47 protein-coding genes and 2 pseudogenes (2 of these 49 running past the window's edge) are annotated in these 57,402 nt (G+C 65.1%); 28 read left to right on the top strand and 21 right to left on the bottom strand.

What is annotated here, in order from left to right; all coding sequences use genetic code 11:
• The 16 genes from IVB12_RS34885 to recN all read left to right on the top strand — a co-directional run.
• Positions 1-1,094: the 3' portion of a penicillin-binding protein 2 gene (locus IVB12_RS34885; protein WP_247306749.1), read on the top strand. 661 nt of this gene lie to the left of the window's left edge; only the last 1,094 of its 1,755 coding nucleotides appear in the window; its start codon lies beyond the left edge, outside the window; its stop codon occupies positions 1,092-1,094.
• Positions 1,095-1,176: 82 nt separating this feature from the next.
• Entirely contained in the window at positions 1,177-2,634 is a 1,458-nt protein-coding gene (locus IVB12_RS34880; RefSeq protein ID WP_247306747.1) for a UDP-N-acetylmuramoyl-L-alanyl-D-glutamate--2,6-diaminopimelate ligase, read from the top strand.
• On the top strand, positions 2,631-4,010 hold the full coding sequence (gene murF / locus IVB12_RS34875) for a UDP-N-acetylmuramoyl-tripeptide--D-alanyl-D-alanine ligase (protein WP_247306746.1): 1,380 nt from the start codon (positions 2,631-2,633) through the stop codon (positions 4,008-4,010). Before IVB12_RS34880 ends, murF begins: the two co-directional genes overlap by 4 nt.
• A gap of 170 nt (positions 4,011-4,180) precedes the next feature.
• Positions 4,181-5,284, top strand: a complete 1,104-nt coding sequence (gene mraY / locus IVB12_RS34870) for a phospho-N-acetylmuramoyl-pentapeptide-transferase (RefSeq protein ID WP_247306744.1) — start codon at positions 4,181-4,183, stop codon at positions 5,282-5,284.
• Between the two features lie 7 nt (positions 5,285-5,291).
• Positions 5,292-6,692, top strand: a complete 1,401-nt coding sequence (murD, locus tag IVB12_RS34865; RefSeq protein ID WP_247306742.1) for a UDP-N-acetylmuramoyl-L-alanine--D-glutamate ligase — start codon at positions 5,292-5,294, stop codon at positions 6,690-6,692.
• 196 nt (positions 6,693-6,888) lie between these two features.
• Positions 6,889-8,040 carry a putative lipid II flippase FtsW gene (ftsW, locus tag IVB12_RS34860; RefSeq protein WP_247278465.1) on the top strand — a complete coding sequence of 384 codons (1,152 nt, stop codon included), beginning with the start codon at positions 6,889-6,891 and terminating at the stop codon, positions 8,038-8,040.
• Between the two features lie 163 nt (positions 8,041-8,203).
• The gene (murG, locus tag IVB12_RS34855; RefSeq protein WP_247306740.1) at positions 8,204-9,304 is read left to right on the top strand and encodes an undecaprenyldiphospho-muramoylpentapeptide beta-N-acetylglucosaminyltransferase; all 1,101 of its coding nucleotides are present in this window, start codon (positions 8,204-8,206) and stop codon (positions 9,302-9,304) included.
• Between the two features lie 123 nt (positions 9,305-9,427).
• On the top strand, positions 9,428-10,831 hold the full coding sequence (murC, locus tag IVB12_RS34850; RefSeq protein WP_247306738.1) for a UDP-N-acetylmuramate--L-alanine ligase: 1,404 nt from the start codon (positions 9,428-9,430) through the stop codon (positions 10,829-10,831).
• 4 nt (positions 10,832-10,835) lie between these two features.
• Positions 10,836-11,756, top strand: a complete 921-nt coding sequence (gene murB / locus IVB12_RS34845) for a UDP-N-acetylmuramate dehydrogenase (RefSeq protein WP_247306736.1) — start codon at positions 10,836-10,838, stop codon at positions 11,754-11,756.
• A 104-nt stretch (positions 11,757-11,860) separates the two neighbouring features.
• Entirely contained in the window at positions 11,861-12,847 is a 987-nt protein-coding gene (locus tag IVB12_RS34840; RefSeq protein ID WP_247306734.1) for a D-alanine--D-alanine ligase, read from the top strand.
• 345 nt (positions 12,848-13,192) lie between these two features.
• Complete coding sequence (locus IVB12_RS34835; protein ID WP_247306732.1) at positions 13,193-14,221, top strand: cell division protein FtsQ/DivIB; 1,029 nt, start codon at positions 13,193-13,195, stop codon at positions 14,219-14,221.
• Complete coding sequence (gene ftsA / locus IVB12_RS34830; protein ID WP_247306730.1) at positions 14,218-15,537, top strand: cell division protein FtsA; 1,320 nt, start codon at positions 14,218-14,220, stop codon at positions 15,535-15,537. The genes IVB12_RS34835 and ftsA overlap by 4 nt, the downstream gene beginning before the upstream one ends.
• Positions 15,538-15,627: 90 nt before the next feature.
• The gene (gene ftsZ, locus IVB12_RS34825; protein ID WP_247306727.1) at positions 15,628-17,418 is read left to right on the top strand and encodes a cell division protein FtsZ; all 1,791 of its coding nucleotides are present in this window, start codon (positions 15,628-15,630) and stop codon (positions 17,416-17,418) included.
• Positions 17,419-17,782: 364 nt separating this feature from the next.
• Complete coding sequence (gene lpxC, locus IVB12_RS34820) at positions 17,783-18,745, top strand: UDP-3-O-acyl-N-acetylglucosamine deacetylase (RefSeq protein WP_247306725.1); 963 nt, start codon at positions 17,783-17,785, stop codon at positions 18,743-18,745.
• Positions 18,746-18,986: 241 nt separating this feature from the next.
• On the top strand, positions 18,987-19,877 hold the full coding sequence (locus tag IVB12_RS34815; RefSeq protein ID WP_247306721.1) for an outer membrane protein assembly factor BamD: 891 nt from the start codon (positions 18,987-18,989) through the stop codon (positions 19,875-19,877).
• 13 nt (positions 19,878-19,890) lie between these two features.
• Positions 19,891-21,564, top strand: a complete 1,674-nt coding sequence (gene recN / locus IVB12_RS34810; protein ID WP_247306719.1) for a DNA repair protein RecN — start codon at positions 19,891-19,893, stop codon at positions 21,562-21,564.
• An 89-nt stretch (positions 21,565-21,653) separates the two neighbouring features.
• Here recN and IVB12_RS34805 read toward each other — a convergent pair.
• Positions 21,654-21,939, bottom strand: a pseudogene (locus IVB12_RS34805) (GIY-YIG nuclease family protein).
• 111 nt (positions 21,940-22,050) lie between these two features.
• Between IVB12_RS34805 and ligA the strand changes: the two are divergent.
• A complete protein-coding gene (ligA, locus tag IVB12_RS34800; RefSeq protein WP_247306716.1) occupies positions 22,051-24,201 on the top strand; it encodes an NAD-dependent DNA ligase LigA in 2,151 nt (716 codons plus the stop codon).
• A gap of 36 nt (positions 24,202-24,237) precedes the next feature.
• On the opposite strand, the gene IVB12_RS34795 is transcribed toward ligA, so the two are convergent.
• Together IVB12_RS34795 and IVB12_RS34790 are read right to left on the bottom strand one after the other, a co-directional pair.
• The gene (locus tag IVB12_RS34795; RefSeq protein WP_247306714.1) at positions 24,238-25,512 is read right to left on the bottom strand and encodes a multidrug effflux MFS transporter; all 1,275 of its coding nucleotides are present in this window, start codon (positions 25,510-25,512) and stop codon (positions 24,238-24,240) included.
• Between the two features lie 302 nt (positions 25,513-25,814).
• Entirely contained in the window at positions 25,815-27,644 is a 1,830-nt protein-coding gene (locus IVB12_RS34790; RefSeq protein ID WP_247306713.1) for an aminopeptidase P family protein, read from the bottom strand.
• A gap of 187 nt (positions 27,645-27,831) precedes the next feature.
• Here IVB12_RS34790 and IVB12_RS34785 point away from each other — a divergent pair, with 187 nt between their 5' ends.
• Entirely contained in the window at positions 27,832-28,011 is a 180-nt protein-coding gene (locus tag IVB12_RS34785; protein WP_247306711.1) for a hypothetical protein, read from the top strand.
• Between the two features lie 66 nt (positions 28,012-28,077).
• Here IVB12_RS34785 and IVB12_RS34780 read toward each other — a convergent pair whose 3' ends face one another.
• Positions 28,078-28,965 (bottom strand): 50S ribosomal protein L11 methyltransferase, encoded by an 888-nt coding sequence (locus IVB12_RS34780; protein WP_247306710.1) that lies wholly within the window; start codon positions 28,963-28,965, stop codon positions 28,078-28,080.
• 155 nt (positions 28,966-29,120) lie between these two features.
• Here IVB12_RS34780 and IVB12_RS34775 point away from each other — a divergent pair, with 155 nt between their 5' ends.
• Positions 29,121-29,285 (top strand): Flp family type IVb pilin, encoded by a 165-nt coding sequence (locus tag IVB12_RS34775; RefSeq protein ID WP_247278481.1) that lies wholly within the window; start codon positions 29,121-29,123, stop codon positions 29,283-29,285.
• A 291-nt stretch (positions 29,286-29,576) separates the two neighbouring features.
• Here the strand turns inward: IVB12_RS34775 and IVB12_RS34770 are convergent, their stop codons facing one another.
• Complete coding sequence (locus IVB12_RS34770; RefSeq protein WP_247306708.1) at positions 29,577-31,187, bottom strand: NAD(P)/FAD-dependent oxidoreductase; 1,611 nt, start codon at positions 31,185-31,187, stop codon at positions 29,577-29,579.
• 267 nt (positions 31,188-31,454) lie between these two features.
• Between IVB12_RS34770 and IVB12_RS34765 the strand changes: the two genes are divergently transcribed.
• A complete protein-coding gene (locus IVB12_RS34765) occupies positions 31,455-33,734 on the top strand; it encodes a fused MFS/spermidine synthase (RefSeq protein ID WP_247306706.1) in 2,280 nt (759 codons plus the stop codon).
• 134 nt (positions 33,735-33,868) lie between these two features.
• On the opposite strand, the pseudogene IVB12_RS34760 reads toward IVB12_RS34765, so the two are convergent.
• The 4 genes and pseudogenes from IVB12_RS34760 to IVB12_RS34745 all read right to left on the bottom strand — a co-directional run bounded on the left by IVB12_RS34760 (position 33,869) and on the right by IVB12_RS34745 (position 37,687).
• Positions 33,869-34,852: pseudogene (locus IVB12_RS34760) on the bottom strand (glycerophosphodiester phosphodiesterase).
• A gap of 32 nt (positions 34,853-34,884) precedes the next feature.
• Complete coding sequence (locus IVB12_RS34755) at positions 34,885-35,667, bottom strand: L,D-transpeptidase (protein ID WP_247306704.1); 783 nt, start codon at positions 35,665-35,667, stop codon at positions 34,885-34,887.
• 338 nt (positions 35,668-36,005) lie between these two features.
• On the bottom strand, positions 36,006-36,767 hold the full coding sequence (locus IVB12_RS34750) for an ABC transporter permease (protein ID WP_247278486.1): 762 nt from the start codon (positions 36,765-36,767) through the stop codon (positions 36,006-36,008).
• Complete coding sequence (locus tag IVB12_RS34745) at positions 36,764-37,687, bottom strand: ABC transporter ATP-binding protein (RefSeq protein WP_247306702.1); 924 nt, start codon at positions 37,685-37,687, stop codon at positions 36,764-36,766. The genes IVB12_RS34750 and IVB12_RS34745 overlap by 4 nt, the downstream gene beginning before the upstream one ends.
• A 288-nt stretch (positions 37,688-37,975) precedes the next feature.
• Between IVB12_RS34745 and IVB12_RS34740 the strand changes: the two genes are divergently transcribed.
• Positions 37,976-38,695, top strand: a complete 720-nt coding sequence (locus IVB12_RS34740; protein WP_247306699.1) for a hypothetical protein — start codon at positions 37,976-37,978, stop codon at positions 38,693-38,695.
• Here IVB12_RS34740 and IVB12_RS38240 read toward each other — a convergent pair.
• On the bottom strand, positions 38,692-38,988 hold the full coding sequence (locus IVB12_RS38240) for a cytochrome P450 (protein WP_247306696.1): 297 nt from the start codon (positions 38,986-38,988) through the stop codon (positions 38,692-38,694). The genes IVB12_RS34740 and IVB12_RS38240 overlap by 4 nt on opposite strands.
• Positions 38,989-39,234: 246 nt before the next feature.
• Here IVB12_RS38240 and IVB12_RS34730 point away from each other — a divergent pair, with 246 nt between their 5' ends.
• Positions 39,235-40,176 (top strand): LysM peptidoglycan-binding domain-containing protein, encoded by a 942-nt coding sequence (locus tag IVB12_RS34730; protein WP_247306693.1) that lies wholly within the window; start codon positions 39,235-39,237, stop codon positions 40,174-40,176.
• A gap of 154 nt (positions 40,177-40,330) precedes the next feature.
• Here IVB12_RS34730 and IVB12_RS34725 read toward each other — a convergent pair whose 3' ends face one another.
• Positions 40,331-41,404 (bottom strand): tartrate dehydrogenase, encoded by a 1,074-nt coding sequence (locus IVB12_RS34725; RefSeq protein ID WP_247306689.1) that lies wholly within the window; start codon positions 41,402-41,404, stop codon positions 40,331-40,333.
• 136 nt (positions 41,405-41,540) lie between these two features.
• Between IVB12_RS34725 and IVB12_RS34720 the strand changes: the two genes are divergently transcribed.
• On the top strand, positions 41,541-42,365 hold the full coding sequence (locus IVB12_RS34720; protein WP_247306687.1) for an aspartate dehydrogenase: 825 nt from the start codon (positions 41,541-41,543) through the stop codon (positions 42,363-42,365).
• A 4-nt stretch (positions 42,366-42,369) separates the two neighbouring features.
• Here IVB12_RS34720 and IVB12_RS34715 read toward each other — a convergent pair whose 3' ends face one another.
• From IVB12_RS34715 to IVB12_RS34680, 8 genes are all read right to left on the bottom strand, one after another.
• A complete protein-coding gene (locus tag IVB12_RS34715; RefSeq protein ID WP_247306669.1) occupies positions 42,370-43,671 on the bottom strand; it encodes a sorbosone dehydrogenase family protein in 1,302 nt (433 codons plus the stop codon).
• Between the two features lie 142 nt (positions 43,672-43,813).
• Complete coding sequence (locus IVB12_RS34710) at positions 43,814-44,023, bottom strand: hypothetical protein (protein ID WP_247306666.1); 210 nt, start codon at positions 44,021-44,023, stop codon at positions 43,814-43,816.
• Between the two features lie 170 nt (positions 44,024-44,193).
• Positions 44,194-44,820 (bottom strand): isoprenylcysteine carboxylmethyltransferase family protein, encoded by a 627-nt coding sequence (locus IVB12_RS34705; RefSeq protein WP_247306663.1) that lies wholly within the window; start codon positions 44,818-44,820, stop codon positions 44,194-44,196.
• 27 nt (positions 44,821-44,847) lie between these two features.
• Positions 44,848-45,879, bottom strand: coding sequence for an NAD-dependent epimerase/dehydratase family protein (locus IVB12_RS34700; protein ID WP_247306662.1), 1,032 nt, complete (start codon positions 45,877-45,879; stop codon positions 44,848-44,850).
• Positions 45,880-45,909: 30 nt separating this feature from the next.
• Complete coding sequence (locus IVB12_RS34695) at positions 45,910-46,428, bottom strand: Mpo1-like protein (RefSeq protein ID WP_247306659.1); 519 nt, start codon at positions 46,426-46,428, stop codon at positions 45,910-45,912.
• A gap of 173 nt (positions 46,429-46,601) precedes the next feature.
• Positions 46,602-47,270, bottom strand: a complete 669-nt coding sequence (locus IVB12_RS34690) for an OmpA family protein (RefSeq protein ID WP_247306658.1) — start codon at positions 47,268-47,270, stop codon at positions 46,602-46,604.
• Entirely contained in the window at positions 47,270-47,686 is a 417-nt protein-coding gene (locus IVB12_RS34685; RefSeq protein WP_247306656.1) for a hypothetical protein, read from the bottom strand. Before IVB12_RS34685 ends, IVB12_RS34690 begins: the two co-directional genes overlap by 1 nt.
• A gap of 92 nt (positions 47,687-47,778) precedes the next feature.
• A complete protein-coding gene (locus tag IVB12_RS34680; protein WP_247306636.1) occupies positions 47,779-50,346 on the bottom strand; it encodes a UvrD-helicase domain-containing protein in 2,568 nt (855 codons plus the stop codon).
• A gap of 238 nt (positions 50,347-50,584) precedes the next feature.
• Between IVB12_RS34680 and IVB12_RS34675 the strand changes: the two genes are divergently transcribed.
• A complete protein-coding gene (locus IVB12_RS34675; protein ID WP_008556598.1) occupies positions 50,585-50,758 on the top strand; it encodes a DUF1328 domain-containing protein in 174 nt (57 codons plus the stop codon).
• A gap of 3 nt (positions 50,759-50,761) precedes the next feature.
• Here IVB12_RS34675 and IVB12_RS34670 read toward each other — a convergent pair whose 3' ends face one another.
• Positions 50,762-51,268 (bottom strand): thioesterase family protein, encoded by a 507-nt coding sequence (locus IVB12_RS34670; protein ID WP_247306633.1) that lies wholly within the window; start codon positions 51,266-51,268, stop codon positions 50,762-50,764.
• Between the two features lie 85 nt (positions 51,269-51,353).
• Here IVB12_RS34670 and IVB12_RS34665 point away from each other — a divergent pair, with 85 nt between their 5' ends.
• Entirely contained in the window at positions 51,354-52,778 is a 1,425-nt protein-coding gene (locus IVB12_RS34665; RefSeq protein ID WP_247306631.1) for an FAD-linked oxidase C-terminal domain-containing protein, read from the top strand.
• Positions 52,779-52,876: 98 nt separating this feature from the next.
• Entirely contained in the window at positions 52,877-54,184 is a 1,308-nt protein-coding gene (locus IVB12_RS34660) for a Spy/CpxP family protein refolding chaperone (protein WP_247306629.1), read from the top strand.
• Positions 54,185-54,283: 99 nt separating this feature from the next.
• On the opposite strand, the gene IVB12_RS34655 is transcribed toward IVB12_RS34660, so the two are convergent.
• A complete protein-coding gene (locus IVB12_RS34655) occupies positions 54,284-55,753 on the bottom strand; it encodes a caspase family protein (protein WP_247306627.1) in 1,470 nt (489 codons plus the stop codon).
• 418 nt (positions 55,754-56,171) lie between these two features.
• On the opposite strand from IVB12_RS34655, the gene IVB12_RS34650 reads away from it, so the two are divergent.
• A complete protein-coding gene (locus tag IVB12_RS34650; protein WP_247306625.1) occupies positions 56,172-57,203 on the top strand; it encodes a TRAP transporter substrate-binding protein in 1,032 nt (343 codons plus the stop codon).
• Positions 57,204-57,225: 22 nt separating this feature from the next.
• Positions 57,226-57,402: the start of a TRAP transporter large permease subunit gene (locus tag IVB12_RS34645; RefSeq protein ID WP_247306830.1), read on the top strand. 1,677 nt of this gene lie beyond the right edge of the window; 177 of the gene's 1,854 nt are visible here — the first part of the coding sequence; the start codon lies at positions 57,226-57,228; its stop codon lies off the right edge, out of view.

Here is a 57,402-nt window from a genome sequence, read left to right as displayed (position 1 = left end):
TGCAAAAGCCAATCGAGCTCTCGGTCGATCTGCGCGTCGAGCATGCGCTCCGCGACGAACTGTTGAAGGCCAAGGACAAGTTCCACGCCAAGGCCGCCTCCGGCATCGTCTCCAACGTCAAGACCGGCGAGATCGTGGCGATGGTCTCCCTGCCGGACTTCGATCCCAACAACCCGAAGGAAGCGCACGACCCCGACCGCATCAATCGCCTGACCACCGGCGTCTACGAGATGGGCTCGACCTTCAAGGCGTTCACGCTGGCGATGGCGCTCGATTCCGGCAAGATCAATCTGAACTCGTCGTGGGATGCGCGCGGAAACCTGCACTACGGCAAGTTCACCATCCACGACAGCCACCCGCTCGGGCGCTTCATCAACACCAAGGAAGTGTTCACCTACTCGTCGAACATCGGCGCGGCACGGATAGCACTCAACCAGGGCGTCGAAGCGCATAAGGCGTTTCTCGCCAAGATGGGCCAGTTGACGCGGCTGCGTACCGAGCTGCCGGAGAGCGCGGCGCCGCTGATCCCGCGTCGCTGGAGTGAGCTGAACACGGTCACGGCCGCGTTCGGCCAGGGCCTCTCGGTGGCACCGCTCCAGGCGGTGATGGGCATCAATGCATTGGTGAACGGCGGTTACCTCATTCCGCCGACCTTCATGAAGCGCAGCGAAGCGGAAGCGGCGGCGCTGGCCAAGCGCGTGATCAAGCAGGACACCAGCGACAAGATGCGGTATCTGATGCGGCTCAACGCCGAGATCGGTACCGCCAAGACCGCCGACATCAAGGGCTATTACGTCGGCGGCAAGACCGGCACGTCCGAGAAGGTCATCAACGGCCGCTACGCCAAGAAGCGTGTGCTCAACTCGTTCACCGCCATCCTGCCCTGCGACGATCCGAAATATCACGTCCTGATCATGCTGGACGAGCCGCAGGCCATTCCTGAATCGAAGGGTTTCATCACCTCGGGCTGGAACGCGGTGCCGACCGGCGGCAAGGTGATCGAGCGGATCGCGCCGCTTCTGGGCGTCGAGCCGCGGTTCGATCTGCCGCCTGCGGACCGCCTTATTCTTGCAGCATCCAGGACAACCCAGTAATCAACCGGGTAGGCCATTGCCGCTGCTGAGTCGGGCTTTTCCGACGATTCGGCCTTCCGGCTCGGCGTGTCGACTGAAGACCATGAAGCTGCGCGAATTGCTAGGCAATGATGTCGTAATCGAGCCCGCTGCCGCGGCGCTCGATGTGACCGGCCTTGCCCTCGACAGCCGGCAGGTCAGGCCGGGCGATCTCTTCTTCGCACTTGCGGGCAGCAAGACGGACGGTGCGCGCTTCGTCGATGCTGCCGTCGCGGCAGGCGCGGTGGCCGTCGTCGGCGACCATGCGCCTGATGGCCGCAAGGTGCCGTTCGTGACGGTCGCCAACCCCCGTCGTGCGCTGGCGCTGGCGGCTGCAAAATTCTTCCCTGCGCAGCCTTCGACGATTGCCGCGGTCACCGGTACCAGCGGCAAGACCTCGGTTGCGGCGTTCACGCGCCAGATCTGGGAGCGGCTGGGGCATGCCTCCGCCAGCATCGGCACCATCGGTCTCGTCTCGCCCAAGCACACCGTCTACGGCTCGCTGACGACGCCGGATCCGATCGCGCTGCACCGGCAGATCGACGATATCGCGCGCGACGGCGTCACGCATCTCGCCTTCGAGGCGTCCTCGCACGGGCTCGACCAGTACCGCCTCGACGGCGTGCGCGTCTCGGCCGCCGGCTTCACCAATCTCTCGCGCGACCATATGGATTACCATCCGACCGTCGCGCATTACCTTGCGGCCAAGCTCAGGCTGTTCCGCGAGTTGGTCGCCCCTGACGGCGCGGCTGTGATCTCGGCCGATCATGATTGCTCGGCGGACGTCCTCGACGCAGCGAAGGCGCGCGGCCTGCGCGTGATGGCGGTCGGCCGCAACGGGGACGGGGCAAGCGAGGGCATTCGTCTCGCGGGTGCCGAGGTCGAGGGCTTTTCGCAAGTGCTCGCGATCGAGCATCGCGGCAAGCGTTACGTGGTCCGTCTCCCGCTGGTCGGCGAGTTCCAGATCGAGAACGCGCTGGTGTCGGCCGGCCTCGCCATCGGCACAGGCAGCGATGCGGCCGATGTGTTCGCGAGCCTCGAACATCTCGAAGGCGCCAAGGGCCGTCTCGAACGGGTCGGCGAGCGCAACGGCGCACCGATTTTCGTCGACTATGCGCACAAGCCCGATGCGCTGGCGAAAGCTTTGCAGGCGCTGCGTCCCTACGCCAGGCGCAAGCTGGTTGTCGTGTTCGGCGCCGGTGGCGACCGCGATGCCGGCAAGCGGCCGATCATGGGCGAAATCGCGGCCGAGAACGCCGACGGCATCATCATCACCGATGACAATCCGCGCAGCGAGAAGCCGGAAGCGATCCGCGCGGCGATCCTCGCCACCGCGAAGGGCGCCCGCGAAATCGGCGACCGCACTGCTGCGATCCGCGCGGCGATCGAGGACTTGCAGGAGGGCGACGCGCTGCTCATCGCCGGCAAGGGCCACGAGACCGGACAGATCGTCGGCGGCGAGGTGCTGCCCTTCAGTGATCACGAGGCGGTCGCCGCCGCACTAGCATCGAGGGTTGCATGAGCGCGCCGATATGGACGGTTGCCGAGGTGGCGCGTGCGCTGGGTGTCGGCGGATCATTCCCGGATACGCCGATCGAGTTCGTCGCCCAGGACAGCCGCCTGGTGAAGCCGGGCAGCCTGTTCGTCGCGCTGAGCGGAACACCGAGCGGCGGCTTCGTCTCCGCCTTCGCCAGCGCGCGTGACGGCTGGGAGTTCGCGGACAAGGCGGAAGCTTCCGGAGCGGTCGCGATGATCGTGCCGCACGAGATCGCGGGCATCCGCATTCCCCAGATTGTCGTGAAGGACACATTGATCGACGGCCTCTGGGGCCTCGCGCGCGCCGCACGCACGCGCTTTCGTGGTGCGGTGATCGGGCTGACCGGCAGCGCCGGCAAGACCAGCACCAAGGAGTTTCTGGCCGCTTACCCCAACGCCTATGCCAGCCCCTCGAGCTTCAACAATTTCTGGGGCGTGCCGCTGACGCTGTGCAATGCGAGGCGAGATGCCAGCGTCTGGGTCGTCGAGATGGGCATGAACCAGCCCGGCGAGATCGCGCGGCTCAGCGAGTTGACCCGGCCGACGGTCGCGCTCGTCGTCAACGTCCAGCCGGTGCATCTGGAAAAGCTCGGCTCGCTCGAAGCCATCAGGCGCGAGAAGGTGTCGATCGTACGTGGCCTGCCCGAGGACGGCGTGCTGGTGTTGCCCGCCGGGATCAAGGCGCCGGAATGGAAGGGCAAGGTGGTGCGCTTTGGTGAGCATGCCGAGGTGCATGAGGTCGCGCACGCCCCGCACGGCGAGAGCTGGCAGGTCGTCGCCAGGCTCGGCAAGAAGGAGATCGCCTTCAGCCTGACGCCGGGCGCGCCGCACCGCGTGCAGAATGCGTTGGCCGCGCTCGCCGCGATCCGCGCAGCGAACCTCGATGCGGCGACGCTCGCGATCAAGCTCGATCGGGTCGGCATCATGACCGGCCGCGGCGTCGAGCAGGCGGTCGGCGGTATCACCGTGATCGACGACAGTTTCAACGGCAATCCGGCCAGCGTCGCAGCTGCGCTGCAAAGCTTGCAGGCGCGCAACGTGACCGGCGGCCGTCGCATTGCGGTGCTCGGCGACATGCTGGAGCTGGGCGCTGACGCGCCAACCTACCACACCGGCCTTGCCAAGCATCTCGAAGATATCGATGGCGTCTATTGTGTCGGCCCCTTGATGCGCTACCTCTTCGACGTGCTGCCATCAGGCAAGGGCCTCGGCTGGCACGACGATCCCGCCACGCTGAAGCCGGATGAGGTTGCGAGCCTGCTGAAGGCAGGCGACGTCGTGGTTGTCAAGGGCAGCAAGAAGATGTTCTGGGCCAACAAGTTTGTGCCGGGCCTGGTGGCCGCCTTGCAGGCAAAGGCGTAAACTGCTTGGAAGGCGCTGCTCCCGAATCCCGCCCTTTGCGGCGCAAAAACTGTCCGTCTCCCTGAGGTCGCGACCGATCCGATGATGAAAACCAGCGAATGCGCGTGAGCACGTTGAGGCCAACAACAAAGCCAAGGCCGCGTGTGCAAAGGCGTCATAGGACCGTCTGAATGTTTTACTGGCTGATAGAGCTCTCCAACACATTTCCGGGATTCGGTGCGTTTCGCACCTTCCTGAACGTCTTCCGCTATATCACCTTCCGCACCGGCGGCGCCATCGTCACGGGCGCGCTGTTCGTGTTCCTGTTCGGTCCCTGGATCATCGATCATTTGCGCATCCGTCAGGGCAAGGGCCAGCCGATCCGCAGCGACGGTCCGCAATCGCACCTCGCCAAGAAGGGCACGCCGACCATGGGCGGGCTGATGATCCTGTCCGGCCTCACGGTCGGCACGGTACTATGGGCCAATCCGCTCAATCCCTACGTCTGGATCGTGCTGGCGGTGACGCTCGGCTTCGGCTTCGTCGGTTTCTATGACGATTACCTCAAGGTGACCAAGCAGACCACGAGCGGGTTCGGCAGCAAGCTTCGCCTATTGATCGAGGCCGTGATCGCGCTGGTTGCCTGCTACGCGCTGGTGCGGCTGAATCGCGATCCGGCTTCGACCGCGCTGACGATTCCGTTCCTGAAAGATACCGTGCTGCATTTCGGCTGGTTCTTCGTCGTGTTCGGCGCCTTCGTCATTGTCGGTGCCGGCAACGCCGTGAACCTCACTGACGGTCTCGACGGCCTCGCCATCGTGCCGGTGATGATCGCGACCGCAAGCTTTGCGATGATCGCCTATCTCGCCGGCAACGCCGTGTTCGCCGAATATCTCCAGATCAAATATGTCGCCGGCACCGGCGAGCTCGCGGTGCTCTGCGGCGCGTTGCTGGGCGCCGGTCTCGGCTTCCTCTGGTTCAACGCACCGCCGGCCTCGATCTTCATGGGCGACACCGGCTCGCTCGCGCTCGGCGGCATGCTCGGCGCCATCGCGGTGGCGGTGAAGCACGAGATCGTGCTCGCGGTGATCGGTGGCCTGTTCGTGCTGGAGGCGGTCTCCGTCATCGTGCAGGTGGTCTCGTTCAAGCTCACGGGAAAACGCATCTTCAGGATGGCGCCCATCCATCACCATTTCGAGCAGCTCGGCTGGACCGAGCCGCAGATCGTGATCCGCTTCTGGATCATCTCGGTGATGCTGGCGCTCGCCGGCCTGTCGACGCTGAAGCTGCGGTGATCGGTCAATGATTCCGGTCACGTCCTTTGCCGGCAAGACTGTCGCTGTGTTCGGCCTCGGCGGTTCGGGGCTCGCCTCCTGCCATGCGTTGAAAGCCGGTGGCGCCGAGGTGATCGCCGCCGACGACAATGCCGAGAACATCGCCAAGGCGGCGCAAGCCGGTTTCGTCACCGCGGATTTGCGCAACATCTCGTGGGCGAGTTTTGCCGCATTGGTGCTCGCGCCCGGCGTGCCGCTGACCCATCCGGTGCCGCATTGGAGCGTCTTGAAGGCGCGCGAGGCCGGCATTGAGGTGATCGGCGACATCGAGCTGTTCTGCCGCGAGCGGCGCCGCCACGCGCCGGATGCCCCGTTCGTCGCCATCACCGGCACCAATGGCAAGTCGACCACGACGGCGCTGATCGCGCACCTGACGAAAGTGGCCGGCTACGACACCCAGATGGGCGGCAATATCGGCACCGCGATCCTGTCGCTGGAGCCGCCGCGCATGGGCCGCGTCCACGTCGTCGAGATGTCGTCCTACCAGATCGACCTCACGCCCTCGCTCGATCCCTCCGTCGGCATCCTGCTCAATGTCAGCGAGGACCACATCGACCGCCACGGCACGATTGCGCATTACGCCGCGGTGAAGGAGCGTCTCGTCGCCGGTGTCCAGGCGCGCGGCACCGCGATCGTCGGCGTCGACGATGGTTTTTGCCGCGACATCGCCGACCGGCTCGACCGCGCCGGCAAGAACGTGGTGCGCATCTCCGTCAAGACCCCGCTGGCGAGCGGCATCCATGTCGAGCACGGGAATATCGTGCGCACCTCGGGTGGCGCCCGCAGCGAAGTCGCTGCGCTCGGCGGTATCGGGTCGCTGCGTGGCCAGCACAATGCGCAGAACGCGGCCTGCGCCGCGGCCGCCGCGCTCGCGATGGGCATCAATCTTGATGTGCTGCAGAACGGCCTGCGCAGCTTTCCCGGCCTTGCGCATCGGATGGAGCAGGTCGGCCGCCGCGGTAACGTGCTGTTCGTCAACGACTCCAAAGGAACCAACGCCGACGCCACCGCGCATGCGTTGTCGTCCTTCGCCGACATCTTCTGGATCGCCGGCGGCAAGCCGAAGGCGGGTGGCATCACCGGCCTGACCTCCTTCTTCCCGCGTATTCGCAAGGCCTATCTGATCGGCGAGGCCGCGCAGGAGTTTTCGGGAACGCTCGGCACGCAAGTCGCGCACGAGATCAGCCAGACGCTGGACGTCGCGGTCGAGCATGCCGCGCGCGATGCGGAAGCCTCAGGGCTCACCGACGCCGTCGTGCTGCTGTCGCCCGCCTGCGCTTCCTTCGACCAGTACCGCAATTTCGAGATCCGCGGCACCAAGTTCCGCGAGCTGGTGCAGGCGCTGCCGGGCGTGAGGCCGGTGATGTAGGGCGTTCTCCTCCCGCAACTCCGTTGTTGTCGCCCGGCTTGCCGTCTTCGCTAACGCTTCGAAGACGGCAAGCCGGACATGACAGTGAGTTGTGTGGCGGCAGTGGGGATCATCTCCAAACATCCCCGTTTCCTTAACCCCCCGGTAACCAACCTCGGCGACCAATGGACGGACCTCTGTCCGAAAGCGGCCGCCCATGCTCTCCCGTGAAGAACGCACCCCCTTTTCCGAGTGGTGGTGGACCGTCGACAAGCCGCTGATGGGCGCCATCCTGGCGCTGATGCTGACCGGGGTGATCCTGTCGCTGGCGGCGAGTCCGCCGGTTGCGACTCGCATCGGCCTCGATCCCTTCCATTTCTTCGGCCGCCATGTGTTGTTCCTGGCGCCGTCCTGCCTGGTGCTGGTCGGCGTCTCCTTCCTCTCGCCGCGGGCGATCCGCCGCTCGGCCCTGATCATCTTCGCAGCTAGCATCATCCTGATCGTGCTCACGCTGGCTATCGGCCCGGAGGTGAAGGGCTCGCGGCGCTGGATCACGCTGCTCGGCGTCAACATCCAGGCCTCCGAGATCGCAAAGCCGTCGTTCGTCGTCATCGCCGCCTGGCTGTTCGCGGAATCGACCAGGCGGCCGGAGATGCCGGCGACCTCGATGGCGCTGGTGCTGCTCTTGATGCTGGTCGCGCTGCTGGTGATGGAGCCGGATTTCGGCCAGACCATGCTGATCCTGATGGTGTGGGGCTCGCTGTTCTTCATCGCCGGCATGCGCATGGTCTGGGTGTTCGGGCTTGCAGGCCTGGGCGCGGCCGGCCTGTTCAGCGCCTACCTTTTTGTTCCCCATGTAGCGGGTCGCATCAGGCGCTTCATGAACCCGGCCTCCGGCGACACCTTCCAGGTCGATACTGCCATGGAAGCCTTCTACAATGGTGGCTGGTTCGGGCTCGGACCGGGCGAGGGCATTGCGAAACGCAGCCTGCCGGACAGCCATACCGATTTCGTGTTCGCGGTCGCCGCCGAAGAGTTCGGCATCATTCTGTGCCTGGCCATGCTGGCGCTGTTCGCCTTCGTCGTCATTCGCACGCTGTCGCGCGCCTATGCCAATGAGGACATGTTTTCGCGCTTTGCGGCCTCTGGCCTTGCCATCCTGTTCGGCGTGCAGGCGGCGATCAACATGTCCGTGAACCTGCAGCTCATCCCCGCCAAGGGCATGACGCTGCCGTTTATCTCCTATGGCGGCTCCTCGATCGTGTCGCTGGCCTATGGAGTCGGCATGATGCTGGCGCTGACGCGGCTGCGTCCGCGCACCGAGGTTGAGGCAAGCGGCCACGCCGAGGCCATGCGCAGCTACGCGTGATCCTCACCCGAGGAGCCGCGCTTCGCGCAGCGTCTCGAAGGGCGCGGCCACTGGTCGGGCCTTCATCCTTCGAGATGCGCGTTCCGCGCTCCTCAGGATGAGGAGCTGGTCGTCCGGCCGACTGCGCTCGCAATGACAGCGGAGGACTTGTAAAAGGGCATTTATGGACACGTCCCCCCTGATTCTTCTCGCCGCGGGCGGCACCGGCGGCCATCTGTTCCCGGCCGAGGCGCTCGGCGTCGAATTGATCCGGCGCGGCTTTCGCGTCCGCCTCGTCACTGACGAGCGCGCACTGCGCTATAGCGGCCTCTTCAGCAAGGACATGATCGATGTGGTCAGCAGCGAGACTGCGCGCGGCCGCAATCCGTTCCAGCTTGCCTATGCCGGCCTCACGCTCGCCGCCGGCACGCTTTTCGCCTACACTCTGATCAAGCGATTGAAGCCCGTCGCCATCGTCGGCTTCGGCGGCTATCCGACGCTGCCGCCGCTGGTCGCGGCAAAATTCGCCGGCGTGCCCGGCATCATCCACGACGCCAACGCTGTGCTCGGCCGCGCAAACCGGTTCCTGTCGAGCCGCGTCCGCGCCATCGCGACGTCCTTGCCCGGCGTGCTCGACCGCGATCCGGCGCTATCGGGCAAGACCACGACGGTCGGCACGCCGATGCGGCCCGCGATCCTCGCGGCCGCCGCGGTGAAATATGTCGCGCCTGAAGTGAGCGGCCCGCTGCGCCTGCTCGTCGTCGGCGGCAGCCAGGGCGCGCGCATCATGGCCGACATCGTGCCGGGCGCGATCGAGCGGCTCGAGCCTGCGCTGTGGAGCCGCCTCGTCCTCACCCAGCAGGTGCGCGAAGAGGACATGAATCGCGTGCGCGCGGTTTACGATAAGCTCAGGATCAAGGCCGAGCTCGCACCCTTCTTTACGGATCTGCCGGCACGGCTCGCCTCCAACCATCTGGTGGTGTCGCGTTCCGGCGCGGGTACGGTCGCCGAGCTTGCCGCGATCGGGCGGCCCTCGATCCTGGTGCCGCTCCCCGGCTCGATCGACCAGGACCAGTTCGCCAATGCCGGCGTGCTGGTGAAGGTCGATGGCGCCATCCGCATCCCGCAGACCGAGTTCAGCTCGGATCGCCTTGCCGCCGAAATCTCCGCCTTCGCGGCCGAGCCGCGGCGTCTTGCTGCCATGGCTGAAGCGGCCCGCAGCGCGGGCCGGCTCGATGCGGCTGAGCGGCTCGCCGATCTGGTGGTCAAAGTCGCGGGAATCTGACGCGAAAAAGCCCTTGTCATCGCCTTCTAAAGCGGGGCATCCAGTAGGAAAGGCGCGCGGCTGATTTGGCCGTGACCTTCGCCAGATGCCGCCTTCGCGGGCGGCGAGGTCAGGGAACAGAGCATGAGACTGCCGCGCGAGATCGGACCCATCCACTTCGTCGGGATCGGCGGGATCGGCATGAGCGGCATCGCCGAGGTGCTGATCAATCTCGGCTATGCCGTGCAGGGCTCCGACGCCGCCGACAATTACAACCTCGACCGTCTGCGCAAGAAGGGCGCGAAAGTCTCGGTCGGCCACAAGGCCGAGAACGTCGACGGCGCAGAGGTCGTTGTGGTCTCCACCGCGATCAAGCGCGACAATCCGGAGCTGATGGCTGCGCGCGGGCGGCGCATTCCCGTGGTGCGTCGCGCCGAGATGCTGGCCGAGCTGATGCGGCTGAAGAGCTGCGTCGCGATTGCCGGCACCCACGGCAAGACCACGACGACCACGATGGTGGCAGCGCTGCTCGATGCCGGCGGGCTCGATCCGACCGTGATCAACGGCGGCATCATCAATGCTTACGGATCCAACGCACGTCTTGGTGCCGGCGACTGGATGGTGGTCGAAGCCGACGAGAGCGACGGCACGTTCCTGAAGCTGCCGACCGATGTCGCCATCGTCACCAATGTCGACCCCGAGCATCTCGATCACTTCAAGACCTTTGATGCCGTGCAGGATGCGTTCCGTCATTTCGTCGAGAACCTGCCGTTTTATGGCTTTGCCGTGATGTGCATCGATCATCCCGTGGTGCAGAGCCTCGTCGGCAGGATCGAGGATCGTCGCATCATCACTTACGGCGAGAATCCGCAAGCCGACGTGCGGCTGGTCGACCTCACGGCGGGCGGCGGCGGCTCGAAATTCAAGGTCGTGATCCGCGACCGCAAGAGCGGGGCTGTGCACGAGACCGCCGACCTCGCGCTGCCGATGCCGGGCCGGCACAACGCCTCGAATGCGACGGCGGCAATTGCGGTCGCGCACACGCTCGGTGTTCCCGACGACAAGATCCGCAGCGCCATCGCAGGCTTTGGCGGCGTTAAGCGGCGCTTCACCAAGACCGGCGAGTGGAACGGCGTCACCGTCATCGACGATTACGGCCATCACCCGGTCGAGATCGCCGCCGTGCTGAAAGCGGCGCGCGATTCCTACACCGGCAAGGTGATCGCCGTGGTGCAGCCGCATCGCTACACCCGCCTGCAATCGTTGTTCGAGGAATTCTGCACCTGCTTCAACGATGCGGATGCGGTGATCGTCGCCGACGTCTATGCCGCCGGCGAAGCGCCGATCGAAGGCATCGATCGCGACCATTTCGTCGAGGGCCTGCGCGCCCACGGTCACCGCGAGGCGATTCCGCTGCCGGCGGCGTCGGAACTCGCGGGCATCGTCAAGGCATTGGCGAAGTCAGGCGATCTCGTCGTGTGCCTTGGCGCCGGCAACATCACACAATGGGCATATTCCTTGCCGGATGAGTTGAAGGCGCTGGGGTAGGGCGGTGGAATTTCCCGACATCACGCCCTCACTCAAAGCCACGATGCCGCAACTGCGCGGTCGGCTGCTCGCCAACCAGTCGCTGGCCGAACTCACCTGGTTTCGCGTCGGCGGTCCTGCGCAGGTGCTGTTCACGCCGGCGGATGAAGACGACCTCGCTTACTTTCTTGCGCATCTCGCTACCGACATCCCGGTCTATGTCGTCGGCGTCGGCTCCAATCTTATTGTGCGCGATGGCGGTATTGCGGGCGTAGTGATTCGTCTTGCACCGCGGGCCTTCGGCGAGACGAGCGCGAGCGGCGATGTCGTCACCGCGGGTGCGGCGGCACTCGACAAGCGCGTGGCGGAAGTTGCGGCCGCCGCCAATATCGGCGGCCTCGAATTCTATTTCGGCATTCCCGGCACCATCGGCGGCGCGCTGCGCATGAATGCGGGAGCCAATGGCGGAGAGACCAAGGACGTGCTGATCGAGGCGCGAGGCGTCGGCCGCGACGGCACGAAGCATGTCTTCTCCAATGCCGAGATGAAATTCGCCTACCGCAATAGCGGCGTCGATCCGTCCATCATCTTCACCTCCGCGCGATTTGGCGGCGAGATCAGGGATACCGATGCGATCCGCGCCCGCATGGCGGAGGTGCAGAGCCACCGCGAGACCGCGCAGCCGATCCGCGAGAAGACCGGCGGCTCGACCTTCCAGAATCCGCCCGGCCATTCCGCCTGGAAGCTGATCGACGCGGCCGGGTGCCGGGGCTTGCGCGTCGGCGGCGCGCAGGTCTCGGAGATGCACTGCAATTTCCTGATCAACACCGGCGAGGCCACCGCGCACGATGTCGAGACTCTGGGCGAGACCGTGCGCGAACGCGTGAAGGCGAATTCCGGAATTGAGCTACACTGGGAAATCAAGCGGATCGGGATTTCCGTATAATTGTCGTTCCGGGACGGTGCGCAGCGCCGAACCCGGAACCTCGAGATTCCGGGTTCGCGCTTTGCGCGCCCCGGAATGACAAAAATCAGAGGCGACGAGACACCATGCGCATCACCATCCTCTTCGGCGGCTCCAACCGCGAACGTCTGGTTTCGGTCGCCTCGGCCCAGGCGCTGCACCAGGCGCTGCCCGAGGCCGATCTCTGGTGGTGGGACGTCGAGGACAAGGTGCATGTCGTGCAGTCGAAGCAACTGCTCGAACATGCCCGTCCGTTCGAGGACGAGTTCAAGCCCGGTACGCGCGGCATTCCGCTGGCGCAGGCGCTCGACCAGGCCAAGGCGGAAGGCCGGGTGCTGGTGCTCGGCCTGCATGGCGGGCGTGCCGAGAACGGCGAATTGCAGCTGATGTGCGAGGCGCGCGGCGTGGCCTTCACCGGATCGGGTTCGGCCTCCTCGCATCTCGCTTTCGACAAGATCGCCGCCAAGCGGTTTGCCGCGCTCGGCGGCGTGACGCCGCCGGCCAACGTTGCGCTCGACAACATCGACGAGGCTTTCGCCGAATACGGCCGGCTGATCGCAAAGCCGGCGCGCGACGGATCGAGCTACGGCCTGATCTTCGTCAATGCCAAGCAGGATCTCGTCGCCGTCCGCAACGCGGCGAAGCACGAAGAGTACGTGATCGAGCCCTACGTCGCCGGCGTCGAGGCGACCTGCGGCGTGCTGGAGCGCACCGATGGCTCGATCATCGCGCTGCCGCCGATCGAGATCATTCCGGGCGAGGGCAATTTCGACTACGCCGCGAAATATCTTTTGAAGTCGACCCAGGAGATCTGCCCGGGCCGTTTTGCACCCGAGATCACCGCCGCGCTAAGGGAGCAGGCGATGCTGGCGCATCGGGCGATGTCCTGTGATGGCTATTCCCGCTCGGACTTCATCGTCTCGGACAAGGGCCTCGTCTACCTCGAAACCAACACGCTCCCCGGGCTGACCAACTCTTCGCTCTACCCCAAGGCGTTGAAGGCCGAGGGCATCGCGTTCGTCGACTTCCTGCGCGGCCTGATCGAGCTCGCCGACCGGCGGGCCCGGAAATAATTAGGACTGGTTAACGGCCGAACCGCCGAAACGACCCGATTTGGGGCCGAAAGCCGGCAAAATGCCGGACATCGCGGCATAAATGCCTCACATCGCGAGGCAAAAAGCATCCCGCGTTAACGAATTTTACCTTTTGTTTACCAGGACGTCCGAAGGTTAACGCTGGCGGCGCATATGGCGCTTTGGCTGCCGGCGCGTGAGCTGTTGCGGGTGATGTCACCTCCAGCGAACGCTTTGAAGGGGAGAGGTTTTCTTCTGAAGACCAGCCCCCCGGCCCGGCAGGCCCGAGACGTCATGTTCGCCAGGATCCGCGCGATGTCGCGGGCAAACTGTTGAGCTCGTGCAATGGATGGTGCAGGAAGCCTCACCCGGTCGCTTCTGAGATCGCTGAGGCCCCAAGCTGACCTGAAGGCGGCCGCTGTCGGAGCGGTCGTGCTTCTGCGCGAGTGGGTGCAGGACAAGCACGCCGAGGCGCGCGCCGCCGCCAAGGACAAGATCAAGACCAAGGCGAGGGTGAAGGCCGTCGTCGAGCGTGAGCCGCCGCCGCGCGTGGTCGCGCTCGTCGAGCGCTATCTGCCGCGCCGGGTCGGGATCAGCATGACCGTGCTGCTCCTGATCGGAAGCTGCGGCTTCGGCATCGTCAAGGGCGGCCATCTCCAGGATTTCATCACCGCGGTGAACGATGCCCGCAACGCGCTGGCCAATTCCGCCGGTTTCCGCATCACCTCCGTCGTGATCAACGGCCGCAAGCAGCTGACCCAGGACGAGATCCTCGCGATTGGCGGCGTCAGTGGTCGCTCCTCGCTGCTGTTCCTCGACGCCGAGGCGGTGCGCGACAAGCTCAAGGCCAATCCCTGGATTGCGGACGCAACCGTGCTGAAGCTCTATCCGGGCCAGCTCATGATCGAGCTCACCGAACGTAAGCCGTTCGCACTGTGGCAGGAGGCCGGCCGGCTCTCCGTAATCGCCGATGACGGTGCGGTGCTCGAACCCTATGTCTCCCGCCGCTTCCTGTCGCTGCCGCTCGTGGTCGGCAAGGGCGCCGAGGCGCAGGCTCGCGATTTCCTCGCCCTGCTGGCGCGTTATCCGCAGGTCAATTCGGTGACGAAAGCCGCGATCTATGTCGGCGAGCGGCGCTGGAATCTGAGGCTCAAGGACGGTCTCGACATCCGCCTGCCCGAGCAGGACGTCGGCAACGCGCTCGCGATGCTGTCCAAGCTCGACAAGGAGGACAGGCTGTTCTCCCGCGACATCGTCGCGGTCGACATGCGCCTGCCCGATCGTCTGGTGGTGCAGCTGTCCGACGACGCCGCCAAGGCGCGCGAGGAGCAGTTCAAGGACAAGAAGAAAAAGAAGGCCGGGGATTCCGCATGACCGGTCTCGATCGCACCCAGACGCCGAAGACACGCCCGATGCCGCACAAACGCGGCGGCATCGTCGCCTGCCTCGATATCGGCACCAGCAAGATCGCCTGCATGATCGCGCGGCTGAAGCCGTCGCCGAGCGAGGCGTTGCGCGGCCGCACCCATGCCGTGGAATTGATCGGCTACAGCCAGATCCAGTCGCGCGGCATGAAGGCCGGCGCGGTGATCGACCTTAACGAATGCGAGCAGGCGGTGCGCCAGGCCGTCGGGCTCGCCGAGACGATGGCCAAGGTGCGGGTCGAGTCTGTGCTGCTGTCGGTCTCCGGCGGCCGGCTCTCCGGCCAATTGGTCGAGGCTGCCGCCGACATCCGAGGCGGCGCCGTGACCCCGGCCGATGTCAGCCGCGTCACCTCGACCGGCATGCGCCATGCCACCGGCGAAGGTCGCACCGTGCTGCACGCGCTCCCGGTCGGCTACACCCTCGACGGCGTCAAGGGCATCCGCGATCCCCGTGGCATGGTCGCGCACCAGTTCGGCGTCGACATGAATGTCGTCACCTGCGACGCCACCGTGGCGCGGAACCTGATGCTGGCGGTGGAGCGCTGCCACATCAATGTCGAAGCCATGGCGGCAAGCCCCTATGTGGCCGGCCTGTCGGTGCTGACCGATGACGAGGCCGATTTCGGCGCTGCCGTGGTCGAGATGGGCGCGGGCACCACCACGATCGCGGTCTATTCCGGCGGCCGTTTCGTGCATGCGGCCGGTTTTGCGGTCGGCGGGCAACACATCACGATGGATCTCGCGCGCGGACTCTCCGCGACCATTGCCGATGCCGAGCGAATCAAGACGTTATACGGGACCGTTATCACCGGCGGATCGGACTCCCGTGAGCTGATGTCTGTGCCGACAGCCGGTGACGAGCAGGATCTGCCGCAGATCGTCTCCCGCGCCACGATCGCCAACATCGTCAAGCACCGGGCCGAGGAAGTCTTCGAAATGGTTCGGGACAAGCTGAAGGATTCGCCTTTCGCCTCAGAGCCCAACGGCCGCGTCGTGCTCTCCGGCGGCGCCTCGCAACTGACCGGCCTCGTCGAGCTCGGCACCCAAATTCTCGGCCGGCCCGTGCGGGTCGGACGTCCGCTCGGCTTCGGCCGGCTGCCCAACGAGGCGAAGAACGCTGCGTTCGCGGTGCCGGCCGGACTTCTCGTCTACCCGCAATATGTTCACCTCGAACATGTCGAACCGCGGCATACGCGGCAGCAGGTCAAGACAGGGACCGGCGGATACTTCGGAAAGGTCGGACGATGGCTACGCGAGGGCTTCTGATGACTGCTTTCCGCAATTGTCGATTTTCACCAACTCCCGCGGCCGCCGGCCGGGGCGAACCCACGCGCGCGTGATCGAGAGGCAGCAACCATGACCATCAGCATCAATGTTCCTGATATTCACGAACTGAAGCCCCGGATCACCGTGTTCGGCGTCGGCGGCGCCGGCGGCAATGCCGTCAACAACATGATCACGGCGGGCCTCCAGGGCGTCGACTTCGTGGTCGCCAACACCGACGCGCAGGCGCTGACGATGTCGAAAGCGCAGCGCATCGTGCAGATGGGCACGGCGGTCACCCAAGGCCTCGGCGCCGGCTCGCAGCCAAACGTCGGCGCCGCGGCGGCGGAAGAGGTGATCGACGAACTGCGCGACCATCTCTCGGGCGCCAACATGGTGTTCGTCACTGCCGGCATGGGCGGCGGCACCGGCACCGGCGCTGCACCCGTGATCGCCAAGACCGCGCGCGACATGGGCATTCTCACCGTCGGCGTCGTGACCAAGCCGTTCCACTTCGAGGGCGGCCGCCGCATGCGCACCGCCGAGGCGGGCATTAACGAGCTGCACAAGGTCGTGGACACGCTCCTGATCATCCCGAACCAGAACCTGTTCCGGGTCGCCAACGAGAAGACCACCTTCGCCGACGCCTTCGCGATGGCCGATCAGGTGCTCTATTCCGGCGTTGCCTGCATCACCGACCTGATGGTCAAGGAAGGCCTGATCAATCTCGACTTCGCCGACGTCCGCGCCGTCATGCGCGAGATGGGCAAGGCGATGATGGGCACCGGCGAGGCGTCGGGCGACAAGCGCGCGCTGACCGCCGCAGAAGCTGCGATCGCCAATCCGCTGATCGACGATAGCTCGATGAAGGGCGCCAAGGGCCTCCTCATCTCCATCACCGGCGGCAAGGATCTCACTCTGTTCGAGGTCGACGAGGCCGCGACCCGCATCCGCGAGGAGGTCGACCAGGACGCCAACATCATCGTCGGCGCGACCTTCGACGAAGCGCTCGATGGTCTGATCCGCGTCTCGGTCGTTGCCACCGGCATCGAGCAGGCCGCGATCGCCCGCAACAGCCAGGCGACCTCCGCTCCTGTCGCGAACCCGGCTCCGCAGGCACAGCAGGCCGCCGCTGCTCCGGCCGTCGCTGCCGAGAGCCGTCTTGCCGACTTGACCGCGCGGCTCCGTGCCGACAATCAGCGTCTGGCCGAACGCGCCCAGAAGCTCGACGCGCAGGCCCCGGCGGCTGCTCCGGCCGGTGCCGCGCCCCGTCAGAACGTCGAGCGCGCTGCGCTCGCCGCCATCGCCGCCGCCGTCGCGGACGTCCCGCAGGCGCCCGCGCCGGTGCAGACCTACGGTGATGTCACCGTGCGCCCGATCGCGCAGAAGCCGACCCTGTTCCCGGAGCCGGAGCAGGCCCCGATCGCGATGCAGGAGCCGATGACGCCCGAAAACTTCATCCCGCCACAGGCCGAGCGCCCGCCGGTTCGTGCGCCGCGGATGCCGCGCCTTGAGGAACTGCCGATGCCGGCTCAGGCCGAGATTCGCCAGGCCCGCGGCGAGGTCGAGGAAGAGACCCCCCAGAAGACCCGTCTGTCGCTGCTCCAGCGTCTCGCCAATGTCGGCCTCGGCCGTCGCGACGAGGAGAGCGAGGCGCCGATCGCCGCCCGCACCGCTGGTCCCGCGATGCCACCGCTGCCCGAGCGCCGACCGCAGAAGACCGTCGCGCAGCAGATCGCGGCGAGCGAGCCGGTATCTGAGTATGCCCGCCGTCCGGCGCCGCAGGGCTTGGACATGCACGGTCGTCCCGCGCCTGTTGCGCCGGCGCCACAGGGAGACGACCATCTTGATATCCCGGCCTTCCTGCGGCGGCAGGCGACCTGAGGATTGTTACACTAAGCGAGACGAAAAAAGGTCCCGGCAACACGCTTGCCGGGACCTTTTCTTTTGTCCCGTCCATGCCCGGATTGCGCGGCTAAGCAACTGATTTCAAATCATTAATTACGCAGTTGGTGGTTCAGTGAAACTGCCGATGACGGCCCCCGGACCTCGCTGCAATTTGGTTAAGCCTTGGCGCGAATACGGCGGGTTTGGGGTAACAATCGGTAAAAAAGCGTGAGTTGGCGCTGTTTGGGGCAGTGACTATGGTTTGCCCGTGACTTGGGGATACGGATTCGCGGGACGTCGGCACTGGCCGGCCGGGCGGGTCTCGTATAAGTCGCGGTGGTCGTAGTGGGGCGGGTTCCTGATGAAATTTAGCCGGCAAACAACGCTTCGTGCGCAAGCCTCGGTGGCAGGCGTGGGCGTTCATTCCGGTCTTCCCGTCACTCTCACGCTTGGGCCTGCGCCTGTCGACGCGGGCTTTGTTTTTGTCCGCACCGGGCTCGAGGGAAGTGACCGCGAAGTTCAAGCGACCGCCGAGCAGGTGATCGCGACCGACTTCGCTACCGTCCTCGGTGATCGCGACGGCCCGCTGGTCTCCACCGCCGAGCATGTGCTTGCTGCACTGCGCGGCATGGGCGTCGACAATGCCATGATCGAGATCGACGGGCCCGAAGTGCCGATCATGGACGGCAGCGCCGCCGCCTTCATTGCCGCGATCGACCAGGCCAGCATCGTCACCCAATCGGCCCAGCGCCGCTTCATTCAGGTTTTGAAGCCGATCTCGGTCAAGATCGGCGACTCCTTCGGCGAGATCAGGCCCCACGCCAACGGGTTCCGCGCCGAGGTCGAGATCGACTTCACCAACCCCGTCATCGGCCAGCAGAACTACGCCTTCGACCTCAGCCCCGAACGTTTCCGCCGCGAAGTCGGCCGGGCCCGGACTTTCGGGCTGATGGGCGATGTCGCGCGGCTCTGGAGCGCGGGTTATGCCCTCGGCGCCTCCTTCGACAATACCGTCGTGTTCGACGACGAGCGGCTGCTCAATACTGAGGGCCTGCGCTATGCCGACGAATGTGCCCGCCACAAGGTGCTGGATGTGATTGGCGACCTCGCGCTGGCGGGGCTGCCGCTGCTTGGCGCCTACCGCTCGGTGCGTGGCGGCCACAAGCTCAACCATGCCGTCCTGACCGCGCTGCTGGCCGACCGTACCGCCTGGCGGGTGGTCGAAGGCGAAGCGGCCCGCCGCACCACGCGTCCGCAGGGCGAAGTTGGTCGCGGTATCGTCGGCGGCCGGATCGCCGCGGCCTACGGGCCGGACGTGTCCTGACAGACCTGTTGTTGCAGCCACGGCTTGGGACCGACCCCGGGAAATTCCTGGTAACCATGATCGACTAGCATTGCGGCACGTTCGCCTTAATCCGGGCGAAATGCCTGCCTATCCGGTTGGTAACGATCGTTTTTCGGATAGATCGGCGTGGTCGTATGGCAGGCACCACGGTCACATTTCGCGCCCATGACGGGGTCATGGGCTGGCGGGCACCGCATCACAGGGCGTCAAGGCAAAACTCATGTCGGCACAGCGTATGACGCGCGGATATCTCCCGGTCTCGTCTCGAGCCAACGGCCTGCTTCACGCCGTCACCTTCATCCTGCTCGCGCTGCCGCTGGCCGGCTGCGGCACCGGCGCACTCTGGGACAAGTTCACCGCCAAGGACGACACCTTCGTCGAGGAGCCCGCCGACAAGATCTACAATGAGGGCCTGTACCTCATGAACGAGAAGAAGGACATGAAGGCGGCGACCAAGAAGTTCGAAGAGGTCGACCGCCAGCATCCTTATTCCGAGTGGGCCCGCAAATCGCTGCTGATGTCGGCCTACGCGTCCTACCAGGGCGGCGACTATGACGGCTGCATCGGCGCCGCCACCCGCTATGTCACGCTGCATCCCGGCAGCCCGGACGCGGCCTATGCACAATACCTGATCGCCGCCTCGCATTACGACCAGATCCCGGACATCAGCCGCGACCAGGCCCGCACCGAGAAGGCCATTGCCGCGCTCGAAGAGGTGGTGCGCAAATATCCGAACTCGGAATACGCCACCTCGGCCAAGGCCAAGATCGAGGGCGCGCGCGACCAGCTCGCCGGCAAGGAAATGAATGTCGGCCGCTATTACGCGCAGAAGCGCGACTACACGGCCGCGATCAACCGCTACAAGACCGTCGTCACACAGTACCAGACCACCCGCCACGTCGAGGAGGCGTTGTTCCGGCTCACCGAGGCCTATATGGCGATCGGCATCGTCGGCGAGGCGCAGACCGCGGCGGCCGTGCTCGGGCACAATTTTCCTGATAGCCGCTGGTACAAGGACGCCTATAATCTTGTAAAATCCGGCGGTCTCGAACCGAGCGAGAATCAGGGGTCTTGGATCAGCCGGACCTTCAAGAAGATGGGTCTCGGCTAGGAAATTTGGTTCCATGCTGGCGCGTCTGTCGATCCGTGACATCGTCCTGATCGAACGGCTCGATATCGAATTCGCCACCGGCCTTGCGGTTTTGACCGGCGAGACCGGTGCGGGCAAATCAATCCTGCTCGATGCCTTTGCGCTGGCGCTCGGCGGCCGCGGCGACGCCGGCCTCGTGCGCCATGGTGCGGAGCAGGGGCAGGTCACCGCCGTGTTCGATGTCCCCAAAAATCACCCCGCGACGAAGATCCTGGCCGAAAACGGCTTGGATGACACCGGCGAGATGATTCTCCGCCGCGTGCAGCTCGCCGATGGCCGCACCCGCGCCTTCATCAACGACCAGTCGATCAGCGTGCAGACATTGAAGGCGGTGGGCGCCGCCCTGGTCGAGATCCACGGCCAGCACGATGAGCGTGCGCTGGTCGATGCCGCGACCCATCGTCGCCTGCTCGACGCTTTCGCCGGCCTCGAAAAGGACGTCGCCGCGGTCGAGATGCTATGGGACGCGCGCCGCACCGCCAACACCGAGCTTGAGGAGCACCGCGCCGGCATGGAGCGCGCCGCCCGCGAGGCAGATTATCTGCGCCATGCCTCCGACGAGCTGAAGCAGCTCGCGCCCAAGGACGGCGAAGAGACCTCGCTGGCTTCGCGCCGCACCATCATGATGCAGGGCGAGAAGATCGCCTCCGATTTGCGCGAGGCGCAGGAGGCGGTCGGCGGCAATCATTCGCCGGTCGCGGCGCTGTCCGCCGCGGTGCGACGGCTGGAGCGCCGCGGCGTCAACTCGCCGGCGCTGGTCGAGCCCGCGGTGAAAGCGATCGACGCCGCGATCAACGCGCTGGAGGAAGCCGACCAGCACCTTCACGCCGCCTTGGCGGCAACCGATTTCGATCCCGCCGAGCTCGAGCGCATCGAGGAGCGGCTCTTTGCTTTGCGTGCGGCGTCGCGCAAATATTCGACGCCGGTCGACGGGCTCGCCGCGCTTGCCGCCAAATATGCCGCCGACGTCGCGCTGATCGATGCCGGTGCCTCGCGGCTGAAGAAGCTGGAGCAGGCCGCGATCGAGGCCGATGCGCGCTATGCGGCCGCCGCCAAGAAATTGTCACTGGCGCGGCAGAAATCGGCGGAGAAGCTCAACAAGGCCGTCAATGCCGAGCTCGCGCCGCTCAAGCTCGAACGCGCAAAATTCATGACTCAGGTCGAGACCGACGAGGCCGCGCCGGGACCGCAGGGTTTCGACCGCGTCGAGTTCTGGGTGCAGACCAATCCGGGTACCAAGCCGGGTCCGCTGATGAAGGTCGCCTCCGGCGGCGAGCTCTCGCGCTTCCTCCTGGCGCTCAAGGTCGTGCTGTCAGACCGCGGCTCGGCGCCGACCCTGGTGTTCGACGAAATCGACACCGGCGTTGGCGGTGCGGTCGCCGACGCCATCGGCGGCCGTCTGGCGCGGCTTGCCGGGAAGGTCCAGGTGATGGCCGTGACCCATGCCCCACAGGTCGCCGCCCGCGCCGACCAGCACCTCTTGATATCGAAGGACGCGCTTGACAGGGGCAAGCGCGTCGCCACCCGCGTCAACGCACTGGCCGCCGATCACCGCCGCGAGGAGATCGCGCGGATGCTGGCGGGTGCGGAAATCACGGCCGAAGCCAGGGCGGCCGCGGAACGGCTGCTCAAGTCGGCGACGGCTTAGTTATCCGTCATTCCGGGGCGGCTCGAAGAGCCGAACCCGGAATCTCGAGATTCCGGGTCTGGTCCTGCGGACCATCCCGGAATGACGCCTCATTTGCAGATCGACTCGTAGAGATCATTCCAGTTTGGATTCTCCTTCGATCAGCTGAGTTTTCCAGACCCGCTTCCACTTCTTGAGTTCTTTCTCGCGTGAAATTGCAGCTATTGGATCATCATAAGTCTCAAACCAGACCAGCCGTGTGATGTTGTACTTGGTCGTGAAGCCCGGCACGGCCTTGACTCGATGCTCATAGACGCGACGCACAAGGTCATTGGTGATGCCGACGTAGATTGCCCCATCCCGTCGGCTTGCTAGAATATAGACGTAATAAGCCACGAGCCCCTCCCACTGTCATTCCGGGCGCACGACGTGCGAACCCGGAATCTCGAGGTTCCGGGTCTGGTCCTTCGGACCATCCCGGAACGACGAGCTAGAACCTTAAGCACCATGGCAAGAGCAGCAAGATCCAAACCGCCGCTTCGCGACGTCGCCGAGCTCACCCAGGCGCAGGCCAAGGTCGAGCATATGCGGCTCGCGCTTGAACTCGGAGAGCACGACAGGCGCTATTATCAAGAGGACGCGCCCACCGTCAGCGACGCCGAATATGACGCGCTGCGCCAGCGCCTCAACGCCATCGAAAAGCGCTTTCCGGAGTTCGTCAGCGCGGAATCGCCGTCACAGAAGATCGGCGCGGCGCCGTCGGGCCGCTTCAGGAAGGTCCGGCACGCCGTCCCGATGTTGTCGCTCGACAACGCCTTTGCCGAAGAGGACGTGCGCGACTTCGTCGGCCGCATCGTGCGCTTTCTGAAGCTCGACGACGATCAGGTCAATTTCTCCGCCGAGCCGAAGATCGACGGCCTCTCGATGTCACTACGTTATGAGGGCGGCGAGCTCGTCACCGCCGCAACCCGCGGCGACGGTGCGGTGGGCGAGGACGTCACCGCCAACATCCGCACGCTCGAAGACGTGCCGCAGAAGCTGAAGGGCCGCAACGTCCCCGATATCTGTGAGGTGCGCGGCGAGGTCTATATGACCAAAAAGGCGTTCCTGGCGCTCAACGAGCGGCAGAAGGCGGAGGGCGGCACCATCTTCGCCAATCCGCGCAACTCGGCCGCAGGCTCCTTGCGGCAGAAGGATCCCACCATCACCGCCTCGCGTCCGCTCGGTTTCTTCGCTTATGCGTGGGGCCAGATGAGCGCGATGCCCGAGGGCACGCAGAGCGGCATGATCGCCTGGTTCGAGCGTTGCGGCTTCAAGACCAATCCGCTGACCAAGCTGTGTCATTCCGTCGAGGAGCTGCTGGCGTTCCATCACTCGATCGAGGAGCAGCGCGCAAAACTCGACTACGACATCGACGGCGTGGTCTATAAGGTCGACCGTATCGATTGGCAGGAACGGCTCGGCTTCGTCTCGCGCACGCCGCGCTGGGGCATCGCGCACAAATTTCCAGCCGAACGTGCCATGACCGTGCTGCGCGACATCGAGATCCAGGTCGGCCGCACCGGCTCGTTTACGCCGGTCGGCAAGCTCGAACCGGTCGGTGTCGGGGGCGTGATCGTGCAGAACGTCTCGCTGCACAATGAGGATTACATCAAGGGCATCGGGAACAAGGGCGAGGTGCTGCGCGAGGGCCGCGACATCCGTCTCGGCGATACGGTCGTGATTCAACGCGCCGGCGACGTCATCCCGCAGGTGGTCGACGTCGTCCTCGACAAGCGGCCGAAAACCGCCAAGGAATTCCACTTCCCGAAGAAGTGCCCGTGTCCGCTGCACACCGACGTGGTGCGTGAGGAGACAGCGACCGGCGAGGAGGGCTCGCGCGCCCGCTGCACCGGCGAGTTCGCTTGCCCCTATCAGAAGATCGAGCATCTCAAGCTGTTCGTCTCCCGCCGCGCCTTCGACATTGACGGTCTCGGCGAGAAGCAGCTCCAGTATTTCTTCGACCAGGGATGGGTGAAGGAGCCTGCCGACATCTTCACGCTGGAGAAGCGCAACTCAAAGCTCAAGCTTGAAGAGATCGAGGGTTACGGCGCGACGTCGGTGCGAAATCTGTTCGGCGCCATCGAGAGCCGCCGGAAGATCGCGCTGGAGCGCTTCGTCTATGCGCTCGGCATGCGCCATGTCGGTGAGACCACGGCGCTGGCCCTCGCACGCGGCTACGGCTCGTGGGACGCCTTTCACGAGGCCTGTCTCAAGGTCGCCAAGGGCGACGAGGAGGCGATGGCGGACATGGACGCGCTCGACCAGATCGGCGACACCGTGATCAAGAGCATCGCCGACTATTTCGGCGAGAGCCACAATCGCGGCATCGTCGAGCGGCTGACCAAGGAGGTCGAGATCGTCGACGCCGAGAAGCCAAAGAGCAATTCGGCCGTCGCCGGCAAGACCGTGGTGTTCACCGGATCGCTGGAAAAGATGACGCGTGACGAGGCCAAGGCAACCGCGGAGCGGTTGGGTGCAAAGGTGTCGGGATCGGTGTCGAAGAAGACCGATCTCGTGGTCGCCGGTCCGGGCGCAGGCTCGAAGCTCGCCGAAGCCAATAAGCACGGTGTCAAGGTACTGACCGAGGACGAGTGGCTGAAGCTGATCGGGGAGTGAGGTTTTCTTCGTCGTTGCGAGCCGACGAGCCGTCCCTCACATCATCCCGCTCTCTTCCTCTTCCGCTTGCCCGATCAGGGTCTCGCTCACCACCATCTCCCGGCGGGGCACGACGAACATCATCATGCAGGCGCAGAGCAGCGAGATCGCGAGGACCGCGGAGGTCAGCGGCAGCGTGGTGGCGGAGTGACCGCCAAGATAGGCGCCGAATTGCGACATCAGTGCGCCGATACCCTGTTGGAGGAAGCCCATCGCGCCCGAGGCGGTGCCGGCGGCTTCGGGACGGATGCTGATGGCGCCGGCGGCCGAATTCGCCATCACGAAGGCATTGCCGACCATCACGATCATCTGGGTGCCGAACAGCCAGCCGGGCGCTTCGTTCCAGCCGGCGAAGCTCCATATCAGGTTCAGCAGGCTGCCGCAGAGCTGGAGGGCAAGCCCGAACCAGATCAGCTTCCCCAGCGAGTGCCGCGGCGCAAAGCGCACGCAAAGGAGATTGCCGATGAGATACGCGAAACCCGTGGTCGCAAACCATCCGCCGTATTCGGCGCTGCTGCGGCCCATCTGCGTCACCACGATATAGGGGCCGCCGCCGGCGAAGGTGAAGATGATCTGCGAGGCCAGCACCTGGCACATCACATAGCCTACGAAGGCGCGGTTGCGGAACAGGATGCCGACGTCGCCGCGAAAGCCGCTGCCGGCGGCACGGTTGCGGCGCGTCTCGGGCAGTGCGACCGCGATGCCGACGGCGACGATGGTCGCGGCGATCGTGATGGCGTAGAAGATCGCGCGCCAGCCGAACGCGGTCTCGATTAAGCCGCCGGTGAGCGGGGAAACCATCTGTCCGATCATCAGAGCCGCGACCACGAGACTGATCATCGAGGCGACGCGGTCGCGCTCATAGATGTCGCGGATGATGGCGCGGCTGATCACCATGCCGGAGGCGCCGCCGAGCGCCTGGAAGAAACGGGCGGCGATCAGCTGCGGCAGGTCTTGCGCGAAGATGCAGGCGATGCTGGCCGCGATCATCAGCGCCAGCCCGCCGAGCAGCACCGGACGCCGGCCGAACCTGTCCGACAGCGGCCCCATGATGAGCTGCGACAGCGCGATGCCGACCATGTAGAGCGACACTGTCATCTGCGCGATCGAGATGTCGCTGCCGAAATTGGTCGCCAGCACCGGCAGTGCCGGAACGAGCATGTAGAGCGAGATCGGCGCGATCCCGGTCATGACCACCAAGAGCAGCAGCACCAAGCGCGACGTCGCGAGGTTGGTCGCCGCTCCCGGCGGCTTGCTGATCATGCCATGCATGCGTATCCGTCTCTTCAAAATGCGAGTCGGACTGTAGCTTGCTCGGGCAAGGCGGATATCGGCGTTTCGGAATGCGGCTATACGGATTCCGGGATGGTTATGGTGAGGGTGATCGCGATCGACTGGGCGCGTTGCCCGTGCGCCACTCTAGTTGTCATTCCCCGCGAAGGCGGGGAATCCAGTATTCCAGAGGCAGTCGTGCTATGCGGAGAAGCCGCGGCGTACTGGATGCCCCGCCTTCGCGGGGCATGACAGCTCGGTGGGGCGAGGAGAGTTGCGTAGCGCGTGCGGCGCCATGCGCATTACGCCATCAACTCCGCCGTCGCCTGATCGAGCCAGGCCTTGCTCGCCTCGTCCAGGGCCGGCCGCACCTCGGCCCGGACGCGGCCGTGGTAGGCATTGAGCCAGTCGAGTTCGTCTTTGGCCAGCATCGCCACATCGATCAGCCGGCGGTCGATCGGCGCCAGCGTCAGCGTCTCGAATGCATTCATCGGCTTCTCGGCACCCTTGATGTCGGCGGCGACCACCAGTTCGAGGTTCTCGATGCGGATGCCGAAACCGCCGGTCTTGTAGTAGCCCGGCTCGTTGGACAGGATCATGCCGCGCTTCAGCGGCGTGGTGCCGAGCTTCGAGATCCGCGCCGGCCCCTCGTGCACCGAGAGATAGCTGCCGACGCCGTGGCCGGTGCCATGCTCGAAATCGACGCCGGCGGCCCAGAGATATTGCCGCGCGAGCGTATCGAGCTGCGCGCCCGTGGTGCCGTCGGGAAAGACCGCGCGCGCAATCGCGATATGGCCGCGCAGGACGCGGGTGAAGCGGTCGCGCATCTCCGCCGTCGGTTCGCCCACGGCCATCGTGCGGGTGACGTCGGTGGTGCCGTCTTCATACTGCGCGCCGGAATCGATCAGCAGCAGGTCGCCGGGGGTGATCCGGCGGTTGCTCTTGCGGGTGACGCGGTAGTGCACGATGGCGCCGTTCGGGCCAGTGCCCGAGATGGTCGGGAACGAGACGTCCTTCAGCGCACCGGTGTCGCGGCGGAATGTCTCCAGCGCCTCGACCGCGTCGATCTCGGTGAGCTTGCCGCTCGGTGCCTCGCGATCGATCCACGCGAGGAAGCGCGCCAGCGCCACGGCGTCGCGCACATGTGCCGTCTTCGTGCCCTTGATCTCGGTTGCGTTCTTCACCGCCTTGAGCAGCGCGATCGGGTCGCTGCCGCGCACCGGCTTGCCGCCGGCGCCTGCAATCAGCCGGCTGAGCGCGTCGGCTGCGGTGGCATTGTCGAGCGCGATTGCGGCGCCGCTCTTGGCCAGCGCCATCAGCGTCGGCGCCATCGCATCGGGCTCACGGACGTCGGCGGACTGTTCGAGATGGTCGCGCGTGCTGTTGGAGAGCTTGCGCTGGTCGATGAAGATCGTCGGCCGTCCGTCCTTCGGCACCAGCGCGTAGGACAGCGGCAGCGGCGTATGCGCAACGTCGGCACCACGGATGTTGAAGGTCCAGGCCACGGCATGGCTGTCCGACACCACCAGCGCGTCGACGCCGAGCTTGTCGATCTCGCTTCTGATCTGGGTCAGCTTGTCGGCTTCAGTGAGGCCGGCATGTTGCATTCCGTGCACGGTCACCGGCGTGAGGGGAGGCTGCGGTCGGTCCTGCCAGATCGCGTCAACGGGATTGCTGTCGACCGCAACCAGCTCGGCGCCGGCCTTGGCGCAGGCAGCGGACAGGCGCTCGGCTGCTGAAGAAGTGTGCAGCCATGGATCAAATCCGAGGCGCTCGCCGGGCTTCAGGTGCGCCGACACCCAGCTCTCCGGCGGCGGATCGATCAGCGATTCCACCGCCCAAGCCCTGGCGTCGACCTGCTTGGCGGCCTGGAGCGTATAGCGGCCGTCGACGAAAATCGCGGCCTCCTGGGTCAGCACCACCGCCAATCCAGCCGATCCAGTGAAGCCGGTCAGCCAGGCGAGCCGCTCTTCCGACGGCGGCACATATTCATTCTGCTGCTGGTCGGCGCGTGGGATGACGAACCCTGTCAGCTTGCGGCGGGCGAGTTCTTCGCGGAGCGCAGCGAGGCGCGCCGCCAATGCGACGCCGGCCTCGGGCTCCTCGAATGTTTGGAAGTGCGCTTCGAACATGGTGGATCACTTTAGGATGATGGGGATCAGTCCGCAATCTAGACGCATTTGCGTCGCATCTGGCATGGACTGTGCTTGAAATGGTTCCATTCGAATTGAGTGGAGTAAAGGGTGCGGCAGTTGCGCTTCGTCCGGATAACAGGGAAATTCGAGCAGGTGGTTCATCTCAACGGCGAGGGGACACACGATGCCATCATTCACGTTTGAGAAGATTTCGCCGCCGGTGCGCCGCGCGCCGGCTGCGGCGACACCGAAGAAGCCGCGCGGCCTCATCAGCCAGATGATCGATCGTTTCGCCGAACGCCGCGCGAGGCGGGCGTTGCAGGACGAGCGCGCGACGCGCCAGGACGAGAAGCCGGGGGAGTAGTGGGCGTTCGCGAATGAGGTTGGTGGACACGCTGCGTTTGGCCCAACCTAGGGCAGCTTCGACCAGTCACCCCATCTTCCGCAGCAATAGACTGCTCCATCCCTCGATCCGCAGGTGCCGCAGCGGCACGAGGCCGCGCGCGCGGTAGGCGGCGATCACGGCGGTGGCCTGATGCGTCAACAGGCCGGAAAGGATGACGCAGGCGCCGGCTGCGAGATGCCGCGCCATCGGACCCGCCAATTGCCGCAATGGATTGGCAAGGATGTTGGCCAGCACCAGGTCGAACGGACCCCATTTGCCGAACTCCGCCGCGGCGAAGCCGGTGGCGCGGATCACCCGCACATGGTTGCCAACTTCATTTAGCGCCGCGTTCTCGGCCGCCACCCGCACCGCGGGCGGATCGATGTCGGAGGCAAGCACGGCGCGGTGCAACGCCTTCGCGGCTGCGATCGCCAGCACGCCGGTCCCGGTACCGAGGTCGAGCAAGTTGCGCGGCCGGGAACTCTTCAGGACATGGTCAAGCAGCAGTAAACAGCCGCGGGTCGTGCCGTGGTGGCCGGTGCCGAAGGCGAGCGCCGCCTCGATCTCGATGGCGAGCTTGTTCGCCGCCACGCGGTCGCGGTCATGGCTGCCGTGCACGATGAAACGGCCGGCCGGGACGGGGACGAGGTCTTCCAGGCTCGCTTTGACCCAGTCCTTGGCTTCGACGAGATCGAAGGCGAGCGTCTGTGCGATCTCATTTCCTGCTGAAGTTGCAACGAGTTCGCGCAGCCATGCTTGGTCCGGCGCGGCGGCAAAATGCAGGGTGACGTCCCATTGGCCGTCGGGCCGCTCGAAAGCAGCGACCGCCGCATCCGCCTCGAAAAACACCTCGGTGAGCAGGTCGACGACGCGCCTGGCGGCGGCCTCGCTGCCGATCGAGAAGCTGGCGCGATGGGTAGGGGAGGGCTGCATCCTAAGGTTCCGTCGGGTTCAATTTTTGCAGTTTTTAGTCCCAATTTTCAGCACAAGTTGCAGCTCTCAGATTAACCGGGCCGTAGGTCGTATGCCGTAAATTTCCGGATGTTTGGCGGCGCCAACACAGCTTGAAATGGAAACGGAGGCAAATCTTGAAGCGCATGGTTCAGAAGTTCTGGTCGGACGAGTCCGGTGCAACTGCGATCGAATACGGCTTGATCGCAGCCGGTATTGCCCTCGCGATCATCACCGTGGTGAACAGCCTGGGCACCAGCCTGAACGAGAAGTTCGGTTCGATTAGCACCTCTTTGAAGTAATTTCCGCTTCCCATTTCCCGGCGGGGGCTACTTTTCTTCATAGGCTGTTTTTGACCCAGCGCCCGCGAGGGGGATTGCCCCCTGGCGGGCGAGGTCGTTTTGCGACATGTGCTATCGAGCGGTCTCCACAGGTTATCCGCACCTTATACGACGCCTATCCACGAACTTTTTCCCGCAATGGCCCCTTAGTTCTCCACTGTCTTTCCCCAGGCCTGTCCCGCCCGCCCGTCCCCAGGCATCCTCTTCCTGAACCACAGACCTCGACAGGCGATCCACAGCTCGTCCACAGACCTATCCACGGCTTCCGAACAGCGAGCGGTGATCCCTCAAGATCACCTGTGCGGCGTTGTGGCCGGGAGCGCCGGTGACACCGCCGCCAGGATGGGCGCCGGAGCCGCAATGGTAGAGGCCTTTCAGCGGGCCGCGATAGTCGGCATGGCCCAGCATCGGCCGCGCCGAGAACAGCTGGTTCAGCGTCAGCGCGCCGTGGAAGATGTCTCCACCCAACAGGCCGAATTGCCGCTCAAGATCGAGCGGCGAGAGGATCTGGCGGCCGAGCACGCTCGCCGCAAAGCCCGGGGCATATTTGTCCACCGTCGCGATCATGAGATCGGCGACCTCGTCACGATGGTCGTCCCAGGACTTTCCAGCAGGAAGCTCCGGCGCGACATGCTGGCAGAATAAGCTCGCGACATGTTTGCCTTCGGGCGCCAGCGTGTCGTCCAGCGTCGAGGGGATCAGCATCTCGACGACAGGTTCACGGCTCCAGCCCTGCGCGCGCGCATCGTGATACGCGCGGTCCATGTAGCCGAGGCTCGGTGCCAGGATGATGCCCGAGGTGAGATGATCGCCCTGACCGGGGAGCGCCGTGAACGAGGGCAGGCGGTCCAGCGCCACGTTCATGCGGAAGGTGCCGGAGCCGTTCTTCCAGTGCCGGATGCGGGCCAGGAAGTCTTGGGGCAGGGCGTCGGCCGCAACCAGCCGCGTATAGAGCAGTTTGGGGTTGACGTTGGCTGCGACATATTTGGCGCGGATGGCGGCGCCGTTCTCCAGCACCACGCCGACCGCGCGGTCGCGCTCGACGATGATCTCGCGCACGCCCGCGTCGGTATCGATCGCGACGCCCCGATCGCGCGCAGTGCGCGCCATCGCCTGCGTGATCGCGCCCATGCCGCCGATGGCGTGGCCCCAGACGCCCTTCTTGCCGTTCACCTCGCCGAAGGCGTGATGCAGCATCACATAGGCCGAACCCGCCGCGTAGGGACTGGCATAATTGCCGACGATAGCATCGAAGCCGAACAGCGCCTTGACAAGATCATGCTCGAAACGCTCGTCCAGCATCTCGCCGGCGGAGCGGGTGAAGAGGTCGAGCAGGCTGCGGCTCTGCTCCAGCGTCAGCCCGCGCAGAATGTTGGCCGTCTTTAACGCATTCACGGCCTCGCGGATCGCGCTCGTGCCAAAGCCGTCAAGCAGGTTCGGCGGCGCGCGCAGCACGAACTGCCTGAGCACGTCGGCAATCTCTTCCAGCTCACGCGTGAAACCGTCGAGCGCATCGGCGTCATGCGCGTTCAGCCGCGCGACGGAATCCTTCGTCCGCCCCTCGCCGGTGAGGAGATAGCTGCCGTCGGGCGCGGGCAGAAAATTCTGCGCGCGCCGTTCGACGATGCGCAGGCCTTGTTCCGCAAGATTCAAGTCGCGGATCACCTGCGGATTGAGCAGGCTCACGGTGTAGGCGGCGACCGAATTTCGGAATCCGGGGTGAAATTCCTCTGTCACCGCCGCTCCGCCGATCACCTTGCGGCGCTCGACCACGCGCACGCGCAGACCTGCCGCCGCGAGGTAGGCTGCGCAGGTGAGGCCGTTATGGCCAGCGCCGATGATGATGACGTCGGTCTCTGTCATGAAGGGTTCAAGTCCAATCCGCCGTCATCCCGGGCGCGCGGAGCGCGGCCCGGAATCTCCAGGTTCCGGGTTCGATGCTTCGCATCGCCCCGGGACGACATCTGTATATCAAGCATTCCCCGCTGCAACATCGGGAGCGCCTTTATTGCCCGTTCAGGCGCCTTGTGCTCCATTGCGCCCATCCGGCGCCCGCCGGGGGCATCGTCCGACGCGTGCTCTCGCGCGAACGGGTGCCCACTTCGCTGGAAAACGCTTGCCGGAGCTTCCATGGATTCGATCGTGCAACCCGCCGCCACGGAGCAGTCGTCCTCATCGCGCAACCGGCTGTTGCTGACGGTCTACACCGCCGCGATCTTCGTCAGCGCGCTCTTGCTGTTCTCGGTGCAGCCGCTGTTCACCAAGATGGTGCTGCCGCGGCTCGGCGGCTCGCCGGCGGTGTGGTCGGTCGCGATGGTGTTCTTCCAGTCGCTGCTGCTGGCGGGTTACGCCTATGCGCATCTGTTGATGCAGGTCAAAAGCCGCATCGTTCCGGTCGCAGTGCATCTGGTGCTGCTGATCGCGGCCTTGGCGACCCTGCCGCTCGGCATCGCCTCCGCCTATGGCGAGCCGCCCGCTTCGGGCTATGCGGTCTGGCTGCTCGGCCTGTTCGTGGTCTCGATCGGCCTGCCGCTCTTCGCGCTCGCCGCCAACAATCCGCTGTTGCAAGCCTGGTTCGTCCGCACCGGCCATCCCGCCGGGCACGATCCCTATTTCCTCTATGCCTCCTCCAACATCGGCAGCTTCCTCGCGCTTTTGTCCTATCCGTTCCTGCTGGAGCCGATGTTCACGCTGCACACGCAGAACCGGTTGTGGACCGCCGGCTATGGCCTTCTGATCCTGCTGATCGCTGCCTGCGGCGTGCTGCTGTTGCGCTCGCCGCAGCTGACGGTGGTCGATGCGCGAGCGGAGGAGGGCAATGCGTCGGCGCCTTCTCTGGTGACGCGGCTGCGCTGGATCTTCCTGGCCGCGGTACCGTCGGGTCTGCTCATCGCGGTGACCGCGCACATCTCCACCGATGTCGCGGCGGCACCGCTTCTGTGGGTGCTGCCGCTGTCCCTGTATCTGCTCACCTGGGTCGTCGTGTTCCAGTCGCGTCCGCTGCTGCCGCACAAATGGATGCTGATGCTCCAGCCGGTGGCGATCGCAGGCGTGGTTGTCCTGCTGGCTTTCGGCGGGGAGCAGAATCTGCTGCTCACGCTCGGCGGTCATCAATTGTGCTTCTTCCTCATCGCCATGGCCTGCCACGGCGAACTGGCGCGGACGCGGCCGGCAGCCAAATATCTCACCGGCTTCTATGTCGCGCTGTCGTTCGGCGGCATGGTCGGCGGCCTGTTCGCAGGGCTCGTCGCGCCGTTCACCTTCTCGTGGGTCGCCGAATACCCGATCCTGATTGCGCTCGCCGCGCTGTGCCGGCCGCCGGCGAACGAGCGGCTGGCGGGCATCGTCAAATGGTACTGGCTGGCGCTCGCCGCGCTCGCGGTGGCGCTCGTCGCGCCGTCCACTACGACGGGCGACCTCTCGACCTGGTTCGAGGATCATCGCGTCTGGATCGCCGGCGCCGTCGGCGTGCTGGCAGCTCTTCTGGCGCTGACGCTCAATGCCGGCCGCTGGAAGATCTTTGCGACCGTCGCACTCGCGTTGGCGTTGATCCGGGTCTATCCCGCAGACGAGGGACGCGTCACGACCGTGCGCAGCTTCTTCGGCGTGCACAAGATCGTGGTGACGCCCGGCGGTTACTTCCACGTGCTGATGCACGGCACCACGATCCACGGCGCGGAGCGCTTCCGCAACAATGATGGCACGCCGGTCGTCGGCCGGCCCGAGCCGATCACCTACTATCACAAGGACGGCGGCATCGGTCAGGCCGTCAGCGCGATCCGCGAGCGCAAGGGCGCGCCACTGAAGGTTGCTGCGATCGGTGTCGGCTCCGGCACGCTTGCCTGTGCTGCTGAACCCGGCGAGAGTTGGAAGTTCTTCGAGATCGACCAATCCATGGTCGACGCAGCGCGCGACCCCAGGAATTTCCGCTACATCTCGAGCTGTCTGCCGGATCTGAAGCCTGTGATCGGCGATGCGCGGCTCACCTTCGCAAAGGAGCCCGACGGCGCCTACGACCTCATCATCGTCGATGCCTATTCGTCCGATGCGATCCCGATTCACCTTGCGACCAAGGAGGCGATGAAGATCTACAAGGACAAGCTCGCCCCGCATGGCGCCGTGGTGATGCACGTCTCCAACCGGCATCTCGATCTCGAGACCGTCGTGGTCGGCATTGCCGATGCCAACGATCTCACGAGCTGGGTCTTCAACGAGGATTCCGGGCGCGATTCCGATTACATCTTCTCGACCGACGTCGTCATCTCCGCGCGGGAGGAGGCGGACATCGGCAGGCTGGCTTCCTCGAAGTCATGGGAGCAGACCGAAGCTGACGACAGGATGCGGGTCTGGACCGACGACTATTCCAATATTCTGGGTGCACTGTATCGGCGCTTGCGGGACGGGGAGTAGGGCGGCCGAAGGTATGGCGCGCAGATCCACAAGAGGTCGTCATGCCCGGGCTTGTCCCGGGCATCCGCGTTCTTCGGACGACGACGGAACGCGTGAATGGCCGGGACAAGCCCGGGCATGAAGACAGATAAACCTTACGGCGCCACCGGCGTCCCCGCCGGCAACGCAATTCCTTTCTCGCCGGCGATCTGCCGCAACAAGTCCGGCCTGTCGGAGATGATGCCATCGACGCCGAGCTCGATCATCCGCGCCATGTCGTCGGGCTTGTTGACCGTCCACACCACGACGCGCAATCCAAGTCCCCGGGCCTCCGAGATGAGCGCCCCGGTCACATCGCCCAAATAAGGCGACCAGACCGCGCCACCCGCGGCCTTGATCGTCCGCGGCAGCGAGCCGCCGTGATCCGCAGGACTGAAGCCCGCCGTCCAGTTGGTGGCTTTGTCGAGCGCCACCGTCTGGCCTGACCCGCGCTGGAGCGTGAGGTACACGGTTGGTATTTTCGGTGCTTGCTGCTGCACGAGCTGTAACGTTCTCCAGTCGAACGACTGGATCATGACACGCTCGGAAAACTGTTCGGCCTCGATCAGACTGAGCAGCCTGGTGACGAAACCCTGCGGGTCGAGCGTTTCGTCCGGATGGTTCGGATCGATCTTGGTTTCGATGTTGAAGCGCACGCGCATGTTGCCGGACTTGCGCACCAGCGCGAACAGCTCGCTCAAGGTGGGAATGCGTGTCCCCGGTATGGCCCGCTGATCGGGAAATTGCTTCGCGTACGCACTGTCCGGCCGGATCCGGCCGACGTCGTAGGTCCTGACCTCGTCAAGCCGGAGTTTCACGAACGGGATGCCGGGCGGAGTGATCTAGGCCCCGTCGGGGCCGCGCGTGAGATCCGGATTGAGCCCGCGCTCATGCGAGACGACGACTTCGCCGTCGGCAGTCACGCCGACATCGAGTTCGAGCGTGTCTACGCCCATCGACAGCGCGTTGGCGAAGGCCGGCAGGGTGTTTTCCGGCAGCAGCGCCCGCCCGCCGCGATGCGCCTCGAGGTCGAATCCCATGGCCGGTCCCGCTAGCAAAGCCCAGAGCACAGGCAGAATGGTCGTGGCACGTGACGGCATGGTGCCTCGGTCGGGGAGGGAACGCGATAGCGTCAGTTCTGATAGTAATAGCCGCGCGGCTGATAAACCTGCCGGGGCTGCTGCTGATAATAGTAGCCCTGCTGGCCATAGCCCTGGTCGTAGGTTGGCTGCGGCAGTTGCTGATAAGCCTGCGTGCCATAGGGGCGCGTGATCGGGCGCGGTGCCGGGTAGCGCGCGCCGGTATCGCTGCCGTCGGCGGGATAGATGTAATTGTCGTCCTGCGGCATGTAGCGGCGCGAGGCTTGCGCCGGCGGTGTGAGATTTACGGGATCGCCGGCCGCGCTGTATTGCTCTTCGGGTGGCTGCTGCGGAGCGCGCGCGACCGCGGTGGGATTGCGGCCGCGCGGATTGCGCGCCAGTGCCACCTGTGCCGAGCCGGTCAACGTCACCGTGGTGTTGAGCACGCCCTGTTGCTGCACCAAGGCGTAGAGCGTCGAGGCATTCTGACGCGACAGCCGCACGCAGCCATGCGAAGCCGGCGAGCCGAGCCGGCCGACCGAGTCGGTGCCGTGGATGGCGTGCCCCACCTTGGTGAAGAAGATCGCGTGCGGCATCGGCGCGTCGTCGAATTCCTTGGAATAGTGATCCTCTTCCATGCGGAAGGCGCGGAACGCGCCGTTCGGCGTCTCGCGCGAGGGGATGCCGGTCGACACCGGCCAGTGATAGCGCGCGACGCCGTCGACGGCGACGGTCATCTGCTGATTGTCCTTGTCGATGGTGATCTCGACCTTGGCGTGCGCGGCGCCCGCGCTCAAAAGCATCAGGGATGTGAAAGCAATCAAAAATGTACGCATCTGACTTCCGGCCTCCGGCCTGTTCACGCTAGGCGCCGCGGCTCTCCGTCCCCGGCGTGCATTATGCCTGTCATTCGGCGTTGGTTCCAGTGGCCTGCCTGCCCATCGTTAACGTCATGCCTGATGTAAGCAAGGCCACTTTGTGCCGCACGGGGCCGGCAGCGCTGACATTTTCGCGAGCCGGACGTGCATTCACAACGCCGGCAAAGGGGCGATTGGTAACTCACCTCGTCATTCCGGAGCGCCACGCAGTGGCGAACCCGGTATCTATTCATCGACCAACTCTGCTGCACGATGGATTCCGGCTCGTGCTTCGCACGCCCGGAATGACGGCAGGCTCAATTCTTCAGCCGATACCCCGTGCGGAAAATCCACCAGATCACGATCAGGCAGGCCACCAGGAATGCCAGCGTCATGCCGACGCTGACGGACACGCTGACATCCGCGATCTCGTAGAAGCTCCAGCGGAAGCCCGAGATCAGATAGACGACCGGGTTGAGCAGCGCCACCGTGCGCCAGCCGGCCGGCAGCATGTCGATGGAGTAGAAGCTGCCGCCGAGGAAGGTCAGCGGCGTCACCACCAGCATCGGGATCATCTGCAGCTTCTCGAAGCCGTCGGCCCAGATGCCGATGATGAAACCGAACAGGCTGAACGTCACCGCCGTCAGCACCAGGAAGGCCAGCATCCAGACCGGATGGTGAATATGCAATGGAACGAACAGCCCGGCGGTGGCGAGGATGATCAGGCCGAGGATAATCGACTTGGTCGCGGCGGCGCCGACATAGCCGAGCACGATCTCGAAATAGGAGATTGGCGCCGACAGGATTTCATAGATCGTTCCGGTAAATTTCGGGAAGTAGATGCCGAATGAGGCATTCGCGATGCTCTGCGTCAGCACCGAGAGCATGATCAGGCCCGGCACGATGAAGGTGCCATAGCTGACGCCCTCGACCTGACTGATGCGCGAGCCGATCGCGGCGCCGAACACCACGAAATAGAGCGAGGTCGAGACCACCGGCGAGACGATGCTTTGCAGCAGCGTGCGCCAGGTGCGCGCCATTTCGAACAGGTAGATGGCGCGGATGGCGCGGTGATTCATGACGTCCTCACGAGATCGACGAAGATGTCCTCGAGCGACGATTGCGTCGTGTCGAGATCGTTGAAGCGGATGCCCGCGGTGCGGAGGTCGCTGAGCAGGCTGGTGATGCCGGTGCGATCACCCTTGGTGTCGTAGTCGTAGACCAGCGTCGCGCCGGAATCGCACAGGTCGAGCTTATAATGGCTGAGGCTCTGCGGCAGCGCGTCGAGCTTGCCCTGCAAATGCAGCGTCAGCCGCTTCTTGCCGAGCTTCTGCATCAAGGTCGTTTTGTCCTCGACCAGCACGATCTCGCCCTTGTTGATGACGCCGATGCGGTCGGCCATCTCCTCGGCTTCCTCGATGTAGTGCGTGGTGAGGATGATGGTGACGCCGGACTGCTGAAGGCCGCGCACGACCTCCCACATGCCCTTGCGCAGCTCGACGTCGACGCCGGCGGTGGGCTCGTCCAGGAACAGGATCTGCGGCTCGTGCGACAGTGCTTTGGCGATCATCACGCGGCGCTTCATGCCGCCGGAGAGCGTGATGATCTTGTTGTCCTTCTTGTCCCATAGCGAGAGATCCTTGAGGACCTTCTCGATGTGACCAGGATTCTTCGGCTTGCCGAACAGGCCGCGGGAGAAGCTCACGGTCGCCCACACGCTCTCGAACGCGTCGGTGTGCAATTCCTGCGGCACGAGGCCGATCAGCGAGCGCGCCTTGCGGTAGGAGGTCTGGATGTTCTCGCCGCCGACGAGAACGTTGCCCTCGCTCGGGTTGGCGATGCCGCAAATGATCGAGATTAGCGTGGTCTTGCCGGCGCCGTTGGGGCCGAGCAGCGCAAAGATCTCGCCGCGCTTGATGTCGAGATTGACGTTCTTGAGCGCCTTGAAGCCGGACCCATAGGTTTTCGACAGATTGGCGACGGAAATGATAGGGGACATGATGGCCGCAAGGCTGAGGGCAAAGGCTGGGGAGGGAGGCTGGAACCCGTCCCGGGAGGGCGGGCCAGCGGAGCCATGAGATAGGAACGCCGTTGCCGGGTCGCAATTGCTCAGAGAAAAATGGTCTCAAAACAGGCCCTTCGGTGGCAGGTTTCAGGCGAGTGTTGCGCGATGGTCACGGAGCGCGGCTAAGATTGTCGCTCACGCGGCTCTTTGTTGCGTCTGCGAGCAGGCCGTGGCTACGATTCCGACCAATCGCGAAGCGTATCGTCCCCAGGGAAAACATCGATGAGACCGAACGGCCGTCACACCGCCGGCGCCAGCCAGTTGTCCGCCCTCCGCATATGGGCGATGGGCCTGCTTCTGCTGTCAGCTGTTGCCATAAGCCCGACCGGCGCCAAGGCCGCGCCGAGCCAGGCAGCGGCAGCGACCACGCATGTCTACCTGCTTCGTGGCGTGCTCAACATCTTCTCGCTCGGGCTCGACACGATTGGCGCCCGGCTCCAGGCGCAGGGCATCCCGGTGACCGTCGCCAACTTCGTCTCGTGGTCCTCGCTCGCCGATGAAGCGGCGATCGCCTACAAGGCCGGCCGCCTCAAGACCATCATCCTGGTCGGCCATTCCTCGGGCGCGACCGCGCTGCCGGACATGATCGCCAAGCTGAACCAGCTCGGCGTTCCCGTGAAGCTCGCGATAGGCCTCGACTCCGTGTTCAAGACCAAGCTCTCGACCGGCGCCGAGCGCTACATCAACATCTATATCGGCGATGGTCCCGGCGAGCCGGTGCGGGCCGCGGCTGGCCTGCGGGGCAAGCTCGACAATGTCGATGTTCGCGGCACCGGTGTTGGCCACATCTCGATCGACAAGAACGAGGCGATCCAGCGCCGCGTCATCGCGGAAATCAACGCCGCGATCATGCGCTCGCGCGCCCCGGCTGTGCCGGTTGCGGAGCCCGGTGTGCCGCGGTCAGCGCGCTCGGCGGCGGCAACGGCTCCGGCCAGGAACTAGGCCGCCATCACCCGCACCGGCATGCTCGCAAGGCCGCGCAGCGAATTGTTGAGCCTGCGCCTCGGCTCTGCCGTGAGCTCGATGGTCTTCACGCGCCTTGCGAGCTCGCTTAAGATCAATTCGCCTTCCAGACGCGCGATCATCTGGCCGACGCAGGCGTGGATGCCGGCGCCGAAGGCGACATGGCCCGTCGCAACCCGCTCGACGTCGAAGCGGTCGGCTCTGTCCCAGCGTGCGGGATCGCGGTTGGTGGAAGCCATGAACAGCAGCACCTTGCGATGCGCCGGGATCACGCCGCCGCCGCAAGGCGGAGCAGCGCATGCTGCTCGACCTCTTGAACCGGATTCTGCCGCTTTAGCGTCTCGCGACGCCGGCCTGAGGCCGATCGTCGCAAAGCCTGTCATCTCCCGCGGATACGCGGCAGCTCGATAGAATTTGCGAGGGGGGCAGCCGGTTCCCGTGCCCCAAAATCCACCCAATCGGTGGTCACTAAGCCCGGCAGGGAGGCTGTTGCCTTCCGTGGTGGGACTGGTGGACTGATGATTCATTTGAGGCGACTAGTCGCGCTGGCCGCGGTTGCGCTGCTCGCCATGAGCAGCGGCATGGCCGCGGCCTCACCGGCCAAGTCCAAGGCCACCGCGGCCGTCCCCGCCGCGCCGCCGCCGCCCCCGTTCGAGCCATTGCCGCCGCCGAGGGTCTACCTGTTCCGCGGCGCCATGGGCCCGATCTTCTCGACCGGCATGGACCGGCTCGGCGAGAAACTGACCCAGGCCGGCTTCTCGGCCGATGTCTATGAATTCACCCTGTGCCGGCTGATCGGCAACCGTGTCATCGCCAGCTACAAGGAGAAGGCGGCACCGATCGTGCTGGTCGGCCATTCCATGGGCGGGCTGTGCTCGATCGTCATCTCCGAGATGGCGGCGAAGGAGAACGTCCCGATCAGCCTTGTCATCGCCATCGATCCCGCGCATGCGACCGGCGACGTCCCGCTCAATGTCGAACGCTTCATCAACATCTTCCTGTCCGACAGCGTGCTGGGCGGCGGCGACGTCGTGGCGGTGCCCGGTTTTCGCGGCCATTACGCGAGCTATGATCTGAAGGAAAACGCGCGCGTCTCGCACATCAACATCGAGAAGTCCGACGACATCCATCGCCAGATCGTCGAGATGGTGACGCAGTTGCCGCGCATCCCACCGCAGGCCCAGGCTGACGCCGTGCCGCTGCGCTATCTCGTGCCCGGCGATGCACTGGTCGAGTTGTGGGATAGCGGAGTTCGGCTGCCGATTCGTCGCGGCGACACCATGGAGAGCATCGCCGCTGCCAACCGCGTGCCGCTGTGGTCGCTCGCGCAGAGCAATTCATTGCCGGAGAACGCGCAGCTCGTCCCGGGCCAGACCATCATCGTTCCGCGCCACCTCACCCCTCCGGCGCCGGCCGCCGCGATGGCGACGCCGCCGGCGGCTCCCGCGGGGCGGAGGTAGAGCGCATCATCGCTGCGAAAGCAGCATTCATTGAGTGTCCGGCTGTTCCGCAAATTCGTCACGCCCGGGCTCGTCCCGGGCATCCACGTTCTTGGTGCCGCACGAAAGGTCGTGGATGGCCGAGGACAAGCTCGGCCATCACGGAGAGTGGCGATCAGACGTTCGACCCGTGGATCGCATCGATCACGGCATCCGTCACTTCCTTCGTCGTCGCCTTGCCGCCGACATCGGGCGTCAGCACGCCGGCTGCGCAGACGCGCTCGACGGCGGCCATCAGCCGGCTCGCCGCATCCTTCTCGCCGAGATGCTCGAGCATCTGCGCGCCGGTCCAAAACGTTGCGACCGGATTGGCGATGCCCTTGCCGGTGATGTCGAAGGCGGAACCGTGGATCGGCTCGAACATCGAGGGGAAGCGGCGCTGCGGATCGATGTTGCCGGTCGGCGCCACGCCGAGACTGCCCGCCAGTGCGCCGGCGAGATCCGAGAGGATGTCGGCATGCAGATTGGTCGCCACGATCGTGTCGAGGCTCTTCGGATGCAGCGTCATGCGCACCGTCATGGCATCGACCAGCATCTTGTCCCAGCTGACGTCGGGAAAATCAGCGGCGACCTCGGCCGCGATCTCGTCCCACATCACCATGCCATGGCGCTGCGCGTTCGACTTGGTCACGACCGTGAGCAGCTTGCGCGGGCGCGATCGCGCGAGCTCAAATGCATAGCGCATGATCCGGGTGACGCCGACGCGGGTGAAGACCGCGACTTCGGTGCCGACCTCTTCCGGCAGGCCCCTGTGGGCGCGGCCCCCCATGCCGGCATATTCGCCTTCCGAATTCTCGCGCACGATCACCCAGTCGAGATCGCCGACGCCGACATTGCGCAGCGGCGAGGCGACGCCCGGCAGGATTTTTGTCGGCCGCACGTTGGCGTATTGGTCAAAGCCCTGGCAGATCGGCAGGCGCAGCCCCCACAGCGTGATGTGATCAGGCACGTCGGGCGCACCGACCGCGCCGAAATAGATCGCATCGAATTTTTTCAGCTCGGTAAGCCCATCGGCCGGCATCATCACGCCGTGCTTCTTGTAATAGTCCGAGCCCCAGTCGAACGTTTTGACGTTGAAGCCGAGGTCGCCGCTGCGTTTTGCCAGAGCCTCCAGCACGCGGATTCCGGCGGAGATGACTTCGGGACCGATCCCGTCCGCGGGGATGGCTGCGATCGAATGGGTGCGCATGAGATGCTCCGTATCGGTGGGATTGCGGCGGCGGATCACAGTCCAGGCCGGGGACTGGCAAGGCGAGCTCAATTCGCACTGGCTTATACAGAAAACGATACGCTATGACATCAATCCAGCCAGAAAGTGGGATGCGATGACCGAACACAAGGCTTCGAGCGATTTGCGGATTGCCATCGCGGGATTGGGCTCGATCGGCACCAAGATCGCATCTGCATTGGATCAAGGTATCGAGGGACTGACACTGTCGGCGGTCGCGGTGCGAGATCCCGTCAAGCATCGGGCGTTTCTCAATGGCCTGCGGCGCGCACCATCCGTGCTGTCGATGGATCAGCTCGGCGATGCCGCCGACATCGTGGTGGAATGTGCACCGAGCCGGCATCTGCGCGAGATCGTCGAGCCCGCGGTCAGGCGCGGCAAGGCCGCGCTCGTGGTCAGCGTCGGCGGGCTGCTCGACAATTTCGATCTCGTCGATGTCGCCCGCGCCAATGGCGGCCGCATCATCGTGCCGACCGGCGCGCTGATCGGGCTCGACGCCGTCAATGCGGCCGCAATCGGCACCATTCATTCGGTGAAGATGGTGACGCGCAAGCCGATCGACGGCTTGAAGGGCGCGCCGTTCATCCTCGAAAACAACATCCATATCGACAAGCTGCGCGAGCCGCTCAAGCTGTTCGAAGGCACCGCGCGCGAGGCCGCAAAGGGTTTCCCGGCCAATCTCAACGTCGCGGTCGCGCTGTCGCTTGCCGGCGTCGGGCCGGATCGCACCCAAGTGCAGATCTGGGCCGACCCGACCGTGACGCGCAACGTTCACCGCATCGAGGTCGAGGCAGATTCCGCACGCTTCTCGATGGGAATCGAGAACATCCCGTCCGAAAATCCCAAGACCGGGTTGATCACGGCGCTGTCGGTGATCGCGCTGCTGCGCAAGCAGCGCGCTACGCTCTGCGTTGGGACGTGATCCTCTAAGCGCCCGTCACGCGCCAGATCACGTTGCCGACGTCGTCGGCCATCAATAGCGACTTGTCGGGGCCGATCGCGACGCCGACCGGGCGGCCGTAGGATTCCTTCTCATCGGGCGCGAGGAAGCCCGAGAGGATGTCGCGCGCGGGGCCGGAGGGACGACCGTTCTCGAACGGGATGAACACCACCTTGTAGCCGGACAGCTTGCTGCGATTCCACGAGCCGTGCTGACCGATCACCATGCCGTCGGGGAAGCCGGGCAGGGTGCCCGCGGGCATCCAGCACAGGCCGAGCGAAGCGGTGTGGCCGCCGAGCGCATAGTCCGGTTGCAGCGCCTTTGCGACCATCGCCGGGTCCTGCGGCACGCGGTCGTCCACCGTCTTGCCCCAGTAGCAATAGGGCCAGCCATAGAAACCGCCGTCGCGCACCGAGGTCAGATAGTCCGGCGGTGTCTCGTCGCCGAGCCCATCGCGCTCGTTGACGACAGTCCAGAGCACGCCCGTCGTGGGCTCCCAAGCCAGGCCAACCGGATTGCGCAGGCCGGCAGCAAAAATGCGATGCGTGCCGGCGGCGAGGTCGAGCTCATAGATCGCGGCGCGGCCTTGTTCGACCTCCATCCCCATCTCGGCGATGTTGCTGAGCGAGCCGACGCCGGCATAGAGCTTCTTGCCGTCGGGGCTCGCAAGCAGGCTACGGGTCCAGTGGCCGCCCGGCTTGAAATTGGTGAGCCTTTTGCCCGGCGCAGTGATGCGATCGGCGCCCGCGACATAGGGAAACGCCATCACGCCGTCGGTGTTGCCGACATAGAAGGTGTCGCCGACCAGCGCCATGCCGAACGGCTGGCTGAGGTTTTCCATGAAGGCGCCGCGAATCTCCGCAACGCCGTCACCGTCCCTGTCGCGCAGCAGCGTGATGCGGTTGGCGGAAACGCCGAGCGCGGCGGCGCGCCGCATCGTCGCTTGCATCGCGTAGTGAAACACGGTGCGCGGAGGGCTGGCGATCTGCGTCGCTTCCGCGATCAGCACATCGCCGTTGGGCAGCACCTCGATCCAGCGCGGATGATCGAGGCCGGTCGCGAACGCATTGACCTGGAGCCCGGGCGCGACGGACGGCTTCTGGCCCGCGCTCCAGCCGCGTGCGGTCGGCATCTTGAGCGTCGGGATCGTGCCTTGCGGCTTGGCCTCGGGGATCGCAGGCTTCTCTCCCCAGGCGGGTGCGGGCTCGGTGCCCGATAGCTTCCGCCATTGCAGCGCGATGCCGCCGAGGAGCGCAACCAACTGCGCAAAGATGCCTGAAAACGTCATGAGAAGCCCCTGTTTGCGCGCGCATCCAACTGGCTGGCGGGTCGGACGTCAACCTGTGCGGGGCGTCGTCAGGGTCTATTCCATTGGAATGGCAGCCGATCGAATTTGCATGGGACGAGCGCCGACGGGCTATGCGCCAAGATCAGCGGCCGATCTGCCGCTCGAGCCGCCGTGCCGCGCGAAAATCATCGAGATGATGGATGTTCGGCGCAAGCGCGGCCTCCTTGGACAGGAGGTGATAGACCCGCGCCACCGTGCGCTGCTTCCGCTTCGGCCGGCCGGGCGGCAACGCCCGCGCCTTACGGACGGCGGCAATCGCGTGCTCGCGAAAATAATCATAGGCATCCGACATGGCGATGCTCTGCGGCTAGTTGCAGGCGTCGTGGGGTAACCGGGGCAGGGAGCGGTGGTTCCTCATAACAGGCAGGGTTGATGCGGTCCCACGCACTGCTTCCCCAGCGTCGTCCTGGAGATAGCCAAGCTTTCGTCAGGACGACGTCGGACGATATGCGGCTGGTTACGTCACCGCGGCGACAGGAACGGAATGATCATCGGCACGCGGCGGCAATAGGCGCCGTAGGCGTCTTCGCCCAGTTCCTTCGACAGGAACACCTCTTCCATCCGGCCCTTCTGCCACATGCCGAGCGAGATCAGGATGGCGCCGACGATTGCCGTGACGGTGCCGACCGCGATGCCGGTCGCCAGCATGCCCGCGATCAGGCCGGTATAGATCGGGTGGCGCACGATGCCGTAGGGGCCCGTGTCGACGACGCGATGATCTTCCTTATGGGTGATGGTGTTGGACCAGAACTTGCCGAGATGCAGCCGCCCCCACCAGGTGAAGGAGATGCCGGCGAGCACGATCAGGGCCGTGATGTAGACGCCGATGTTGCTGAAGACCCAGAGCGGCTTCTCGTTCAGCACTTCGGCCGTCCACGGCGTGAACAGGATGCCGCCGACCAGGATCGGGATTCGATAGCGGCCGGATTCCAGCGTCATCACCTGCTTCTGGGTGCGGCCTTGCCAGAACGAGGCCCCGACCCAGCTTACGAGCCAGGCGAGCCAGATCAGGGCGAGCAGTTGCGTCGGCCAGGTCGTGGTCCAACCACCCCAGGCGACAGAGAGAAGCTTGCTGAAATCGAAGGACATGAAGGTTCTTTGCGTTGGGCGGAAAGCTCAGCTCGCGCGCGAGGAGAGCGCGTGATGCTCGAGCGCGCCGGAGGCCGACTGACCGTTGCGGGCGAGAAGATGGGTGATGGTTTCGCGCAGCACAGGCTCGATCGGACGCGGCGAATAGCCGAGCTCGGTGCGCGCCTTGCCGATCGAGAGGTCGCTCGCGGCCAGCGCAATGCGCACACCCTCGGCAGTGCCGTTGGGCGGCCGGCGCGTGATGCGATCGGCGATGTATTCGAGCATGACCGCGGAGAGCTCGGCGATCCTGCCGGGCACGACGATTGGAAACTGCCGCCGGCCGCTCATCGCCGACATCATCCGCAGGATGTTGCCGAGCGGAACGCAGTCGCCGCCCAGAATGTAGCGCTGGCCAACCCGGCCGCGTTCCATGCTTAGCACGAGGCCCATCGCGACGTCGCGGACGTCGACGAGGTTGACCAGGAAGTTGAGATGCGGCTGCACCTTCTTTTGGAGGAAGTACCACAGCATCGCCGTCGGCGGCGTCAGATTGTGGTCGGCGGCACCGATCGGCATGGTCGGCGTGCCGATCACGAGCGGAAAGCCACTTGCTGCGGCCTTCGCGGCACAATGCTCCGCGAGCGACTTCGAGCGCGTATAGGCGCCGGGCATCGCATCGGCAGGCTGCAGCGCCTCTTCGGCGGGAACACCGTTGAGGTCGGAATAGGGGAACAGGATCGATTCGGTCGAGCAGTGCAGGAAGCGCGACACGCCGCGCTTGATTGCGGCCGCGAGCACGATTTCTGTGCCGCGGCAATTGACCTCGTGAAAGTCCTGCTTGTTGGCGACCCACATGCCGGGGAGGCCGGCGAGGTGATAGACCTGATCGGCGCCTGCCAGCGCGGCATCGACCGCATCGCGGTCCAGCACCGAGCCATGGGCATATTCAACGTCCGCGTGCGCCGCGGCCGGCGGACGGACATCGAGGACACGCACCCGCTGCCCGCGGGCGCGGAGCGCTTCTACGAGATGATGTCCGATGAAGCCGCTGCCACCGGTAACCAGTACGAGAGCCATGAAGACGGTTTGCTGTTTCGCTTCTGGAAGTTATCGGGTCGAAAGGGAATTGGCCGGAAGAGGCGCCAGAATCGCGGCAAGGTCGCGACGGAAGCCTAATGCAATGAATAATTTCGCCATGACAAACATCGGTCCAAGCAGTAAATGCGTGGGGTGGTCGACCATCGACGGCTGCCGTTCCTCGAAAACCTTGTGACCGACGATTTGCGCTGCGACGCCAATGCCGATCAGCACGGCAAAAATCGACCACATCATGGCGAGCGAGACCTGATTGCCGATTGCGGTTGCGACCGAAAGCAGCACGATCATCGCGACCAGGATGGCGAACCCGATCCCGGCGTCCAGCATCAGCCAGTAGACCAGCACGGGCAGCGCCATGATTACCGCCAGGCTGACCTCGATCCCGAAGACGGAGACATGCACGAGGGTCAGCGGCAGCACGGCGCCGGTGAACAGCAGCAGGATGCCGACCACGTGCATCGCGCAGTTCCAGGGATCGCGATGATATTCGACGTAGTCGGCCAGTTGGCGTTGAAAATAGCCAGCCATCTCGCTCTCGTTCAGCACAGGCTCGGGGAAGGACGAAAAAAGCCTATAGCACCTGACCGGGCGGTGCACAAACCGGCCCTATTGTCGCGCGAAACCGTGCTGTTGCGCTGTGAGACAGGTCACAAAATGGTCAAAACTTCAAAGGGTTCCGTTGGACGCTGGGATGCACGCGCTCAGCGTTTCTTGGCGGGCTTTTTCGCCGCAGGCGCAGGTGCCGCAGCAGGGTGCGCAGGCTCTTCCGGCAACCTGGCATAGGTCAGGATCTGCAACTGGCCGTTGACGGCGGATGTCGGCTTGGCCCGGTCGAGAAGTTGCTCTTCACCGAGGCCGATCGGATGCAGCCGTTTGGTCGAGATCTTGAACGTGTTCACCAGCACGTCGCGGATCGCATCTGCCCGGCGCTGGCTCAGGATCGCGTTCGCCTCGCGCGTCTTCGAATTGGACTCGACATGGCCGACGATCAGGAAAGTGTAGGGGAGCAGCGAGGAATGCACCAACGCGTCTGCGATGCGGCCCACCGTCTGGTAAGACGCCGGCTGGATGATCGGCGTGTCGGCGTCGAACTGAATCTGTGCGTTGAAGGCGGGCAGCTTGGCAAGGTCGGGCGCGATCAACGGCCGGTTCACCGGACCGGGATCATTCTTGATCCTGGCCTTGGCGCGCTCCATCACCTGCTGCTTCAGCGCGGGAAGATCGACCTCGGCGGCTTCCTCGAAATGGTTGAGCTTGCCGACGATGTCGTCGCGGGTCGGTGCTGCCGTCTGCGCGCCGGCCGCGCTCGCGAGCAGGACGAAGCCCAGCGCGATGCCTAGTCCGGCGGTGGCGAGCCCCTTCGCGCGCATCAGCGATACCCCGCGTCGTCGATGGCCTTCAGACAATTGTTGCTGATGCCCTTGGGGGTCGAGGCCAGGCAGGGGATCGACTTGCTGGTCTCCCTGGTCGAGCCGCCGCAGACCTTGACGATCTCGCGCTGGCAGGCGTTCGCCACCGTGACGCGCGCGGCAACGCGTTTCTGGATGGCGTCGAAGACGCCGAGATAGTCGCTCTGGCACTGCGGCGACAGCACGTCGCGGTTGCGCGACAGGCACTCCTTCAGGCGGGTCGAGTCCGGATTGACGCCGCGGCAATTGGCGACGATTTCCGCGCCGCAGCTCGCCGCCAGCTTGCCGATCGCATCGCCAAAGCTCATGGTCTCCGCCGCTGCGAGCGACGGCAATCCCAATGCAAGCACGATCAATGTGATGGAGCCCCGGACCATGGGCTTCATCTGATACGGGGAAGTTCGTGATGGTCAAGGGGCGAGCGGAAGAAACGCGGCGGCGTAACACCGCTGCAACAGGGGACGGGCGCTCACGCCCGCTGCACAAAGCTGTCCACGACCTTCTTCTCGCCGGCCTTGTCGAAGGCGATGGTGAGCTTGTTGCCGTCGATCTTGGTGACGCGGCCGTAGCCGAATTTCTGGTGGAAGACGCGGTCTTCCAGCGAGAATTCGGACGTCGTGCCGGTGGATTTGGCGACCAGCTCGCCCTCGATGGTCAGGGGCCCGCGGCGGCGCGAGGAGAAGCTGCCGAAATCGGGCGAGGACGAAGACGAGAACGAGGCGGCCTCTTCCTCGAAACCGCCGCTGCCGCCGCCGGTGCGGCCGCCGCCGCGATTGCGGTTGGCCTGCGCTCGCTGCCAGCCCGGCGTCGAATAGCTGGAGCCGAACGCCTCCATGTCGTCAAAGCGCGAGGCGCCATAGCCGCCGGTGCCGCCCCAGGCCGAGCCGCCCTTGGATTCCGTGATCTCGACATTGGCCGCCGGCAATTCGTCGAGAAAGCGCGACGGGATCGTGGTCGACCAGGTGCCATGGATGCGCCGGTTGGTCGCAAAATAGATCATGGCACGGCGGCGGGCGCGGGTCAGGCCGACATGGCCGAGCCGGCGCTCTTCCTCGAGGCCGGCGCGGCCCTGCTCGTCCAGCGTGCGCTGGCTCGGAAACAGGCCTTCCTCCCAGCCGGGCAGGAAGACGTTATCAAATTCGAGCCCTTTGGCCGAATGCAGCGTCATCAGCGACACGGCGTCGTCCTCGGCGCCGCCGTCGCGGTCCATCACCAGCGAGATATGCTCGAGGAATCCTTGCAGGTTCTCGAACTCCTCCATCGAGCGCACGAGTTCTTTCAGGTTCTCCAGCCGGCCCGCGGCATCGGCCGAACGGTCCTTCTGCCACATCTCGGTGTAGCCGCTCTCGTCGAGCACGATCTGGGCGAGGTCCGTATGCGCGGTGACCTCGCGCTGGGCGCGCCAGCGGTCGAACTGCGTGATGAGATCGCGAAGCGAGCCGCGCGCCTTCGGCTTCAGCTCGTCGGTCTCGACCACCGCGCGGGCCGCTTCGAACAGCGGGATGCGGCGCTTGCGGGCGTGATCGTGCAGCATCTGCACGGTGGCGTCGCCAAGGCCGCGCTTGGGCGTATTGACGATGCGCTCGAAGGCGAGGTCGTCGGCCGGCGAATTGATGACACGCAAGTAAGCCAGCGCGTCGCGGATTTCGGCGCGCTCGTAGAAGCGCGGCCCGCCGATGACGCGATAGGGCAGGCCGAGCGTGACGAAGCGGTCTTCAAACTCGCGCATCTGGTATGAGGCGCGCACCAGGATTGCGATCTCGTTCAGCTTCTCGCCCTGGCGCTGCAGCTGCTCGATCTCCTCGCCGATGCCGCGCGCTTCCTCTTCGGAATCCCACGAGCCCGTCACCGTGACTTTTTCGCCGTCCTGGTCCTCAGTGCGCAGCGTTTTGCCGAGTCGGCCTTCGTTATGCGCGATCAAATGCGAGGCGGCGGCGAGGATGTGGCCGGTCGAGCGGTAGTTGCGCTCGAGGCGGATGACCTTGGCGCCCGGAAAATCGTGCTCGAAGCGCAGGATGTTGTCGACCTCGGCGCCGCGCCAGCCATAGATCGACTGGTCGTCGTCGCCGACGCAGCAGATGTTTTTGGTGGGGCCTGCAGCCGCCAGCGTCATTCCGGGATGCGCCGAAGGAGCAGACCCGGAATCTCGAGCTGAGGATTCATCTCCAGATTCCGGGTTCGCGTCTTCGACGCGCTCCGGAATGACGGCTTTGGTTGATGCCGGCGCCTGCGACAGCAGCCGCAGCCACAGATATTGCGCGACGTTGGTGTCTTGGTACTCGTCGACCAGGATGAATTTGAAGCGCTGCTGGTACTGCCGCAGGATGTCCGGATGCTCGCGGAAGATGCGGATGTTTTCCAACAGCAGGTCGCCGAAATCGGCGGCGTTCAATATCTTCAGCCGCTCCTGGTAGCTTGCATAGAGCTTGCCGCCTTTGCCGTTGGCAAAGACAGCGGCCTCGCCCGAGGGCACCTGCGACGGCATCAGGCCACGGTTCTTCCAGCCGTCGATCAGCCCGGCGAGCATGCGCGCCGGCCAGCGCTTGTCGTCGATGTTCTCGGCTTGCAGGAGCTGCTTGAGCAGCCGGACCTGGTCGTCGACGTCGAGCACGGTGAAGTTCGACTTGAGCTGCGCCAGCTCGGCATGGACGCGCAGGATGCGGCCGCCGATCGAGTGGAAGGTGCCGAGCCACGGCATGCCCTCGACCGCGTGGCCCAGCATCTGGCCGAGCCGGTGCTTCATCTCGCGCGCGGCCTTGTTGGTGAAGGTCACCGACAGGATCTCGGCGGGGCGGGCGCGGCCCTGGCTCAGGATGTGGGCGATGCGCGTGGTCAGGACGCGCGTCTTGCCTGTGCCGGCGCCGGCCAGCACCAGAACCGGGCCGTCCAGTGTCTCGACCGCCTCGCGCTGCTCCGGATTGAGCCCGGACAGATATTTCGGGCCCACGGAGGCCCGCGCACGCGCGGCAATGCCGCCGGCTGCGGGCTGGTGGTCGGGAACGTTGGTGATCTTGCTCGGCTCGGTCATGCGAATCATTGGCCCCACGATCGCACCGCGGGGTGGCGGAAGGGAGCCTTCTTAACAGGGATTAGTCCCTATATGGGGCGATGGACAGGGTTTTCCACGTGCGCGGCGGGCCGATTTGTTCCCGCGAAGGCAGCGAATTTCGCTCCTGCGTGGGCCGGAACCATCGTTCTCGCGTCGAGATTGTCTGGGCAGGCGGCGCGGCCAGCCGCGCCAGACGCAAGACGGACATCAAGACGAGGGTTTGACCATGCTTGGCTGGGTTGTGACGTTTCTGGTTATCGCACTGATCGCGGGTATCCTGGGCTTCGGCGGCATCGCCGGCGCCTCGATCGAGATCGCCAAGATCATCTTCTTCATCGCGGTCGTCCTGTTCCTGGTCTCGGCCGTGGTCGGCTTGGCGCGCGGCCGCAACAGGATATAGCGGCTACCGCTTCGCGGGCATCGCCACGCTACGGCCGATGCCCACGGGGCGGGGCAGGGTGCTGTGCGCCTTTGTGACCGCGGCGATGCGCGCCCGGATATCGGGCGGAAATGGCGCAACGCGCCGCGCCTTCATGTCCATGTGCAGCGACATGTTCTCGGAAGTTGCCGACAGCCAGCCTTCGCTTGCATGACGCATCTCCTCAAAGGTGTGCAGCCGCTTGTCGTCGGCCTCCAGCAGCCACACGAAGATCTGTACGGGATCGCCGAGGTGGATCTCGCGCAGATACCGCACATGGCATTCGGCGGTGAAAGTCGAACCGCCTCGCTCCTTCATGTAAGCCGGCCCGATCCCGAGCTCGAGCCAGAGTTGGTCGATCGCGCGGTCGAACATCACGTTGTAATAGGCCATGTTGAGATGGCCGTTGTAGTCGATCCATTGCGGCTCGATCTGCATGATCGCGGCGCGGAATGGCTCGGCTTGTGGCGCTGAGGCGGCAGTCTCCGGCATATGTCCTTCCCTAGTCATGCGTCCGGTCCCTTGACTTGACCGATTTTATGTCCTTTGCCACGGTCCTTCTGTCGGGAGGAATTCCGTGGGCACGACCATCACCAATAATCCGCCGCGGCCGGAGCCGAAAGCCCTCACAAGCGCGCTGGAACAGCTTGCCGCACGCTTCGGCAACCGCCTCATCACCTCGCAGGCCGTTCGCGAACAGCACGGCCATACCACGACGTGGATTCCGAACCAGCCGCCTGACGGCGTGGTGATGGCGCAGGAGACCGCCGACATCCAGGACGTGGTGCGGATCTGCGCCAAAAATCGCGTCCCTGTCATTCCCTTTGGTACCGGCACCTCGCTCGAGGGCCAGGTCAACGCGCCCGCCGGCGGCATCTCGATCGACCTGCGCGACATGAACAAGGTGCTCGCGGTGCATGCCGAGGACCTCGACTGCGTGATCCAGCCCGGCGTCACCCGCAAGGCGCTCAACGAGCATCTGCGCGACCAGGGCCTGTTCTTCCCGATCGACCCCGGCGCGGATGCTTCGCTCGGCGGCATGGCCTCGACGCGCGCTTCAGGCACCAATGCGGTGCGCTACGGCACCATGCGCGACAGCGTGCTGGCCTTGAAGGTGGTGCGCGGCGACGGCGAGATCATCACCACAGGCACGCGCGCCAAGAAATCATCCGCCGGCTACGACCTCACCCATCTGTTCGTCGGCGCCGAAGGCACGCTCGGCATCATCTCGGAATTGACCATTCGCCTGCGCGGTATCCCCGAGACGATCGCGGCGGGTGCGGTGTCATTCGAAACCGTGCACGGCGCCTGTCAAGCCGTGATCCTGGCGATCCAGACCGGCATTCCCGTGGCGCGCATCGAGCTGCTCAATGCCGCGCAGGTCAAGGCCTGCAATGCCTATTCGAAGCTGACGCTGCCGGAGACGCCGCTTTTGCTGATGGAATTCCACGGCAGCGAAATCGAGGTCGCCGAGCAGTCCAAGGCCTTCGGCGAGATTGCGAAGGAGTGCGGCGGCGGCGAGTTCTCCTGGACCACAAAGCCAGAGGACCGCACCAAATTGTGGCAGGCGCGGCATGATGCCTATTGGTCGGTGAAGGCGCTGCGGCCCGGCGACAGCATCGGCGTCGTTGCGACCGACGTCTGCGTGCCGATCTCGCGCCTCGCCGACTGCGTCAGCGAAACCGAGGAGGATCTCAAGCGGCTCAACCTGCTGTCGCCGATCGTCGGTCATGTCGGCGACGGCAATTTCCATTGCTCGCTGGTCTGCGACGTCAACGATCCCGACGAGATGGCGCGCGGCGAGGAGTTCATGCATCGCCTGGTCGAGCGCGCGCAGGCGATGGACGGCACCTGCACCGGCGAGCACGGCATCGGCCAAGGCAAGCAGAAATATCTCAAGGCCGAGCTCGGTCCCGAAGCGCTGGATGCGATGCGGGCGCTGAAAAAGGCGCTCGATCCGCTCGATATTTTCAATCCCGGCAAGATCGTGCCGGAGGCCTAGGGCGCGCAGCCAGAACCGGGAACTTTCGGCAACGTTGCCGGTTCCATTCCCGCCAAGTTCCGGTGCCTCAATGGCAGGGCTTTGCGCGGGAGGGCGTGATGATGCGATCGGTCGTTGGAATTGCCGCGGTGGCGTTTGCCTGCATGCTGGCAGGCGCGGCGCTGGCGAAGGGCGGACATGGCGGTGGCCATGGTGGCGGGCACGGAGGCGGGCACGGCGGCGGGCACGGCGGTGGTCATCATGGTGGCGGCCATTTCCGCGGCCACGGCGGGCACGCGCACGGCGGCGGGCATCACCGCGGGATGCGGTTCGCAACAGGCACCCGGCGCGGCAGCCCCAATTTCGGTCACATCCGCAACGCGGCGATACGGCCCGCGAACTTCCGCAATGCGCTCAACTCAAGCACATTTCGGAACGGCCGGCTGATCAGCAATCCAGTGGCGCGTGCGCAGATCGCGACCGCGGCCGCACTGGCCGGCTGGAGCGGCGCAAGCAGCGGATGGTGGCAGCATGCGGGTGGCGGCTATGGCTGGGTCGGACCGCTGTTCTGGCCCTTCGCCTACAATGATGTCTACGACTACACGATCTGGGGCGACGGTCTCGGCTTCTGGGGCTACGGTTATCCGGACATTTATGCCGGCATTTTTGGCCCCTACGGTTATGATCGGTTGTCGGCCTATCTGCCGCAGCAGCCGCAGGGACGACGGCGGGCGCGCAGCGCGCCGCTCGATCAGCTCTGCGGCAGCGACCGCCGTGCCATCGTCGGTCTGCCGATCGATCAGATTGCAGCGGCGGTGCAGCCGAGCGATGCGCAAGGCGCCGATCTCGATGCGCTCGGCAATGCCTCGATGGACGCTGCAGCGCTGATCCGCACATCCTGTCCGACGCAGGCCGCAGCGACGGCGCCCGGCCGGCTCGCTGCAATGCAGCAGCGTGTCGAAGCCATGCAGAAGGCCGTCGATCTGGTCCAGCCTGCGCTCGACAAGTTCTATGGTTCGCTGACTGACGAGCAGAAGGCGCGCTTCAATGCGCTGGCCGGCGACCAGCGGCGCGCGACCGCATCGAACGATGCGAGTGGATCGCCGGTGCAGAATTGCAGCGCGTCCTCCGCGTTCGATTGGCCCGGCGCCACGATCGAGGAGAGGATTCGTCCGAACGATACCCAGCGCGCGGCCCTCCAGGTGCTCCAGGATACCAGCGCCAAGGTCAGTGCATCGCTCAAGGCAGCCTGCGAGCCCAATGACGTGATGACACCGCCGGCACGCATGTCCGCAATCCGCCAGCGCCTCGGCGTGATGCTGGATGGGATCAAGTCGGTGCGCGCGGCGCTCGATGATTTCTACGCCACGCTCAATGACGAGCAGAAGGCGCAGTTCGAGGCCATCGGCCCGCGCCGCATGTCCTGAACGCGACGACGCCGTGCGCCGCATCGTCCGGTGCTGTTGCAGTAGATCCGGCTTGCGCCACATGGGCGCGAGCCGGATCTCTGTTTGTGCCGGGCCGGCTCAGTATCTGCGGTAATCGCCGCGATAATGATCTCCACCGCGGCCGCCCATTCCCATGCCGATTCCGATACCGATGCCTTGCATCACCGCGCCGGGCGCCGGTCCCGGGGGCGGCGCACGCTCGTAGACGACCTCTTCGGGCGGCGGCCGGCGCTTCGGCGGCGTCTCGACCACCTTGCGCTTCGGCGGCGTGTCGTCGACGCGCTTCTTGATGCTGGGCGCGACGCTCGGATTGACCGGCGTTGCTGGCGGCGACGGTGTCGAGCATGGGCAGGTCGGCGCCATTGCGACGGCGACCGGGGCTGGCGCCGCAGCGCCGGCAACGGGCTGGCCATAATTGCGGTTCTGGACGCGAAGCAGCAGCCTGCGCGCGGTCGCAGCTAAGTCGCTGTTGTCCCAGTTCGCAAGATAAGCTTCGAACGAGGCGCGGGTATTGATCGAGACCGCGCGCTCCCAGGCCAGCATCTGCCGCCGCCGCTCCAGCACCGTGCGCAGGCGCGGCGTCTGAGCGTCCTCTGCGTACAGCTCGATATAGGCCTGATAGGCCGGCACCGTATCCTCGGTGATCACGAGCTCATAGGCGACCTTGGCGGGCTTGCCCTGCAAATCCTTGCGCCAGTCCTCGACGCTGCGCGTGGCGCTGGCGAGCGCCATCGAATTTGCGCCTGGAAGGGAAGGCGGCTGGTCGTTGCTCTCGCCGAAGAACTTGAAATCAGTGGTCAACGACGAGCTTTCCCAGGGGATCTGCCGCCCGTCGGTCGATTGCGCCACGGCGACGCGGATGCGCTTGAACACCTCTTCGATCGGCAGATTGGGCTGCTTGGCGATGGTCAGCGCGGCGGCGGTATAGGGGCTGTCGATGCCGTTGCCGTCCTCGGCTTCGGCGCCGGGCGAAGTCGAATAGGAGATGAAGGAGCCGGGCGCGCCGGCCTTGGTGTCGACGATCGCAAGCCCATGACCGGCGCCGCTGAGCGCGGGGAACGGATTGTTGCGGCAGGCATCGAGCATGAAGATGCGCGCCCGCGTCGGCAGCGCGCCGAGCGTATTGAGCAGGTCGTTCAGCCGCACGCCCTGGAGCGGAATGTCGGCCTCGCGCTTGGGGTCGAGATCGACCGGCACCAGATAGTTCTCGCCGTCGATTTGCAGGCCATGGCCGGCATAGAACACCAGAGCTACGGTGTCGGCGCCGCTGGCGCTGACCTTGCCGGCAAAATCCGAGATCGTCGCACGCATCTCGCTCTGCGCCAGATTGGCCGCCGTGGTGACGGTGAAGCCGGCATTGCCGAGCAGCTCCGTCATGCCCTTGGCGTCGTTGGCGGCGTTGGGCAGTTCCGGGACGGTGCGATAGGCGGATTGGCCGATCACCAGCGCGAGCCGTGCCTCGGCGGCAGCGACGTTCGCCGTCATCAACTGTGCGAGCGCAAAAAAACCGGATGCTAGAAGCAAATTGGAAAAGACTGGACGGCGCATGGGCGTCACCTCCATCGGCGCGACGATGTCACCTTTTCTACGTTTGCGCCATCATGCTGTCTGTGCGCTGGATCACGCAGCGGGCCGCGGCAAAATGGGGCAGGGGACCTGCCGGGAGGAGAGCATCGTTCGTTCGCTATCCATGTCAATTGCGCATTGATCCATGCGCCAATTAGATCAATCCGTGGCACCGCACGAAACCCTCGTCCTCACACATCGGGCGCAAGCCGATCCTCATCGATAATCCCGGATAACCTCGACGTTTTCACGATCGGCCCATGCTGCCGCCAGTCACCGCGCGCCGCCCTGCCGCGACTGGCGCTAGCCTTGCCTGCTTCGTCGCTTTGGCCATACAGTCTGCGCAACAGGCTGCGGCAACGACCGCAGCGAACAAGAATAATCGGGGAGAAGCCGCACCATGACCATCGTGCCCGTGAACCGTCGCGCGTTCATCAAGTCATCGGCGGCGGTCACCGCCGGCCTCGTGCTCTCTCCCGCGATCATCGGCCGCGCCGAAGCTGCCACGCTGAAACTGAAATGCTCGTCCTCGCTGCCGAACGATCCCAAATACGCCAACGGCCGCGTCTACTACGACAATCTGGTCAAGAGCCTGAAGGCGAACGGCCTCGGTGAGCAGATCGAGGTCGCCTTCTTTCCAGACAACCAGCTCGGCCAGGAGATCGACGTCATCAATTCGGTGAAGCTCGGCGTCATCGACCTCATGGTGTCGGGCTCGTCGATCTCGGCCAATCTCGTGCCGCTGGTCGGCACCTTCGACCTCGGCTTTCTCTTCTCGAGTTTTCCGCAGCAGACCAAGGCGTTCGACGCCGGCGCCGCCAAGCCGATCGAGGATGCGCTGCTCAAGGGTGGCAACATCCGCATCATCGCCTGGGCCTATAATTTCGGCTCGCGCAGCGTGCTGGCGAGGAAGCCGGTCAAGACGCCCGAAGATCTCGCGGGGCTGAAGATCAGGACGCTGCCCAATCCGGTCATCACCGAATGCCTGCGCCTGATGGGTGCCGCCGCAACGCCGCTGGCATTCGGCGAGATCTACACGGCATTGCAGGCCGGCGTGCTGGACGGGCTGGAGCATGATCCGCCGACCATCCTGGCCAGCAAATTCTTCGAAACGGCGAAGTTCTATGCACTGACGCAGCACAATTTCTCGCCGCTCGCGATCTATTTCAGCGACATGACCTACAACCGCATGGATCCGAAGCTGCGCGAGGGCTTCCTCGATGCCGCGAAGAAGGCCGCGGCCGACACGCGCACCCATGGGCTTGCGGTTGAGAAGGAGGCGTTAGCGGCGTTGACGGAGAAGGGCGTGACGGTCGCCGAATGCGACCGTGAAGCGTTCAGGAAACGCGTGGCGCCGCAGACCGAGAACTTCATCAAGGCGCGGCCGGAATCCAAGGCCGTTATCGATATCATCCGCGCGACGCAAGCCTGAGATGGCCAAATCTGAGCTGGCGATGACAGCCGCCGTGCCTCTCTCGGGCGGCCGCCACGGGAGCATCACCATGCTGCTTCGCCTCAGCGACGCGATCGCAGCCATTCTCTTGACCGCCGATCTCGTGGTGGTCTGCGCCTCCGTGCTGCTGCGCTTCTTCTTCAACGCGCCGGTCGAATGGTCCGACGACGTCGCGCGC

Origin of the sequence: Bradyrhizobium sp. 179, from assembly GCF_023073535.1 — a bacterium.
GTDB lineage: Bacteria > Pseudomonadota > Alphaproteobacteria > Rhizobiales > Xanthobacteraceae > Bradyrhizobium.
This window is presented reverse-complemented; position numbering and strand designations above follow the sequence as displayed.

What these genes read in the sequence shown, in the direction of transcription:
- ligA (WP_247306716.1), top strand. Translation starts at nt 22,051, where the DNA reads ATGGCAAGAGCAGCAAGATCCAAACCGCCGCTTCGCGACGTCGCCGAG.
- IVB12_RS34815 (WP_247306721.1), top strand. Translation starts at nt 18,987, where the DNA reads ATGTCGGCACAGCGTATGACGCGCGGATATCTCCCGGTCTCGTCTCGA.
- IVB12_RS34700 (WP_247306662.1), bottom strand. Translation starts at nt 45,879, where the DNA reads ATGGCTCTCGTACTGGTTACCGGTGGCAGCGGCTTCATCGGACATCAT.
- IVB12_RS34880 (WP_247306747.1), top strand. Translation starts at nt 1,177, where the DNA reads ATGAAGCTGCGCGAATTGCTAGGCAATGATGTCGTAATCGAGCCCGCT.
- IVB12_RS34690 (WP_247306658.1), bottom strand. Translation starts at nt 47,270, where the DNA reads ATGCGCGCGAAGGGGCTCGCCACCGCCGGACTAGGCATCGCGCTGGGC.
- IVB12_RS34750 (WP_247278486.1), bottom strand. Translation starts at nt 36,767, where the DNA reads ATGAATCACCGCGCCATCCGCGCCATCTACCTGTTCGAAATGGCGCGC.
- lpxC (WP_247306725.1), top strand. Translation starts at nt 17,783, where the DNA reads ATGAAATTTAGCCGGCAAACAACGCTTCGTGCGCAAGCCTCGGTGGCA.
- IVB12_RS34740 (WP_247306699.1), top strand. Translation starts at nt 37,976, where the DNA reads ATGAGACCGAACGGCCGTCACACCGCCGGCGCCAGCCAGTTGTCCGCC.
- IVB12_RS34720 (WP_247306687.1), top strand. Translation starts at nt 41,541, where the DNA reads ATGACCGAACACAAGGCTTCGAGCGATTTGCGGATTGCCATCGCGGGA.
- IVB12_RS34710 (WP_247306666.1), bottom strand. Translation starts at nt 44,023, where the DNA reads ATGTCGGATGCCTATGATTATTTTCGCGAGCACGCGATTGCCGCCGTC.
- IVB12_RS34795 (WP_247306714.1), bottom strand. Translation starts at nt 25,512, where the DNA reads ATGCATGGCATGATCAGCAAGCCGCCGGGAGCGGCGACCAACCTCGCG.
- IVB12_RS34840 (WP_247306734.1), top strand. Translation starts at nt 11,861, where the DNA reads ATGCGCATCACCATCCTCTTCGGCGGCTCCAACCGCGAACGTCTGGTT.
- mraY (WP_247306744.1), top strand. Translation starts at nt 4,181, where the DNA reads ATGTTTTACTGGCTGATAGAGCTCTCCAACACATTTCCGGGATTCGGT.
- IVB12_RS34745 (WP_247306702.1), bottom strand. Translation starts at nt 37,687, where the DNA reads ATGTCCCCTATCATTTCCGTCGCCAATCTGTCGAAAACCTATGGGTCC.
- IVB12_RS34695 (WP_247306659.1), bottom strand. Translation starts at nt 46,428, where the DNA reads ATGGCTGGCTATTTTCAACGCCAACTGGCCGACTACGTCGAATATCAT.
- IVB12_RS34675 (WP_008556598.1), top strand. Translation starts at nt 50,585, where the DNA reads ATGCTTGGCTGGGTTGTGACGTTTCTGGTTATCGCACTGATCGCGGGT.
- IVB12_RS34685 (WP_247306656.1), bottom strand. Translation starts at nt 47,686, where the DNA reads ATGGTCCGGGGCTCCATCACATTGATCGTGCTTGCATTGGGATTGCCG.
- ftsW (WP_247278465.1), top strand. Translation starts at nt 6,889, where the DNA reads ATGCTCTCCCGTGAAGAACGCACCCCCTTTTCCGAGTGGTGGTGGACC.
- IVB12_RS34770 (WP_247306708.1), bottom strand. Translation starts at nt 31,187, where the DNA reads ATGACAGAGACCGACGTCATCATCATCGGCGCTGGCCATAACGGCCTC.
- IVB12_RS34730 (WP_247306693.1), top strand. Translation starts at nt 39,235, where the DNA reads ATGATTCATTTGAGGCGACTAGTCGCGCTGGCCGCGGTTGCGCTGCTC.
- IVB12_RS34790 (WP_247306713.1), bottom strand. Translation starts at nt 27,644, where the DNA reads ATGTTCGAAGCGCACTTCCAAACATTCGAGGAGCCCGAGGCCGGCGTC.
- IVB12_RS34705 (WP_247306663.1), bottom strand. Translation starts at nt 44,820, where the DNA reads ATGTCCTTCGATTTCAGCAAGCTTCTCTCTGTCGCCTGGGGTGGTTGG.
- IVB12_RS34725 (WP_247306689.1), bottom strand. Translation starts at nt 41,404, where the DNA reads ATGCGCACCCATTCGATCGCAGCCATCCCCGCGGACGGGATCGGTCCC.
- IVB12_RS34755 (WP_247306704.1), bottom strand. Translation starts at nt 35,667, where the DNA reads ATGCGTACATTTTTGATTGCTTTCACATCCCTGATGCTTTTGAGCGCG.
- murF (WP_247306746.1), top strand. Translation starts at nt 2,631, where the DNA reads ATGAGCGCGCCGATATGGACGGTTGCCGAGGTGGCGCGTGCGCTGGGT.
- ftsA (WP_247306730.1), top strand. Translation starts at nt 14,218, where the DNA reads ATGACCGGTCTCGATCGCACCCAGACGCCGAAGACACGCCCGATGCCG.
- IVB12_RS34655 (WP_247306627.1), bottom strand. Translation starts at nt 55,753, where the DNA reads ATGCGCCGTCCAGTCTTTTCCAATTTGCTTCTAGCATCCGGTTTTTTT.
- IVB12_RS34780 (WP_247306710.1), bottom strand. Translation starts at nt 28,965, where the DNA reads ATGCAGCCCTCCCCTACCCATCGCGCCAGCTTCTCGATCGGCAGCGAG.
- IVB12_RS34660 (WP_247306629.1), top strand. Translation starts at nt 52,877, where the DNA reads ATGATGCGATCGGTCGTTGGAATTGCCGCGGTGGCGTTTGCCTGCATG.
- IVB12_RS34670 (WP_247306633.1), bottom strand. Translation starts at nt 51,268, where the DNA reads ATGCCGGAGACTGCCGCCTCAGCGCCACAAGCCGAGCCATTCCGCGCC.
- IVB12_RS34650 (WP_247306625.1), top strand. Translation starts at nt 56,172, where the DNA reads ATGACCATCGTGCCCGTGAACCGTCGCGCGTTCATCAAGTCATCGGCG.
- IVB12_RS34835 (WP_247306732.1), top strand. Translation starts at nt 13,193, where the DNA reads ATGGATGGTGCAGGAAGCCTCACCCGGTCGCTTCTGAGATCGCTGAGG.
- ftsZ (WP_247306727.1), top strand. Translation starts at nt 15,628, where the DNA reads ATGACCATCAGCATCAATGTTCCTGATATTCACGAACTGAAGCCCCGG.
- IVB12_RS34680 (WP_247306636.1), bottom strand. Translation starts at nt 50,346, where the DNA reads ATGATTCGCATGACCGAGCCGAGCAAGATCACCAACGTTCCCGACCAC.
- IVB12_RS34765 (WP_247306706.1), top strand. Translation starts at nt 31,455, where the DNA reads ATGGATTCGATCGTGCAACCCGCCGCCACGGAGCAGTCGTCCTCATCG.
- IVB12_RS34715 (WP_247306669.1), bottom strand. Translation starts at nt 43,671, where the DNA reads ATGACGTTTTCAGGCATCTTTGCGCAGTTGGTTGCGCTCCTCGGCGGC.
- murC (WP_247306738.1), top strand. Translation starts at nt 9,428, where the DNA reads ATGAGACTGCCGCGCGAGATCGGACCCATCCACTTCGTCGGGATCGGC.
- murG (WP_247306740.1), top strand. Translation starts at nt 8,204, where the DNA reads ATGGACACGTCCCCCCTGATTCTTCTCGCCGCGGGCGGCACCGGCGGC.
- recN (WP_247306719.1), top strand. Translation starts at nt 19,891, where the DNA reads ATGCTGGCGCGTCTGTCGATCCGTGACATCGTCCTGATCGAACGGCTC.
- IVB12_RS34785 (WP_247306711.1), top strand. Translation starts at nt 27,832, where the DNA reads ATGCCATCATTCACGTTTGAGAAGATTTCGCCGCCGGTGCGCCGCGCG.
- murD (WP_247306742.1), top strand. Translation starts at nt 5,292, where the DNA reads ATGATTCCGGTCACGTCCTTTGCCGGCAAGACTGTCGCTGTGTTCGGC.